Origin of the sequence: Flavobacterium flavigenum, from assembly GCF_027111255.2 — a bacterium.
Taxonomy (GTDB): Bacteria; Bacteroidota; Bacteroidia; order Flavobacteriales; family Flavobacteriaceae; genus Flavobacterium; species Flavobacterium flavigenum.
Map to the genome: position 1 here is coordinate 288357 of NZ_CP114285.2, position 57671 is coordinate 346027.

Annotated in this window: 39 protein-coding genes (2 of these 39 cut by a window edge); 25 read left to right on the forward strand and 14 right to left on the reverse strand. The window is 35.0% G+C overall.

The features are described from left to right. The 13 genes from OZP09_RS00955 to OZP09_RS01020 all read right to left on the reverse strand — a co-directional run. Window positions 1-425 carry the beginning of an energy transducer TonB gene (locus tag OZP09_RS00955; protein WP_281310120.1) on the reverse strand. It extends 1111 nt beyond the left edge of the window, so the window shows 425 of its 1536 coding nt (coding positions 1-425); it begins with the start codon at window positions 423-425; the stop codon falls past the left edge of the window. A gap of 346 nt (window positions 426-771) precedes the next feature. After that, window positions 772-1431, reverse strand: coding sequence for an IS1 family transposase (locus tag OZP09_RS00960; protein ID WP_269236057.1), 660 nt, complete (start codon window positions 1429-1431; stop codon window positions 772-774). A gap of 224 nt (window positions 1432-1655) precedes the next feature. Beyond that, window positions 1656-2552 (reverse strand): helix-turn-helix domain-containing protein, encoded by an 897-nt coding sequence (locus OZP09_RS00965; RefSeq protein ID WP_269236058.1) that lies wholly within the window; start codon window positions 2550-2552, stop codon window positions 1656-1658. Window positions 2553-2614: 62 nt separating this feature from the next. Beyond that, a complete protein-coding gene (locus tag OZP09_RS00970; protein ID WP_281310121.1) occupies window positions 2615-3433 on the reverse strand; it encodes an SDR family NAD(P)-dependent oxidoreductase in 819 nt (272 codons plus the stop codon). 135 nt (window positions 3434-3568) lie between these two features. Continuing rightward, window positions 3569-4348 carry an SDR family NAD(P)-dependent oxidoreductase gene (locus OZP09_RS00975; protein ID WP_281310122.1) on the reverse strand — a complete coding sequence of 260 codons (780 nt, stop codon included), beginning with the start codon at window positions 4346-4348 and terminating at the stop codon, window positions 3569-3571. 30 nt (window positions 4349-4378) lie between these two features. Further along, window positions 4379-7429: an efflux RND transporter permease subunit gene (locus OZP09_RS00980; protein ID WP_269236062.1), complete on the reverse strand. Its 3051-nt coding sequence runs from the start codon at window positions 7427-7429 to the stop codon at window positions 4379-4381. Between the two features lie 8 nt (window positions 7430-7437). Further along, window positions 7438-8556 carry an efflux RND transporter periplasmic adaptor subunit gene (locus tag OZP09_RS00985; protein WP_269236063.1) on the reverse strand — a complete coding sequence of 373 codons (1119 nt, stop codon included), beginning with the start codon at window positions 8554-8556 and terminating at the stop codon, window positions 7438-7440. Between the two features lie 11 nt (window positions 8557-8567). After that, the gene (locus OZP09_RS00990; protein ID WP_269236064.1) at window positions 8568-9905 is read right to left on the reverse strand and encodes a TolC family protein; all 1338 of its coding nucleotides are present in this window, start codon (window positions 9903-9905) and stop codon (window positions 8568-8570) included. 50 nt (window positions 9906-9955) lie between these two features. Further along, the gene (locus OZP09_RS00995; RefSeq protein WP_269236065.1) at window positions 9956-10573 is read right to left on the reverse strand and encodes a TetR/AcrR family transcriptional regulator; all 618 of its coding nucleotides are present in this window, start codon (window positions 10571-10573) and stop codon (window positions 9956-9958) included. Between the two features lie 587 nt (window positions 10574-11160). Then, window positions 11161-11448: a phage integrase SAM-like domain-containing protein gene (locus OZP09_RS01005; protein WP_269236067.1), complete on the reverse strand. Its 288-nt coding sequence runs from the start codon at window positions 11446-11448 to the stop codon at window positions 11161-11163. Between the two features lie 19 nt (window positions 11449-11467). Then, entirely contained in the window at window positions 11468-11770 is a 303-nt protein-coding gene (locus OZP09_RS01010; protein ID WP_269236068.1) for an Arm DNA-binding domain-containing protein, read from the reverse strand. A 406-nt stretch (window positions 11771-12176) separates the two neighbouring features. After that, window positions 12177-13073 carry a helix-turn-helix domain-containing protein gene (locus OZP09_RS01015; protein ID WP_269236069.1) on the reverse strand — a complete coding sequence of 299 codons (897 nt, stop codon included), beginning with the start codon at window positions 13071-13073 and terminating at the stop codon, window positions 12177-12179. A 151-nt stretch (window positions 13074-13224) separates the two neighbouring features. Then, window positions 13225-14358 (reverse strand): NADH-dependent flavin oxidoreductase, encoded by a 1134-nt coding sequence (locus tag OZP09_RS01020; RefSeq protein ID WP_269236070.1) that lies wholly within the window; start codon window positions 14356-14358, stop codon window positions 13225-13227. A 736-nt stretch (window positions 14359-15094) separates the two neighbouring features. Here OZP09_RS01020 and OZP09_RS01025 point away from each other — a divergent pair. Beyond that, on the forward strand, window positions 15095-19219 hold the full coding sequence (locus OZP09_RS01025; RefSeq protein ID WP_281310123.1) for a pectinesterase family protein: 4125 nt from the start codon (window positions 15095-15097) through the stop codon (window positions 19217-19219). A 382-nt stretch (window positions 19220-19601) separates the two neighbouring features. Here OZP09_RS01025 and OZP09_RS01030 read toward each other — a convergent pair whose 3' ends face one another. Then, window positions 19602-22190 carry a glycoside hydrolase family 3 C-terminal domain-containing protein gene (locus OZP09_RS01030; protein ID WP_281310124.1) on the reverse strand — a complete coding sequence of 863 codons (2589 nt, stop codon included), beginning with the start codon at window positions 22188-22190 and terminating at the stop codon, window positions 19602-19604. A gap of 335 nt (window positions 22191-22525) precedes the next feature. On the opposite strand from OZP09_RS01030, the gene OZP09_RS01035 reads away from it, so the two are divergent. From OZP09_RS01035 to OZP09_RS01150, 24 genes are all read left to right on the forward strand, one after another. Then, window positions 22526-26863, forward strand: coding sequence for a hybrid sensor histidine kinase/response regulator transcription factor (locus tag OZP09_RS01035; RefSeq protein WP_281310125.1), 4338 nt, complete (start codon window positions 22526-22528; stop codon window positions 26861-26863). A 636-nt stretch (window positions 26864-27499) separates the two neighbouring features. After that, window positions 27500-28312, forward strand: coding sequence for a hypothetical protein (locus OZP09_RS01040; RefSeq protein ID WP_269236076.1), 813 nt, complete (start codon window positions 27500-27502; stop codon window positions 28310-28312). A 79-nt stretch (window positions 28313-28391) separates the two neighbouring features. Further along, window positions 28392-31601, forward strand: coding sequence for a SusC/RagA family TonB-linked outer membrane protein (locus tag OZP09_RS01045; RefSeq protein WP_281310126.1), 3210 nt, complete (start codon window positions 28392-28394; stop codon window positions 31599-31601). Between the two features lie 20 nt (window positions 31602-31621). Further along, window positions 31622-33520 carry a RagB/SusD family nutrient uptake outer membrane protein gene (locus OZP09_RS01050; RefSeq protein ID WP_269236078.1) on the forward strand — a complete coding sequence of 633 codons (1899 nt, stop codon included), beginning with the start codon at window positions 31622-31624 and terminating at the stop codon, window positions 33518-33520. Between the two features lie 11 nt (window positions 33521-33531). Beyond that, window positions 33532-35181, forward strand: coding sequence for a DUF5123 domain-containing protein (locus tag OZP09_RS01055; protein WP_269236079.1), 1650 nt, complete (start codon window positions 33532-33534; stop codon window positions 35179-35181). Window positions 35182-35355: 174 nt separating this feature from the next. Beyond that, window positions 35356-37002 (forward strand): glycoside hydrolase family 43 protein, encoded by a 1647-nt coding sequence (locus OZP09_RS01060; protein WP_281310127.1) that lies wholly within the window; start codon window positions 35356-35358, stop codon window positions 37000-37002. 4 nt (window positions 37003-37006) lie between these two features. Next, on the forward strand, window positions 37007-38227 hold the full coding sequence (locus OZP09_RS01065; RefSeq protein ID WP_281310128.1) for a glycoside hydrolase family 88/105 protein: 1221 nt from the start codon (window positions 37007-37009) through the stop codon (window positions 38225-38227). Window positions 38228-38402: 175 nt separating this feature from the next. Further along, window positions 38403-40094 carry a glycoside hydrolase family 28 protein gene (locus OZP09_RS01070; RefSeq protein WP_269236082.1) on the forward strand — a complete coding sequence of 564 codons (1692 nt, stop codon included), beginning with the start codon at window positions 38403-38405 and terminating at the stop codon, window positions 40092-40094. Between the two features lie 281 nt (window positions 40095-40375). Further along, on the forward strand, window positions 40376-43594 hold the full coding sequence (locus OZP09_RS01075) for a pectinesterase family protein (protein WP_269236083.1): 3219 nt from the start codon (window positions 40376-40378) through the stop codon (window positions 43592-43594). A 36-nt stretch (window positions 43595-43630) separates the two neighbouring features. Continuing rightward, on the forward strand, window positions 43631-46213 hold the full coding sequence (locus OZP09_RS01080) for a carbohydrate-binding protein (RefSeq protein ID WP_281310129.1): 2583 nt from the start codon (window positions 43631-43633) through the stop codon (window positions 46211-46213). Between the two features lie 122 nt (window positions 46214-46335). After that, the gene (locus OZP09_RS01085) at window positions 46336-47325 is read left to right on the forward strand and encodes an alpha/beta hydrolase (protein ID WP_281310130.1); all 990 of its coding nucleotides are present in this window, start codon (window positions 46336-46338) and stop codon (window positions 47323-47325) included. Beyond that, a complete protein-coding gene (locus tag OZP09_RS01090) occupies window positions 47325-48140 on the forward strand; it encodes a rhamnogalacturonan acetylesterase (RefSeq protein WP_269236088.1) in 816 nt (271 codons plus the stop codon). The genes OZP09_RS01085 and OZP09_RS01090 overlap by 1 nt, the downstream gene beginning before the upstream one ends. Further along, window positions 48140-49162 (forward strand): pectinesterase family protein, encoded by a 1023-nt coding sequence (locus tag OZP09_RS01095; protein ID WP_269236089.1) that lies wholly within the window; start codon window positions 48140-48142, stop codon window positions 49160-49162. Before OZP09_RS01090 ends, OZP09_RS01095 begins: the two co-directional genes overlap by 1 nt. Window positions 49163-49258: 96 nt before the next feature. Beyond that, on the forward strand, window positions 49259-49477 hold the full coding sequence (locus tag OZP09_RS01100) for a hypothetical protein (RefSeq protein ID WP_269236090.1): 219 nt from the start codon (window positions 49259-49261) through the stop codon (window positions 49475-49477). A gap of 307 nt (window positions 49478-49784) precedes the next feature. Then, entirely contained in the window at window positions 49785-50378 is a 594-nt protein-coding gene (locus OZP09_RS01105; protein ID WP_269236091.1) for a hypothetical protein, read from the forward strand. Window positions 50379-50688: 310 nt separating this feature from the next. Beyond that, window positions 50689-51261 carry a peptidase associated/transthyretin-like domain-containing protein gene (locus OZP09_RS01110; protein ID WP_281310131.1) on the forward strand — a complete coding sequence of 191 codons (573 nt, stop codon included), beginning with the start codon at window positions 50689-50691 and terminating at the stop codon, window positions 51259-51261. 301 nt (window positions 51262-51562) lie between these two features. Continuing rightward, window positions 51563-52078, forward strand: a complete 516-nt coding sequence (locus tag OZP09_RS01115; protein WP_269236093.1) for a hypothetical protein — start codon at window positions 51563-51565, stop codon at window positions 52076-52078. Window positions 52079-52134: 56 nt separating this feature from the next. Next, window positions 52135-52527 (forward strand): helix-turn-helix domain-containing protein, encoded by a 393-nt coding sequence (locus tag OZP09_RS01120; protein ID WP_269236094.1) that lies wholly within the window; start codon window positions 52135-52137, stop codon window positions 52525-52527. A 68-nt stretch (window positions 52528-52595) separates the two neighbouring features. Beyond that, on the forward strand, window positions 52596-53042 hold the full coding sequence (locus OZP09_RS01125; protein ID WP_269236095.1) for a VOC family protein: 447 nt from the start codon (window positions 52596-52598) through the stop codon (window positions 53040-53042). A gap of 13 nt (window positions 53043-53055) precedes the next feature. Further along, window positions 53056-53661 carry a VOC family protein gene (locus tag OZP09_RS01130; protein ID WP_269236096.1) on the forward strand — a complete coding sequence of 202 codons (606 nt, stop codon included), beginning with the start codon at window positions 53056-53058 and terminating at the stop codon, window positions 53659-53661. Window positions 53662-53765: 104 nt separating this feature from the next. Then, window positions 53766-54380: a hypothetical protein gene (locus OZP09_RS01135; protein ID WP_269236097.1), complete on the forward strand. Its 615-nt coding sequence runs from the start codon at window positions 53766-53768 to the stop codon at window positions 54378-54380. Between the two features lie 164 nt (window positions 54381-54544). Then, window positions 54545-55030, forward strand: coding sequence for a hypothetical protein (locus tag OZP09_RS01140; protein ID WP_281310132.1), 486 nt, complete (start codon window positions 54545-54547; stop codon window positions 55028-55030). A 323-nt stretch (window positions 55031-55353) separates the two neighbouring features. Further along, window positions 55354-56262, forward strand: coding sequence for a recombinase family protein (locus tag OZP09_RS01145; RefSeq protein ID WP_432419444.1), 909 nt, complete (start codon window positions 55354-55356; stop codon window positions 56260-56262). A 625-nt stretch (window positions 56263-56887) separates the two neighbouring features. Beyond that, window positions 56888-57671, forward strand: partial view of a hypothetical protein gene (locus tag OZP09_RS01150; RefSeq protein ID WP_281310133.1) — the 5' portion only. Its footprint extends 80 nt past the window's final position; 784 of the gene's 864 nt are visible here — the first part of the coding sequence; its start codon is at window positions 56888-56890; the stop codon falls past the right edge of the window.

A 57671-nucleotide genomic window follows, 5' to 3' on the forward strand; every position in this document is an offset into this window, starting at 1 on the left:
ATCTTTCCTTTTAAATCGTTAATTCGTAAATCACGAGTTTTTTCAATTTGTTTGTTTTTATTATAAAAATATACAAGGTATGATGATTTTTTGTTTTCAGTTGTTTGCTGGCTTAAAATATTATTGTCTCTATTGTAAGTCTTTACAGTTATATATGTTGGCTTATTATTTGAATATGCAATGTTTTTTGACTCTTTGCCATTTTCATTATAAAAGTTAATTCTTATTGTGTCTTTAGAAAAATTACTATGCTTGTTTTTTATGATAGTAACCATAGATTCAACGTTTTTATAATCATTTTTATCTTGAAAGTAAAATTCTTTTAATGGATTTGGTTCAATAAGAATGTCTGGATTTTCAGGTGTTGAATCTTGTGAAATAGCAAGTAATGGATTTAAGAATAGAAGGAGTAGTAGTTTTTTCATCGTGAATATTTTATGATGCAATGTAAGTTAATTGTAGTAAAAATAAGTAGAAAAAAAACCCTTTTTATTCCTGTAGATTTATACAAGTTTGTTTTCACGATTGCTATGATATGTAAACAACTATAGCGCAGATTTGTAGTCTGTGCCCGCAAAGAGAATCTGAAAAAGGGTAAAAACAAAAAAGCTCCAGATTTCTCTGAAGCTTTTATCGTTGTAGCCATGCCCGAACAAATGTCGAACTTTTTTGTGGAAGATTTACAGAAACTGAAAGTGTTTTAAATTGTTAACACTATTGCTTAGTAGTTTTTTATGTAGAACATATAGTATTGTCAAGCTAAGTAATAATTCAAATCCAAAAATAAATCTTCAAAACAGCTGTAAATACAACGAGGCTCTTACTGAAGCAGATTGTTCTACGGTTTAGTCTTTTCAGATGGGTTCTAAGTGTCAAGTTTTTCCTTTCTATATGATTTGTACCGAAACGTTTTACCGAATGCATTTTTTCATCAAGCAAATATCGATAATTTTTCAATCTGTCCGTAAATATCTTCTTTGCGTCAGATAATTTTAAAGTATCCAAGACACGGTTAAGTGTTTTATTAGTTCGTTTCCCAACATTAAAACTGACAACTGTTTTAGAATTCTTTTCCAATGCATAAACTAGCCAAATATAATTTTTCTTGTGCCTGATATAAGTGCGCAGTTCATCAACTTCATCGATTTTGCCTTTACTGATAATAGGCTTTGTAATGTTTCTGGCAATTGAGATGATTCTTTTCAATAGTGTAGTGGCTGATATTTTCAATATTCTTGCTGTGCTTCTTATTCCTAAACCTTCTTTTGTGAACAACACAATCTCCTGATTGATATCCCTTTTGTAAGCATTATACCTATAGTGAATTTGTTGTCTTTTTTGACAAAGGCAACATTTATAACGCTGATTGCCGTTAGATTGAAATCCATTTTTTATGCATTTACCATTACAAAAATTACATTTTATTTTCATGACCTAATTTGAAACACTAAGGTAAGGCAAAAGCATTTTAAGGCTTATTAAAAGACAAAAAAAGAAAGAGACAACCAATTGGTCATCTCTTTTTCTATTCAATAATTAAAATTTAATCTTCTTTTTCAGTTAGTTAAGTGGTTGAATTATAAAAATACCTAATATGTAAAACTACCGATTGATAAACAGTTTAATTTACAGCATACTATCAAATACTTTATTTACTAATTTAAACTTTGTTCTCTAAAAGCATTTGGCGAAATTCCTACCTCTTTTTTAAACAAACGTGAAAAATAGGTTGCGTTTTCAAATCCCAGCGAAATCGAAATTTCGGCAATGTTCATTTTGCCTTCCTTCAATAAATTTTTTGCTTCCGAAATTAGATAGAGATGAATCAATTCTAATGCGGTTTTTCCAGTTTCTTGTTTCAATATATCACTCAAATAACGAGACGATATATTTAGTTTTTCTGCCATATAACTCACAGTAGGAAGTCCAAAATCAGTATTCTTATTATCCTCAAAATAGGAGGAAAGTAAATCATTAAACTTTGTAAATGTTACTCCGGTTAATTGTTCTCGATTAATGAACTGTCTTTTGTAAAAGCGTTGCGCATATTTTAACATCGTATCCAATTGTGTCAACATAATATCTTTGCTGTAGGTATCGGTATTGTTGTAATATTCTTTTTCGATGCTGCCTACTAAATTCCAAACAATGACTTCTTCACTTGGGGAAAGATGCAAAGCTTCGTTGACATCATAATCAAAATAACTATAGTTTTGAATCTGTTTGTGAAGTATTGAACCCAACAAAAAATCTTGATGAATGAGGATGACAAATCCATTTTCATCTAACTGAAGATTGGAGAAACTTACTTTTTGCTGTGGTCTCATAAAAGACATAGAACCGCAATTATGATCGTATTTTGTTTTTCCATAACCCACACTTCCCGATTTTAATTTCCAAAATCCGATGATATAAAAATCCGACGTAAAATCAAGCTGTGTACTGCCGTCACACTTACTTGGAACTCCTTGAATAATACTAAACAAAGGATGCTCTGGTGGTTTGGTTCCTAATATATTATGGAAATCACTTATTTTATCAAAATGTATCATACTTAAGATTATAAAAAATTAGCAGAATCTATTTAGTTGGATTCTGCTAATTTAAACATTAATTATTTTCCGTGTGCTGCCACAGAAACTTCCTGCCAATCTTCCCAAGTTTTGATGCGCTCATCGTAAGTATATTTTACCCAAGGATAAACTACTTTACCCAACATTAAACGCAATGGAGGATTTTCAGCATCTACCAAAGTAAGTATTGCATTTGCTGTAGCACTTGGGTTGCCGGTTTCTTGTGCACCTGCTTGCTCGTAAAGTGCTTTTCTAACATCATTATAAGCATCAATAGTTTTACTTTGCGCTAAAGAAGGGCCGCTAAAATCAGTATCAAAACCATTAGGTTCTAAAATAGTGGCTTTGATACCAAAACCAGTAACTTCAGCCGCTAATGATTCTCCAATAGCTTCAACTGCAAATTTAGAAGCGCTATACAATCCCATTGTCGGTAGTGTTACTAATCCCAATGCACTCGAAAGCTGGATGATATGTCCTGATTTTTGCTCACGCATAATTGGTAATACTGCCTGCGTAAGCCAAATCAAACCAAATACATTAGTTTCAAACTGTGCACGAATTTCTTGTTCTTCTAATTCTTCAATAGCACCCATTAGCCCGTAACCCGCATTATTGATTAGCACATCAATTACTCCAAAATGGCTTTTTGCTTTTTCAACAGCATCTACAGCATCTTTTTTATTGGTAACATCTAATTTTAGAACCAATAGATTCTGAGGAAATTCAGTCGCTAATTCCTTTAATGAATATGTATTTCTTACTGCTGCTACAACATTGTGACCACGTTTTAAAAATGCTTCCGTCCAAATTTTTCCTAATCCGCGAGAAGCGCCTGTAATAAAAATTGTTTTTTTCATTGTTATAATTTTATTGTTTTAATATCAAGGCAAATCTCCGTCAATTTTGGAAAGCTGTTATGATACAAAAGTGGGCAATAATGAAACGTTTTAACGATTATTAAACTTCGTTTTGAATACATTTATGATTCACACTCAATTTTGTTGACTGGCTAATTTTTTTTTAATTTTCATCATTATAAAGTCCGGTGTAATTCGTGGCAAGTTCGATATAAACCAATTAGTAAAGCCTACTATTTTTTTTCCTTTTCCATTCAAGAGAAGTTTTATTCCTTGTATTGCAACTACTTTCGGATGAATTGGTTTGTTGGTTTTATAGGCATTTGTAGTCGCCATTTTATTTGTTGTAAAACCGGTGTCTATTGGACCTGGACAAAGTGCGGTTATAACCACACCAGAATCTTCCAGCTCTGCAGCCACTGTTTCTGTAAATGCCAAAACAAATGTTTTTGTTGCCGAGTAAACGGAATAATAAGGAAATGGTAAAAACGAAAGTAAAGAAGCTACATTCATAATTTTTCCTGATTTACGGGCTACCATATCTTTTGCAAATAATTTTGTAAGAACAACTAAACTCGAAATATTTAATTGAATCATTTGGAGTTCTTCCTCTAAAGAGGTTTCTATAAAATTACCATAATTGCCGACTCCAGCATTATTTATCAAAGTTGTTACGGTTAAATTTAGTTTATTTATTTCGTTGTATAATTCTGTAGCTGCTCCTGCAACAGACAAATCTTTTACAATGATTTCAACCAAAACAGCATACTTTTGTATGAGTTCTGCTTGTATTTTTTTTAGTTCATTTTCGTTTCGGGCAACCAAAATAAGGTTGAATTTTTTATTAGCTAATTCAACTGCCATTTCATAACCAATTCCAGATGAAGCTCCAGTAATCAATACATATTCTTTCATTTTTCTCTTTTATTTTAGATTATACTCTCATTATAATTTTTCAATACTTGGCGGAATCAGTTTATACATTACAGGTGTTACAATTCTTGCAAGAATTGTTGAGCTTATCAATCCACCAATCAATACAATTGCTAATGGTGATATTTGAGGATTGGGATTTACCGCCAGCGGAATCAAACCACAGATTGCGGTAACTGATGTTAAAACAACCGGAAGAAAACGGGTTTCACCAGCAATAGCAATAGCTTCATCAATTGACTTTCCTTCTTGTCGCAATTGATTGGTGAAATCGACCAAAAGGAGGGAATTTTTTACTTGAATGCCCGACAATCCAATAAAACCGATAATAGAAACCAACGACATTGGGTTTCCTGATGCTATTAAGAATAATACGCCTCCTAAAACACCTAACGGAATTATGGACATAACGATAATAATTCCTTTAAAGGTTTTGAATTGTAGTAACAAAACGGCTATGAATAAAAACGTACTCAAGATAATTACAGAAAGGAAATTACCGCCCAAGGCATCACCTTCGGATTCTTTTTCTCCGGATAGTTTGTAATAATAGCCTTTTGACATTTCGAGCTTATCCAATTTCGGGATAATATCTACCAGCAGGTCATTGGCTAAATAACCATCTTTTGTCATTGCACTTACTTTTGAAAAGTTTGATTTGTTAAAGTGATTTATTGCCGTTGGAGCTGTTTCAAAAGTGATGGTTGCAATCTGATTTAATGCAATGGGTGTTCCTTGAACATTATTCACATATAAATTTTTCAGAGCATCAAGATTAGAAAACTTATCTCTTGGTAATGTAATGGTTACGTTTCTGGCATCACCACGATCATCAATATAATCACCAACTGTTAAACCAGCAACAGCAAGACGTATTATCTTATCTATATCACTGGTCAATACACCCAATGTTCTTGCTTTTTCTTTATTAATTTTTACTTTAACATCGGTTTTATAAGTGTTCAGTTCATTGTTTATATAAACCGTTCCTTCCTGATTTCGCAAAATGGTTTCTACTTGAGAAGATAGTTTGCGTAAAACTTCCTGGTCTTCGCCAAATAAACGCACTACGATATTGGCTTCCAATGGTGTACCTTGTTCAAAATCTTTTACTTCTACTTTAGCAAAAGGCATCGTTTTAAATTTTTCGCGCAATTCTTGTATAAGAATCGTTTTTTCTGAAGGTTTTGCTTCGTCTTCTAGTTGTACAAAAATTTGAGCAAAATCAGATTTTCTATCCTGTGGATGCACATTGTAATAAATCTGCGGATTTCCTTTTCCCACATTTGAAGTGTAATACACAATTTCTTTGTGGTTTTTCAATTCTTTTTCCACGATTTTTGTCACCCTGTCACTTTCTGAAATATTAGCTTGCAGTGGCATTTTTATATTGATAAGAAACATTGGTTTTTCCGAAGTTGGAAATAGTTTAAATCCAGCAACTGAAAACAAACCGAAAGCCAAACCACTTAACAATAAAGAAATGCCTATGGTAACTTTAGGATACTTTAATGCTTTTGGCATTATGTTTTTATAAGAATTCGTAAGGAACTTTTGCAAATATTGAAGAAATATATTTCCGCCTTCGTGTTCGTGTGTTTTAAGGAATCGACTTCCTAAAAATGGTACCAATGTCAATGCTACAATCATAGAAGCCAATACGCTTGTGATAACCGCCATAGGTAAGCTGCGGATAAATTCTCCTGCCATATCCGGAAGAAAAGCCAGTGGTATGAAGGCAATCACCAAAGTAGCGGTAGTGCCTACAACAGCAACACCTATTTGTCTTGTACCTTTTAAAACGGCATCCATTTTAGAATGTCCTTCACGGAGCCAGCGTTCGATATTTTCTACAACAACGATACTATCATCAACTAATAACCCTAAAGCAACGACCAACCCAACAATACTCAATTGGTTTAAAGAATACCCTAAAGCATTCATTGCAATTAATCCTAAAGCCAATGATAAAGGGATAGAAATCATAACTATACCAGATGCTCTTAATCCTAATGGAACTAATGTAATGACAACCAAAAGAATCGCCAATCCAAAATCAAAACCTAAATGTCCCAAACGTTTTGCTACCATATCAGCTTGGTCAAAGTTTTTAACCAATTTGATATTTGGAGGCAAATCTTTAGAGAATGCCTCCACTATTGGTAAATATTCTTTTTGAACATCGCTAATGTTTACGTTGTCTTTCATTCCGGCAGTAACCAAAACGCATCGGTGTCCGTTAATTCTTGTAATATGATAGGGCACTTCCGATTTGTAGCTTACATCAGCTACATCTTTCATATAGATGATTTTTCCATTAGCATTGTAAATAACTGTATTGGCTACATCATCAGCATTTTTGAATTTACCGCTTGTTTTTACGTTGAATACTTTGGTATCCATATCAATGCTTCCGCCAGGAATATCAGCAGCTTCACTTTGTAAACTTCCCATTACTACATTTAATGGAATTCTTAATTGTGCCAATTTCTCCAAATTCAAATCTACCCGGATTTCCTGTTCTGGAATTCCGCTGTATTTTACCTCTTTAAGATTGGTTATTTTTTCAATTTTTTTCTTTAGTTTATCCGCTTCATCGCGTAATTTTTTGTCAGACGCATTTTCGGAAACCAATGCCACCTGAAGAATTTTTACATCCGAAGACGAAATTTTCTCCGTTTTAATCTGATAAATATCTTTTGGTAATTCACTGTTTTTAAGCGCATTCATCTCAGTAGAGATTTCCTGATATTTATTATCAACATCTACTCCGTATTTGAATTTTACTTGAAAAGCGGCTACACCATCTTCTACGGTTGTTAGTATTTTTTCGATATTTTCCAATCCGTAAATCTTGTTTTCGATAGGTTTTACGACTTGTTCTTCCATATCTTTCGGACTAGTACCTGGATAAATAACCGTAATCAAATATTGAGGTGGGTGAGTGGAAGGGTCTTCAGCTCTTGGCATCGTGAATAAGGTTAGCACACCAACCACAGCGACTAGCAGTGCTAGAATCAGTGTAAACTGATAATTCTTAACGGAAAAGTTTGTGATTTTCATACGATTCTTTATTTAATGATTTTTATCGTTGATTGTTCGTTGAGATAAGCACTGTTGGATATAACAATTTGATCCGTTTTTTGAAGACCATCTTTGATAAATACTTTCTTGTTTTCAAATTTGGCAATTGTAATAGGCTGGCGTTTTACTTTGTTGTTCTCAACGATAAATACAAATGCCTTATCTCCATCGGCTTCAATAAGTGAGCTATACGGAATGATGATAAAGTCTTCTGTTCTCTCTGCTTTAATTGCTGCTTTTCCAAACATTCCTACAGCCGGCTTGCTATTTTTCATATTTAGTTTTAATTCCACCTGAAAAGAACCCAATGCTGCATCCGCAGCTTGTGATTTTCTAAAAACAGAAGCCTCAAAGTGTTCATTTGGATAACCATCGAGAGTGACAGTCGCTTTCTGACCTATTTTTACAGCTGCCCATTCTTGGTCTGTCAAACCAATTTTAAGCAGGTAATTATTGTTTTGAGTGGTTTCATTTATCGCCAAAATGGGAGAACCTGGACCAACTACTTCACCTTCATTAGCTATTTTTGCTGTCACAAAACCATCGGCAGCAGCATAAATTTTTGCATAACGAGCATTAAAAGCAACGGCCTCTTTTTGTTTTCTGGCAATATCCAAACCCGTTTTGGTATTTTGAAGATGCTCTAAAGTATATACGCTGTCTTTGAAAAGATTTACAGCACGAGTATAATCACGCTCGTATTTCTTAACATTCAAATCCGATTGATTCAAACCCGAACTGATTTCGGTTTGATCTAAAGTTGCCAAAAGTTGTCCTTTTTTGAAAAACTGACCTTCTTCTACATAAATTTGACTTACCACACCACCAATTTTAAAACCATAATTAGCTTGGTTTTCTGTGGTTACTAAACCCGATGCGTTGATGTTACTTGCAAGTGCCAAGGATTGAACTGTGGCTGTTTTTATCGAAATAATATCGGCGTTTTCAAAGGCTTTCTGTTCTTTTGACTCTTCTTTACAAGCATAAAAAAGAGGAAGTGCGAATAGGATAATTATTAATTTATTACTCATAAATTTAAAAATGTTTTTTTGGTATTCGTGACCCGAGCCTGAAAGGCGAACTGACGTAGTTATTGGTGATTTCATTGTTTTAATTTTTAATTGTTAAAAGTAAAAGTGGCATTGGCTCTTTCTAATTCGGCGAAAGCTATCCAGGAATTATAAAGGGCAATATTGGTATTGAGCTGGGCATTTACCCATTGGTTTTGTGCATCCAGAAGCTCAATGTAAATAGCTTGTCCTTCTTTATACAATTTGGTTATATCGTCATTGTATTTTTTGGCTGATTGCTTTTGATTTTTGTTGGCATTGAATTGTTCTAAAGCTGATGTCAAATTATTCTGTGAAACCTGAAACTGAAGTAGTAATTGCTGTTTTACGTTATCAATTTGAGAACTGATTTTTTTATCATCTTCTTGAACTTGTTTGAGTTTGAATTCGTTTTTATTTCCCGAAAAAATATTTATCTCTAAACTCACACCTGCAAAATAATAACGAGAGTCTTTGTTTACGTCAAAATCGAAATCTTGAAATCCAACATCGGCAAAACCGCCTACTTTTGGAAACCAATAGGATTCTGTGAGCTTCCCAACGGTCTTATTTAATTCTTTTACCTGCGTTAATTTTAGTAATTCTTCTCTGTTTTGAGTGTTTTCTGAAATAGCTTCCATTGGCAAAGCTTCGTTTTTATCTACTTCAATTGGAGCATCTAGTTTTTCATTGAGTAAAAAATTAAAATACGATTGTGCATTTTTACTAACTTGTTTTGCTGTTTCTAAGTTGGCTTGAATGCGAATCACTTCATTATCGCTTCGCAAAACGGCGGTGCGGTTTATTTTATCGTTTCGGAATAAAGCTTGATTTACTCTTTGATTTTCGGTTACCAATGCCAAAGTTTCCTGATAAATTTTAATTCCTTCAACCGATTGGAGGTATTTGTAGTAGGCTATTTTTATCTCCTTAACTAATTCCCTTTGATAGATTTCCATCTCTATTTTTTGCAAAGACATCTGCTGACTTTTAATTCTCTTATTATAGATTATTTCAAAATTCAGCAAGGGCATTGTGGTATGAATTTTGGCATCATAGAAATTGTCTGGATTAATTAAAACGGACTGATTTTCTAAAGTTGGAAAAGCATTGGAATTGGTTATTTGATTCAAAGTATTATAAACCGGATTCAACATATCTCCAATCGGAATATCAATTGTTCGTCCTCCATCAGCTATCGTATAAGTTCCATTTAAGGAAACGGTCGGGTAGAACATAGATTTAGCTTCTTTTAAAGCATACATACTTTTGTTAATATCGAAGTTGTGCTGTTTTATTACTTCGTTGTTTTTTAGTCCAGCTTCAATGTAGCCGTCCAGCTTAGTCTGTGAATATCCTTGACATCCCAGTACCATTGTTGTTAGAATTAGGGCTTTTTTTATCATATTACATTGTTTTTAAATTGAACATTGTTCATTTTTTTGAACAAAAAATTTTATAGTTTTTCTATTATTTTTAAATACTCATTATAACCATCAAGCAAGATGGTATCTGGGTTTGTGAACTTAACACCTGTGATTCTCTGCCGAATTTGGAGACAGCACATACCGTGAACCAAACTCCAAACCATAAACGAAAGCGGTTCTATTTTATGCCCAATAAAATGCCCTTTATAAATGCATTCTTCAATGGTTTTTTTAACACGTCCAAAAGTTGCCGCACCTTCATCCCAATCATCATTTTTAGTACTTTCCAAAAACTCCATTGGTGCTTTCAAGTTAAACATCAAATCATACATTTCAGAATTTTCCAAAGCAAATTTTATATAAACAAGTCCCATTTTTCGGAGTCGTTCCATTGGATCTTCTATATTGAATAATTCCTCAAAATAGCCACCCAATTCCTGAAATCCTATGGAGTGTAGGTCGTGTAAAATGGCATTTTTATCTTTAAAATATACATAGACAGTTCCTACACTATAATCAATTTCATCTGCAATATTTCTAATAGTAGTTTGCTCAATACCTTTTTCAATAAAAAGTCTTTTTGCTCCTTTTAAAATTAATGCTTTTAATGCTTCTTTTTCCCGTGCTTTTCTATCTCCTATACTCATACTCTAAAATTATTTGACAAATGTATGTTATATTTTTTGAACAACGTTCATTTTTTTAAATATTTTACTTTTTTTCTAATGTAAATGAATTTGTAATATTTAAATTAATGAATTTACCCTTCAAAATCTTCATATCATCACTCATTTTTCTATCTAAAACTTTGGCATAATGTTGTGTAGTTCTCAAATTTTTATGTCCTAACATTTTACTCACACTTTCAATAGGAACCCCATTTGTAAGGATAGGATAGGTAGTAGTTTATCTTCATTATTATTTTGTGGATGATCGGAATATTTATCAATAATAATTTGTGTAACTGGAAGTATTGGAATATTGGAAGCTGATTCGGTTTTTTGTCTGTGGGTGAATATCCATTTCTCGCCGTCAATCCCGCAGCTTATATGAGACTTTGTTAAGTTTTTGACATCTATGTAAGCCAAACAAAAAGGAAGATGTCACGAACTAATGAAAGTCTCTTTGTCTTGAAATCTTTCTCGATAATATTTTGAATTTCTTTTTCAGATAAATAAACTCTCTTAACTTCTTTAACTTTCGATTTATAGTTTACAAATGGATTTTTATCCAGTCAGTCATTGGCCAAGCAAAGCTTCATAATTTCACTAAAGTTCTTGATATACTTAACTGCGGTGTTATTGGCACAGTTCCGAACGCTTCTTAACCAAAATTCATATTCAGTTATAAAAGCGCGATCTATTTTGTTTATCTCGATATCGGAAACTTTGTATTTCCATTGCAAGAATTCTATTGTATGACTCAACGATGTTTTATAAAGTTCTAATGTTCCTGGTGCATATTCTTTACCAACCAATTCTTTTATTTTGTTGTTGTGGTATTGGAATATTGAGATTAGCATTCTGGAGCGTTCATCTGATTTATAGTAATTTATTTTTTAGTGTTTCAGATGTTACTGGAATACTTTTGTGATTTAATTCCAATTGTGCATCAATAATTTGTGTTCTTGTAATATCAAGATGACTATTTATTAAACTTGCTTCAGCTGATCTTCCTTTCATTCTGCCTGTTTCTTTACACCATTTGGAGATTTCAACAAATCTGTTTGAACTTAACTCAATTCGTTTACCATTAATAGGAATTCGTGCGTAGATAGGAACTAAACTGCTTGCGCTGGCTTTTGCACTCTTTGCGTGAAAGAGTATTAATAGTTTTGTTTTCATCGTGGTAACCTTTTAATGATTAATAAATTTAATTCTAAAAAGACTACTTCACAAGATGTTCATTTATTAAACCTGTTGTTGAACTGGTTCGCAACCCTTGTAAATGTTAGCTCGAGATAAAAATCGGTTACCCTAAATGATACGGTTTCAAGGTAACCGAATTTATCCCTTTCGGTATACTCATGAATGAATAATTTGACTGATGCTAAAAAGAAAAAACCCTATAAATCATAAGATTTAAAGGGTTTTAGTTCAATTTGTATTTGTACTAGCGCAGAAAATTGATATCATTTTATTTTTAGTTTTGCCACAAAATGTACTCTGATATTTTTTAATTTATTTAATGTAAAAGATACAGCCTTAATTTTTTGTAGAAAAAAGGTTTTCATTCTACCAGATTTTAACCTTAATTAAAAAATTGTTCTCTATATTCGGTAGGTGTTAAACCAACTTCTTTTTTAAAAAGCCTTGAAAAATAGGGTGGATTTTCAAAACCTAATTGATAAGCAGTTTCTGCTACGGTTTTATCGGTATTCATTAAAATATTCTTGGCTTCGATAACCAATGCGATATGAATATGTTCCAGTGCTGTTTTGCCTGTTTCTTGTTTTAATAAATCACTTAAATATTTTGGTGACAGGGATAACTTTCCAGCCATATATTTTACAGATGGCAGGCCTTTTCTTTGAAGATCTCCATCTTCAAAATATTGTTTCAGTATGTCAGTAAATTTAGTGATTATGGTACCTGATAAAGAAGATCTATTTAAGAATTGTCGCTTATAAAAACGCTGGGCGTATTTTAGAATAGAATCTATATGGGTAAGTATTATATCTTTACTGTACTCATCCTGATTATTGTAATATTCCAGCTTTATCTTGTTGAATAACTCCCATATAATGTGTTCTTCTTTTGGAGAGAGGTGTAAAGCTTCGTTTACCTCGTAATCAAAATATCCATATTTATTTATTTCTGAATGAAGGTTATGATTCACTAAAAAATCTTCGTGGATATATAATAGAAATCCTTTTTCACTTGTTTCCACATTATTCATTAATATTTTCTGATGCGGTTTTAAAAAAGCTAAGGATCCATTTTCGTGGTCGTATTTTGTTTTACCGTATTGAAATATCCCTGATTTTAATTTTGTTAAGGCAATTGTATAAAATGCCATAGTAAATTCCCTCTCGATGAAAGTACATTTTTCTGACTCCTCAAAAGTTAGGATGCCCATCAGTGGATTTTCAGGCGGTGGAAATCCGTTTAATTTATAAAGCTCATTTATCGTTTTGTAATGTTTCATAAGCGCTGTTCTTACTTAATATTATAATCTTTTTTAAAACAACTAAAAGTTTTCAGCCTTCATTACATTATACTTTTGTAACAATTACGGTTAATTTTTCTGATTTTTTCTATTTTACCTTAAAAAAATTGCAACCTATAAAATTTAAAGGTTAATCCTTCACCTGAAAAAATCCCTTGGCTATTTGAATGAACTCCTGCAGTTTTTTGGGTATCGCCAGTTCATCTGCTTTAGACATACTTAAAACTTCTTCTGCTTTTTCTTCATCAGAAGCAAGCTCTACCCAATTTGGATTGATAATAAGACCGTGTCCAACAGCCACCAACGACAACCCCATCTTTATTGCCTCGATAGCATCTTTGAACTGTTTGATGCCTCCCGCAGCAATCACTGGAACTCTGTGATGAACGTGATCAAGTACCAATTTTAAAATAGTCTCATCCCTGTTTTCATTATCTATAGGCTTTTGCGTCAGCAGATCTGTAAGTGAAACGTGCAGATAATCAATCCCGCATTCAATGAGTTTATCAATCAACGGCAGGATATCTTTCACTCTATAACTTTCAGGCTCTTCTGGTGATATTCTGAAACCTATTATAAATGGTTGGTCTGCATACTTTTTAATTACACTCTGAATTTCTTTGATCAATTCTACTGCAAAGTTCATTCGTTTTTCGGCAGATCCACCCCAGTGATCTGTTCTTTGATTATAATAGGGTGAAAAGAAATTTTGCAATAGGAATCCATGAGCGCCATGCAGTTCTACTCCGTCAAAACCTGCCCTTATTGCTCTGTGAGCAGTTTCGCCAAAAGCTTTTATCATTTCCAGAATTTCTTCATTTGAAAGTTCACGAGATATAACACCTCCTTCATAAAACATAGACGGTGCTAATGCTATAGGACTTGCACTTACCGGAATACTATCAGGAATAAGATTCAAAACTGCTTTATTTCCAGCGTGATAAATTTGAAGTATTGCAGGTGAGCCGCCTTTTTTTGCTGCAGCGGCCATTTTTTTAAGCCCTGGCAGAAAAGAGTCGTCGTAAGAGGCATATTCATTGTTAAAACCAATTCCGTTGGCCATAACTCTCGTACAGCCTGTTATTACCAGGCCAACGTTTCCGCTTCGGGCTTCATAATGCTTTATTTCATCATCTGATACTGTATAATCATCATTGCTGGCCCAGGTTGTCATTGGTGCCATGGCAATCCTGTTTTTAGTTTCGATCCCGTTTTTAAATGTAAAACTTTGGAATAATTGTTTTGTATCTGTTGTCTGGCTCATTATTTAATTTTTATGTTGTTAAATGATGATGCAAAATTGGGACATTAAAAATCCTGTAAGTTATACAAAAGGCGGTAGATGTGACACAAATTGCGGAATGGAGCTTTTGTAAACTGTTTTCATGATCCAAATTATTGACTATATATTTAATATTAGATATATGATTCTGCCACAAAAACTAGAGTGCTAAATTATTAAAAAAATCGCCTTAGATTTTGTAACGGAAAAGGTATCAGGTCTAATCAACAAATTACGATAAATCAAAGAGAAAAAAATCCTATATCCTTAGCGGGATTTCGAACCGTCGTTCAGTTTCGATTAAATCTCTAATAAAGCCACTTTAAGACTGTCGAATTTTAAACACACTAAGAATTCCTCGTGGAAATCGAATCACAAATGCTACTCCGTAAAGACTTGAAAAATCTATATATTCATGTATAAAAAAGAGATAACCATTTAAGAAAAACAATCAGTAAATTAGGTGTCTTTCTTGCGTTAATTGTGTTTTACAAAACATGCATACTCATGGTATAAACCGCGCCCGTGTTGAAGCTAAGATTTTAAAACTCTTAAAACATTTATAAATCACTTATTTTTAAGTAATTAACATGGTATTTTAACCCCTGTTTAATAGCGATATGTCTCCTGTATTAGAATTTGATTTCTATAGTTTTGGTTTAACAAGAAAAGTAGTTTACTTGTTGAAATTATTTACTAACCTCAACCAAACCAAAAAATGAAAAAAAAATTTTTATTATGGACTTTTTTAGCTTTCTTTTCGATGCAAATGAAAGCACAAACCTACGACATCGTAGTTGCTAAGGACGGTACAGGTAATTATACCTCATTACAAGCAGCAATAAATGCAGTGCCTTCAAACAGCACTAAGGAAACTAAAATTTATGTTAAGCGGGGTTTGTACAACCAGGAAAAATTAATTGTTCCTGCCAACAAAACCAAAATTACATTAATAGGTGAAAGTAGGGAACAAACTATTATTTCGTATGATATACATAACTGTGCAGATGGAGGTGATGGAATGTGTCCTGATGCAAAAGTGGCACTTTGGGCTTCCAATGCTGATCTGGTCAGAACTGCGGCCACTCTTACCATTAAAGCCAACGATTTTAAAGCTGAAAATATAACGTTTCAAAATACAGCAGGAAACGTTGGGCAGGCACAAGCATTGACTATACAGTCTGATCGTACTATTTTTAAAAATTGCAATATTACAGGTTATCAGGATACTATTTATTTTTGGATGCCTGCAACATGTCGTGCCTATTTTGAATCTTGTATGATCTTGGGTCGTACTGATTATATTTATGGGGGAGGAATTGCATTTTTTAATAAATGCGAAATTAGAAGTTATGGTGGAGCCTGGATTACAGCTCCATCTACAGGAATTGATCAAAAATATGGCTTTGTTTTTTACAAATGCAATCTAACCTATCAAGCCAACAGTCCAAGAGCTGGAGACGATGGAGCCAAAATTAAATTCGGAAGACCTTGGCATAATTATCCAAAAGTGTCCTGGCTGTATTGTACGATGCCAGCACAAATTGATCCTTTAGGCTGGGGAGATAAATGGAATATGACCTATGCAGATACAAGTACTGATCTTCATTTGTATGAATGGATGAATACTGGTGCCGGAGCAAATATGAGCGGAAGGGCAAAATGGGCTGGTCTTAGAGCAATGTCAAATCAAACCGAAGCAAATCTTTACGAAGCTAAAATTGTATTGAAAGGTTCTGATAATTGGGATCCTGCTGCAATGACTGGTACAAACGGAGGAACTGCTTTCCAAACCATTCAGGCCGAAAATTTCAATAGCCAATCGGGTATTCAGACTGAAGCTAGTTCCGAGGGCAGTGATAATGTAGGATATATCAATAGCGGTGATTGGATTATGTTTAAGGACATAAACTTTGGTTCTGGAGCAGGTAGTTTTCTGGCAAGAGCTGCAACCACTGGAACTGGAGGAACTATTTCTATAAGATTAGGGGGCACATCCGGTACGGTAATTGGGACCTGTACTGTAACAGGAACCGGAGCATGGCAGACCTATAAAGACTTTTCATGTCCTGTGAGTCAGGTTTCAGGAATACATGATGTCTATCTTGTTTTTGAGGGTGAAAGCGGCTATTTATACAACCTTAATTATATAAATTTTTCGATGCCACAGTTAGCAGCTTCATTGACAAAGCATGGAGCTGGAGGATCCAGCCAAACGGTAGGCATTAATACAGCTATTGCAGGTTTTTATTATAGCTGGCAAAATGCTACAACAGTAAATGTAACAGGATTGCCATCAGGAGTCAATGCAGCCATAAACAATACAGCCAAAACGATAACCTTCAGCGGAACACCAACTGTGAGTGGTACTTTTACATATACCATTACAACAGTTGGTGGTTCACCAAATACAACAAAATCAGGGACTTTCACAGTAACTTCAGCTACACAAAAGCCTGCTGCTACTCAAAAAGCTGCATCTTCTCTGGCGGTTACTTCTCCAGCGTTTCCTGGTGCCGAAGGTTTTGGACGATATACAACTGGTGGTCGTGGCGGACAGGTAATCTATGTTACCAATTTGAATGATTCAGGTGCAGGAAGTTTAAGGGCAGCTGTTATGGCAACAGGAACCAGAACAGTTATGTTTAAAGTTTCGGGAATCATTGCGCTTAATTCAGATTTGAGAATCAACAATGCAAATATCACCATAGCAGGTCAGACTGCCCCGGGTGACGGAATCTGTTTGAAAAATTATTCCGTAAATATAGATGCTGATAATGTTATCATTAGATATATTCGTTTCCGAATGGGTGACCAGGCACAACATCAAGGCGATGCTTTAGGTGGACGAAACCATAAGAATATTATCATTGACCACTGCTCAATGAGCTGGAGTACAGACGAAACGGCTTCATTTTACGACAATGAGAACTTCACTCTGCAATGGTGTATGATGTCTGAAAGTTTACGCGTATCTGTTCATGATAAGGGAACTCATGGTTATGGTGGAATCTGGGGAGGAAAAAAAGCCTCATTTCATCATAATATGTTAGCGCATCATGATAGCCGAAATGCCCGTTTTTGTGGCAGCAGATACTCGGGACTGCCTAATCTTGAGCATGTTGATTTTAGAAATAATGTTATTTATAACTGGGGCGGCAACAGTGCTTATGCTGCTGAAGGAGGCTCCTACAATCTTACCAATAATTATTACAAGGCAGGTCCGGCAACAGGCTCAGGTGTAAATGACAGAATAATTTCTCCAGGTCAGGATGATGGATCTAACAACCAGGCTGCAGGTATTTGGGGCAAGTTTTACGTTAATGGAAATCATACTACCGTAAACCCTGCCACTACGGACAATAATTGGAATGGAGTTGATCCTAATCCATCTTCAAAGAGCAAAACGGAACTTCGTGTAAATACTGAATATGACTTTGGTCAAATGACTACTCATTCAGCAGCAAATGCATATAATCGTGTATTGGCGTATGTAGGTGCTAGTCTTAAACGTGACGCAGTTGACAACAGAATAGTATCAGAGGCAACAAATGGGAATTTTACCTATACTGGATCAAACGGAAGTACAAAAGGTCTGATAGACACACAATCTGATGTTGGAGGATGGCCTGCCTACAATTCCAGCACAGCACCAACGGATACCGATAATGACGGAATGCCTAATAGCTGGGAAACTGCAAATGGTTTGAATAGTAATAATGCTTCTGATGGAATATTATATACACTCAGCCCAATATATACTAATCTAGAAGTTTATATTAATGGACTGGTAGCTACAATCACTGCCAATCAAAACCTAAATGGAACTGCCAATTATACAGAATCGACTGGCACAGCTACTCTTGTGAAACATGGTGCAGGTTCAGCAAATCAAACTGTAAGTCTAAATACACCGATAGTCGGTTTTAATTATTCATGGACGAATGCTGCCTCTGCCACTGCTTCAGGATTACCTTCTGGTGTCACTGCAGTAGTTAGTGCTTCTGCACAAACTATTACCATAAGCGGAACTCCTACACAATCGGGTACATTCAATTTCACTGTAGCAACTACAGGTAGTTCCCCAAACGCATCAGCATCAGGTACGATTACTGTAACTGGTAGTTCTGCTATTGCTGAAATTTCTATTGATGAAAATCAAACTGGATTCTGTTCAGTTGAAGGCACTATAGATAGCAATAATGCCGGATTCCAGGGCGTTGGTTTTGCCAATGCCAATAATGCCGTAGGGGCAGGAATTGAATGGTCTGTGAATACTTCTTCCGGAAATTACATGCTTCGTTGGAAATATTCTAATGGAGGGACAACTGCCAGACCAGGTAAAGTAATAGTGGATGGCGTTACATTGGGTACTGCAGATTTTAATCCTACAACTAATTGGACTACCTGGGCTGAGAATTCAAGCTCTTTAGCTACAGTAACTCTTTCTGCAGGGAATCATATCATTAGATTAGAAGCTACAACAGCATTCGGTTTGGCTAACATCGATAAAATAGAGGTTGAAGGAATTAATCCTGTCGCAATTAGTTGTGGCAGTACATCTAAAACAGCTTCTTTTAACAATGCAATGGATCCGACTTTTGCTAGGACTGAAGGAAAAATATATCCTGTACCGTTTGAAAATGAATTTTACATCGATCTTGCCACTATTGGAAAAGTCAAACAGATTTCGGTGTTTAATATGCTTGGACAACAGATTTACACAATAAATGAGATTACCGATCCAACAGTTAAAGTAAATATTAATGGCAGTGCTGGTATATATGCAGTTAAAATAATTACTGAAAATGGTATTCTAAATAAAACTATTATTAAAGAATAGGTTTATAATCTAAGTGTTAATATTAAAACCTATCAGAAACTAAAAATTTCTGATAGGTTTTTCATTTCTAATTAAAGCAATTAGTAATAACTACAAAACAAGAATAATAAACATTGATAAAAGCGGTTCTGATACTGCACGATCAAAGTCTATAACAAACATTCATTCTCAAACATTAAAATCCGGCAATGTAAATATCTCAACAATATCGAACAGGTCCATCTTTTTATTAAGTGGCGTATCCAAAACGCATTAGGCTTTATAAGTTTTGAATTGGAAAGACGAAAATTGAGCGGAATTGAAGTTGTGCATATGCTGAGGGAGAATCACTTATTTATCTCCATCAACTGGAGTCCTGATCGCAGAAGAAAAATAAATAATCCTATTTCTCGAAAATTATTGTTTTACCCTTGTAACTAAATCTTGCCTTTAATAGATCATTCGAATTATCAGGCTGTTTTCCACCTACTGAGATTGTAAACCATCCCGGTTCAACCACTCGCATCCCTTTTTTATTTATTAAGGATAGCTGTCGTGGAGTAATTGTAAAATAAACTGTTTTTGTTTCACCTTTTTTTAGATAAATGCGTTCAAAACCTTCTAATTGCACTATTGGACGTGGAGTAGAAGCTTTCTCATCTTTTATATATAATTCAACTACTTCATCACCGTCACGATCACCGGTATTGGTTACATCAACCGATACTTCGAAGTTTTTTTCAGCATTAATATTCGCAGGAAGTTTTAAGTTACTGTATTTAAATTTTGTATAGCTTAAACCAAATCCAAATGGATAAAGAGGTTTCTTTTCAAAATAACGATAGGTGCGTCCTTTCATATCATAGTTTTCGAAAGGAGGAAGCTGGTCTACTGATTTATAATACGTAACCGGTAGGCGGCCAGCCGGATTGTAATCTCCAAAAAGCACATCGGCAATTGCATTACCACCTTGTTGACCCGGATATCCCGCTGTCAGGATTGCCGGAACATTATCATTAGCCCAGTTTATGGAGAGCGCGCTTCCGTTTATTAAAACTAAGATTACTGGTTTTCCGGTTACTGTAATTGCTTTCATTAGCTCCTCCTGATTCGCCGGCAAGTTAAGACTGGTACGGTCACCACCTTCAAAACCATCTGCTTCGACTTTCATTTCTTCACCTTCAAGGCGTTCATTCAATCCTAATACTAAAACTACAGCATCCGCCTGATTCGCGACGTTAACAGCTTCTTTTAAAACATCTTCCTGTGGTTCAGACCATAAAAGCTGGGCTATTGCATCACCATATGTATTTTGGTATTTAACTTCTATTTTATATTTTTTTCCGGCTTCCAATTCCAGTTTTTGAGGACGAATTCTCGGATGATGGCTGTTTTTTCCACCTGATGTTTTTCCTGTTTCGATATCGATAGTCATAAAAGGCTTGGACCATTCAGAAATATTGTAAAGTCCGGTTTTTGGTGGTACAATATAACCAGTCCATTTTACGCTATAATTACCCATTTTCATACGGGGATCAGGTGTATCAATATCCCAGTGAAAATCGATGTTATCATCTATGCGGGTAAAAAGAGGTTTTCCCTGATATTCTTTATTGTCAAAATATTCTGCTGTCAGACCTTGCACTCCATTTTCATTTTGAAGATAAACAGAAGGGATAACTTTCATTTCAGGAACTCCTTTTGCAAGATCTGTACCCTTTGCGTATAGTACTTTAGCATGAGGTTCTAATTTATTTTGAATGCCTTTTAGCACCGTTACCGGATTGCTGGGAATACCGCTGTAATTTCCCCATAAAGACTGTGCATCGTTAGCATTTGGGCCAATAACGGCAACCGTTTTGATTTCTTTAAAAAGTGGAAGTGTATTGTTCTGATTTTTTAAAAGAACAATACTTTTTTGAGAAGCTACGCGGGCCAGCCAGTCATGAGCGGAATTGTTGTTAACCGAATAAGGGATTTGTGCATAAGGCACAATCTCCTCAGAATCAAACATACCTAATTTAAAGCGTGCCGTAAACAAACGTTTTATCGTAATGTCAATATCAGCTTCTGTAAGCAATTTTCGGTCAAGTGCTTCTTTTAATGATTTATAACTGCTTCCACACTCCAAATCTAATCCTGTTTTTACTGCCAAAGCTGAAGCTTCTGCTGCATCATTGGTAATTTTGTGGTATTTCCAAATATCTGTAACAGCACCACAGTCAGAAACAATGTAACCCTTAAATCCCCAATCATTTCGAAGAATATTGAACAGGAATGGGCTTGCACTGGCAGATTCGCCTCTAAAACGATTATATGCTCCCATTACAGAGTAAACATGACCTTCTTTTACCAAAGTACGAAAAGCAGGAAGATACGTTTCATAAAGATCGATATCGCTGGTTTCAGCATTAAAAAGATGACGTGAAGGTTCAGGGCCGGAGTGAACTGCATAATGTTTTGCAGTAGCAATTACTTTAAAATATTTTTCATCAGTTCCCTGAAGACCGGTAACATATTTAAGTCCCAATTGACCGGTAAGAAAAGGGTCCTCACCATACGTTTCATGTCCGCGGCCCCAACGTGGATCACGAAAAATATTGACATTTGGTGACCAGAATGTCAATCCCTGATACATTCCGTGTTGTCCTCTTCTCAAATATTCGTGATGTTTGGCACGTGCTTCATCAGAAATAGCATTGGCAACATCAAAAATTAATTGGCGATCCCAGGATGATGCAATTGAAATAGATTGTGGAAAAACGGTTGCATATCCCGCACGGGCAACTCCATGTAACGATTCATTCCACCAATTATATTCCGGTACACCTAAACGTTCAATGGCAGGTGAGGAATCCATCAATTGACTGATTTTTTCATCTATAGTCATTCTGGATACCAGATCATCGACACGTTGTTCTGTTGTTAAATTTGGATTGTTAAACGGAAATTTTTCCTGTGCGAAAGTGTTTAGCGCTAGAAAGTTCAGCATAAACACGAGACAATATACTTTTCTCATTGAGTTTCCTTGAAAATATTTAGGTTATAGTTTTTTTGGCAATGATTTTTTTAATCTAAAAGATTATGGATAGTTCATTACTTTCATGATTGCAAAATTAGATGTTTAAATCTTTCAGCTTGGGATAAATTGCTATTTAAGGGATGTTGTAAAGCTTGTATTTAATTTTTTTTCAGTTTTTCACATTATATAGAATGGGTACAAAACACTATATAAAGGGGGGTATTTGGCTACTGACAGGGTGCATTTTAAGTTCATAAAAGAATTTTGATATTTTTGTCTTTGCTTTGAAGCTCATAAAATTATAAATGTTGAAACGAAATATACTTCTGATCTTTTATTATTTGATTTGTACCCTTTGTACAGCTCAGCCATCTGGTATTTTGACTCATTTTTCCAATGATTTAAAGTTAAGCCAGTCCCGTATTCTGGGTATTCAACAAGATGAGAAGGGATTTATTTGGCTGGGAACATTCAACGGTTTGATTCGTTATGACGGAAATACTTTTCAAAACTTCAGGGTAGAAAAAAACTCATCATTAGACTTAATGTCAAATCGTGTATCTAAATTTAAGTTTGATAAAAATGGGCAAATCTGGATTCAGTCTGAAAAAAATGATATCTATTATTTTGATACACATCAATTAAGGTTTCATTCTCCAATTGAGAAAAAAGCTGGTAAATCTTCTAATACTGCTTTTACAAAGTTCAAAGTGATGCCATCTGGAAAAGTATGGATATTTCCGGAAGATAAAAATCACCTGATTCTTTTCCAAAATAATAAACAGACCCGACAAATTGCTTTTGATCCTTCAAAATATTGTGGTGTAATTGGAGATGTTTTTGAAGATACCTCAGGAACAACCTGGTTTTTGACGGATGCAGGAATTTGTCGTTTAAATAAAGCGGGAACTGCTCCGGAATATTTTTTTTCAAATATGTCTGGACATTCCGGAAAATCATATTCATTTAATTCAGTTCTGGAAACAAAAGAGGATGTATGGTTTGGAGGAGGAAAGGGTAAATTTACACGTTATACTAAAAAAACAAATACTTTCTTTGATTTTGAAGTGGATATAAATGAAGATATTGCCTTAATAAAACTTGTGGATAACAGCAAAGTGCTAATATTAACAAATGGGCAAAGTTTTTACTATTATGACATAAAGACCGGAAAACTGGATGTTTACAACAGCAAAACATTATCAGGTTTTCCTGATGAGAAAATCAATTACTTGGGAGTAACAAATTCACGCCAGTTTTGGTTCGAAACCCCAAATTCAGGTGTGTATCAATTTGATTTGGCTACCAGGAAGCTAAAATATATGCAGGTTGATTCAAGCGGTCCTCCTGTAGTTGGCGCAGAACAGAAAAGTTTTCTGCTTACTTCGCCAGACGGGACAGTTTGGATTCAGTCGCACAAAGGACCATTTGCTTATTGGGATGAAAAACAAAACAAATTGTCTTCTATATTGCGATGTATTAAAGAGTCGAAAGAGACAGTCTCTGATGTGATGCATACAGCTACTTTTGATAAACTGGGGAATTTGTGGTTCTGTTCATTCAAGCAGGGATTAGATCTGATAACGTTTAACAATCGTAATTTTTCAATATTAAATTTAGAATCGGGCAATCGTCAAAAGCATAACGTTCGAAGCCTGATGAGCGACAAAAATGGCAATCTTTGGGTAGCCAGCCGTGCTGAAAATATTGCCATATTCAATCCTCAAAAAAAGAAGATTGGAATGTTAGGGCCTGATGGCGTATTATCCAATGGAAGCACCGGATGGGGAGCAGATATTTACAGCATGATGGAGGATACCAATGGCAGGATATGGATTGGAACCCGAGGCAACGGATTGTTTTGCCTGATACCCACAGGGCAGTCTTTTAAATATCAGGTAAGCCATTATAAGTATAATGAGAAAGATATTTATAGCATTAATTCAAATGATATTTATAAAATATTTCAGGCATCAAATGGTCAAATATATGTAACTACATGGGGCGGAGGGATTAATCTGATCCGTCAATCAAATAATGGATTCCGTTTTATTAACTACAAGAACGAACTAAAAAATTATCCCATAAAAAATGCCGATAAAGTTCGCTCAATAGTTGAAAATAAGGAGCACGAATTATTTTTTATCTCTTCTTATAAATTGTTCTCTTTTTCTGCAGAAAACAAATCACCTGATAAAATATATTTTAAGGAGTTTTCACAGGTTTCGGGAAATGATATTTTGGATGTTCTGATAACCTCAGATAACCGATTAGCATTAGCTACGAATGGAAAAGGCTTAATTCTGGCCGATTTAGATAAAAAGGGGCAATTAAAAGTTAAGCCTATTTGGAACAAAAATATGGCGTTTCCTCTTGAAGGGGTTGTGGCATTGCAGGAAGACAAATTAGGCAAAATTTGGCTTATGAGCGACAATCAGGTAGTTCGGTTTGATCCTAAAAAAAATAGTGCTGAAACATTTCCTGAACTGAAATCGATTATTGGTACTGAAATATTTTCAGAAGCTACAAGGTGCCGACTTGCAAGTGGAGAAATTGTGGTTGGATATTCAGATGGAGCACTTTATTTCAGACCAGAGGCTATTAAACCATTTCAATTTAAGCCTTATTTGGCGATATCGGGATTTTCTGTCAATGATAAACAGTTACACGAAATAAATCCCGAAAGTCCCGAAAATCCGGATTTACTGAAAGAGGTTACGCTCCAGCATGACCAGAATTTTTTCAGGGTTCAAATTTCAGCCCTGGATTATATTAAAAATGAGAATATTGTATATCGCTACAAGCTGGAAGGAGTTGATAAACAATGGAATTACCTTAAGGGAGGGCAGTCGATTAACTACACCAATTTGGATCGTGGAAAATTCACCCTGATTGTGTCTTCTACAAATGGTCACAATTTATGGGCAGATAATGAGAGACGAATTGAAATTACTATCCGCCCTTCAATTTGGGGAACTCACTTCGCATATTTCTGTTATTTGTTATTGGCTGTAGGTTTATTTTTAGTGGTCAATCGCGCGGTCCTGACCATATTAAAACTGCGAAATGATGTGGAATTACAGAAACAAATGGGGGAATTAAAATTGAAATTCTTTACCGATATTTCACATGAAATCAGGACTCCTCTTACCATGATTACTGCGCCTTTAGAGATTATGCTTTCGGATGATGAAATAAAAAAATCAGCAAAAGACCAGCTTCGCATTATTGAAAAAAACAGTAATAAATTGTTGAATTTGGTTAATCAAATTTTAGATTTAAGAAGAATTCAGGACAGAAAGCTAGTTGTTAGTGAGGTAAACTTAGCTGATTTTACAACGAAAGTATGCGAAAATTTTAGTGAAATGAGCCTACAGCGCAATATAGAATTGAAAATAAATAGCAGTGCTGCAAAGTCAAATGTATGGGCTGACCCGGATAGTTTGGATAAAATTTTGGTCAACCTGCTTTCAAATGCATTTAAATATTGCCACAAAGGAAATACAATTCAGGTAGAAATAGAAGACACGGAGAAGCAGGTGGTTCTAAAGGTTAATGATAACGGGCCGGGTATCAGTCCGATCCTTCAGAAACGATTGTTTATACGTTTTTCAAACTACAACGAAAATCCATATAATCCAAGTACAGGAATTGGCCTTTCTATCGTAAAAGATTTGGCAGATAAGCACGGTGCAACTATTTTGGTTGAAAGTACACCCGGTAAAGGAAGCAGTTTTCAAATTTGTTTCTTAAAAGGCTACAAGCATTTTACTGAAGATGTGGATATTTTATTTGAAGAAGATGAAGCGGAATTAGTGAATGATGTAAGATTTGAAGCTGAGCCTGACTTAATGGTGTATGAAGAAGTAGAAAAAGAATTGCCGGTAGGATTGGTTGTAGAAGATGATCCTGAATTGAGAGGATTTATTGTTTCTGTTTTGGAAAAGGATTATACAATTTATGTAGCAGAAAATGGTATAGAAGGAAATTCAAAGGCTGCAGAATTATCCCCTGATTTCATCATAAGTGATATCATGATGCCACATATGGATGGTATAGAAATGCTTAAATTAATCAGGAATAACTTTGCAACCAGCCATATTCCCGTGATTTTGCTTAGTGCAAAAACCGCAATTGAAAGTAAATTGGAAGGAATGGAATATGGTGCTGATGATTATATAACCAAGCCATTTAATGTGAGTTTTTTACAAGCACGGGTTAAGAATGTTTTGAAGCAGCGTGTACGCCTTCAGAATTTGTATTCGACAGGTAACATGACTGAAATTTCAGAAGAAGAACCTTTGCAAATTTCTAATAAGGATCATAAGTTCATGTTTCAGGTGATTAAACTGGTAAAGGAAAATATGTCTAAATCAGATTTTTCAGTTGATGAATTAGGAAGATTAATGTGTATGTCACGAGCCAGTTTCTTTAATAAACTTAAAAGCATTACAGGCGTTTCGCCAGTCGTATTTATTCGCGACATGCGATTGAATGAAGCGGCCGGGCTTATTAAAAACGAAGATCTGCTAATAAAGGAAATTTGTTTTGAAGTTGGTTTTAATGACCTGAAATATTTTGGAAAATGTTTTAGAGCAAAATTTAACCATACACCTGCAGAATATAGAAGACAGTTTCGCTAATAAAAATTTTAGAATGAAACCAAAGTGTCATACTGTGGAGCAGTAGGCTTGCTTAATTCTTAAGTTTTTTTAATTCTGATGGCTCATTGGAACGTGGGCTTCAACTTCGCTCAACCTGACATGATCATAGATTTGTATTACAACGATTATCCTGAGCGGAGTTGAAGGCTTATTTACTTTAAAGCTTTTGGTTATACTAACGTATTGTAATGGCTTCAACTTCGCTGAATCTGAGGATATTTATGCAGATACTAAAAGATAAATTTTCTCTTTTTCACAATCCTTTCGAGATCTTCTAAACTTAGTTTTGAGTTAAATAAACAGAAGTTGATTTTTATTTATTGATTTTTTCCCACTTAATATAAAAATATCCTAATTAATTTCCTATTCCTCAATTATTACTACTCAAATTAGTGATTTCACCCTCCTCGAAAAGCAATATTTACACCAAATTACAATTCGCTATCTATAGTTTTGTTCCATAACTAACGTTTTTAACTAATTCTTAACTAACTAATAAACCAAGCTTATGAAACAGACCGGCACTTTCATTCTATTATTAACTGGCATATCTGTAGCCTTTTACAGGCACATCTTTACCAGAAAATAACAATTTTCAATTTTAAATAATATGATATGAAAAACATAAAAAAACTAATACTCGGAGTATGTTTAATTCTTTCTATGACTTCCTGCTCTAGTGATGAAATGAAATATGAACCCTCAGTGGTAAGAGATTATGCGCTTCAGCTGAATGGCAATCCCTGGAATATAAATGTTGGTATTACAACAAGATCAATTTTCGTTTATAAAGATAATGGTCAATATTTTGGAAATTACAGTTCGCTTTATCGTTTTGCACTTGAGAAAGGAAGTTACAAGTTCATTGCTTCTGATATTCCTGCTGAAATGGTTCCTCTACCAGTTAACCTGAATGATTTTATTGTTCCGCAATCGATCAATGCTGATCAAAAAGTGAATCTATCAGCGGCAGTTCCTTATGCAACACCATTCGAGGAAAAACTTAATATGAACATCCTTACGAGAACAGGAACTTTACGATTGAAGTCAAAAGACATAGTAGCAGATCCAAGCTATTCTGTTATAAAAACAACTGTTTCTGTAAAACGTAACGGATACAAAGTCTCTGACGAAACCTTTGTGAAAGGAAATATGACGGTTTCCAGATCTAAGAAAACGACAACAGGAGGAATTAACTACTTAGATGATTTTATTGTATTTCAGACTGATGAAGCAGCGAATAATGTTACTGTTCATATAGAGTTTATGACTGCGGATTTAGTTGTGGTAAAAACAAAAGAATTTGAAGGCTCTTTTCCAATTTTAGGAAATGGGGTTACTAATGTCGATTTTAACCTCAATGATGCAGATACACCTATTATTAAGGATTACGTAGTAACTATTAATGGAGTTGTACAGGTTAAATAAATAAAATTGAATGATGAACAGATTTAAAAACAAATCTAAATCTAAATAAAATATAGTAGTTATGATAAAAAAACATATCATGAGCACATTAATCGTCTTGTTCCTGACGATTAGCGGTTATGCTCAGGAAATAACTGTGACGGGAGTTGTGAGAGATAAAATGGGCTCGATTCCAGGCGCAACAATTATTGTAAAAAATGAAAAAGCAAATACTACCAGTGATTTTGATGGAAAATTTTCTATTAAAGTAACCAACCCTAAAACAGCTGTTTTGGTGGTTAAGTTTATTGGTCTTGAAGACATTACCGTACCATTAAATGGTCGTACATCAGGAATTAATATCGAGATGAAAGAATCGACAAGCGAATTGAATGAAGTAGTAGTAATTGGTTACGGGACACAAAAACGTGGAAACCTGACGGGTGCGGTTTCGAGTATAAAAGGAACAGCATTAGAAAAAGTTCCAACCAGTTCTGTAGCGGAAGCTTTGGTTGGTAAATTACCTGGTGTTCAGATTACTTCGGCTGATGGTTCTCCTGGTTCTGAAATCATGATACGAATTCGTGGTGGAGGTTCTATTACCCAGGACAATTCGCCTTTAATTTTGGTTGATGGATTTGAAGTGGCTACCCTAAATGATATTCCGCCAACGGATATCGAATCTGTGGAAGTATTAAAAGATGCCGCATCTACGGCTATATATGGTGCGCGTGGTGCTAATGGAGTTATTTTAGTAACTACAAAAACACCTAAAGTAGGAAAGGTTTCTGTCAATATAAATAGTTATATGCAAATAAAAACATTGGCGAACCGTCTGGATGTAATGGACCCGTACGAATATGTTATAATGCAGTATGAGTATGAAAAAGGAAAAACCTCAAATCCAACTGCTTTTTACAACCGTTACGGACAGGCCAATGAAATGTATATTTATAAAGGCGATAAAGGAACAGACTGGCAGGACGAGATTTTTGGAAGCAATCCAATTACTAAATACCTGGACTTTAGTATGAATGGGGGTAATGAAAAAACAAAATTTAAGTTTGCAATAACGAATCAGGATCAGCCAGGAGTTTTAATAGGAACCGGTTTAAAACAAACCAACATGAATCTAACACTTAATACGAAACTGTCTGATAAGTTTACTTTTGAATTCCAGTCCCGTTTCATAAACCAAACAATTGAAGGATCAGGTACCGAAGGAGTTAGTTTGCTTAGCGCAATACGTCAGGCACCTACACTTGGTTTACAGGATTACATGACATTACCTGAAGATGATACTTATTTTGATCCGGAAGATTATGAGCCTGTTAAACGTTTCAATCCAATACAGGAAGCTGAAAGGAATTATCGTAATCGTACTAAACGTACATTTAATACAGTTGGAGCCTTAAGCTGGAATATTATGAAAGGCTTGAGTCTTCGCAGCTCATTCGGTTTTGAATACCAGTATGAAGAAGATGGCCGTTTTTGGGGTCTGGAAACTGGGACTGCAAATGCTAATGGCGGTCTCCCGGTAGTTGGCTGGCAAATGACACAAAGTCCTCGAACACAATTAAACAATGTTTTGAGTTATAATTTTAAAATTAATACGCTTCATGATTTTCAGGTTATGGTGGGTCAGGAAATGAAAGATCAGAGGAGTTTTAGTAAAACGTATACTACGCGTTATTTTCCTGAAAGTATAAGTGCAGAAAAAGCATTAGATAATCTTGCTTTGGGAACACCTTTCCAAAACAGTTCAAAAGAAGGTTCACCTAATAAAATCTCATCATTCTTCGGTCGTGTAAATTATGGTTTTGATGACAGGTATCTGGCAACATTTACGATTCGTGCAGATGGTTCCACAAAGTTTGGTCCTGATAACCGATGGGGAATATTTCCGGCTGCAGCATTTGCCTGGAGAATGTCAAATGAGAAATTCTTAAAAGAAAGTACAACCATTTCTAATTTAAAATTACGTTTAAGTTATGGAGTTTCGGGTAATGACCGAATTGATGGCGATTTGTATGCGAAATATTATGGCGTTTCACAAGACAAATCAGTAGGTTGGGGTGAAGAAAGTCATTATTACTATAATTTTTATAATCCTAATGGTAAAGTGACTTATTTAAATAATCCTAATGTAAAATGGGAAACAACTTACACTGCAAACTTTGGTGTTGATTTTGGATTTTTTAAAGAAAGAATTACAGGTAATATTGACATCTACCAAAATACGGTTAAAGATTTATTAGTGCCTTCTGATATTCCCGGATCATCAGGTTTTAGTAAAATCATGACCAACGTAGGGCAGACATCTAATAAAGGAATTGAATTTGCCATTAATGCTAATGTAGTGCAGCAAAAAGATTTTCATCTGGATGTAAATTTCAATATTGGATATAATAAGAATAAAATTGATGCGCTTTCAACAGGAGAGAATGAATGGATTCTTAGTTCAGGATGGGCAGGAACACAATTGTTAAATGATGATGATTATCGTGCCTATGTTGGAGGCACTAAAGGTTTGATTTATGGTTTTGTTAATGATGGTTTTTATACTATGGATGATTTCGATTCATTTGATCCATTAACAAAAACATGGAAACTGAAAGAAGGTGTCGCAAACTCCAAAAACCTGTCAGGTGATCCGCGCCCCGGAAATGCTAAATTTAAAAAATTAACGCCTGTTGATCCATCAGATTCCAATACGTATGTAATTGGTGCAAACGACAGGAAAGTTATTGGTGATACTAACCCAAAATATTCAGGAGGTTTTGGACTGAATGCAGTATGGAAAAATTTTGATTTGTCTACTTTTTTCAATTTTGTATATGGGTTTGATGTTTTCAACGCAAACAAAGTCATGATGACTTCCTGGTATCAGAATGTCCAGAATAATTTAGGGATGGAAGTTTCGTTGGAGAATCGTTGGAGAAATTTTGATGATATGGGGAACGATTTACGTTATTCACCAGCATTATTAGCCGACTTTAATAAAGATGCTACGATGTGGAATCCAACTTCAATTGGCCGTCCTATTGCTTCGTCTTATGCAGTTGAAAAAGGTTCTTTCCTGCGACTGAACACCCTTTCTTTAGGATATACAATTCCTTTAAATGTAACTCAGAAATTAACATTTAATAAAGTTCGTCTGTATGTAACGGGTACTAATTTATTTGTTTGGACGAATTACTCAGGCTATGATCCTGAAGTTAATCTGTCAACGGGATTAACACCTAACGTTGATTACAATGCATATCCAAGAACAAGGAACTACACCTTAGGAGCTCAGTTATCATTTTAATTAAATTAAATCTTAAAATTATGAATAAAAAGATATTATTAAGTATGCTATTTATTTTCGGACTCTGTTTTACAGGTTGCGATGATTATTTAGACGTACATCCGGCAACCGGTTTTACCGAGGCTGAAGTTTTTAGTTCTGAAAGTGAAATACAATCGGCTGTTGCAGGGATATATACACTTATGCTGACTGACGATGCGTATTCTAATCGTCTTGCTTTTGTTTTTAATCCAAATACAGATGTAGAGATGTCGGCCATTAATACGAACACAGTTAATGTTAATGGTTCTGATATTGCCTGCTTTGAACCTAAACCGTATTGGACAACTTTGAATTCTACCTGGAATGCGATGTATAAGATTATTAATTTGTCTAATGATGTTATACAGGGAATTGAAAATTCTGAGCTCTATAAAGCAGCCAGTAAGACGGAACCTTCAAAAATTACGCAGATGTATGGAGAAGCTAAAACACTTCGTGCGATGGTATATTTAGATATGATCCGCATTTGGGGAGATGTTGTCTTTCGTACTACATCATCTACCGGTGATGAGGATTTTAGGGTAGGAGTTACGGATAGAAATACAATTCTTGAATTTCTAATAGATGATTTAAAATCAGTTGAGCCGCTAATGCAATATGCAAGTGCACTGGATTACGGCCCTGAACGTGCATCAAGAAGTTTTAATCAGGGCTTAATTGGTTTACTTGCACTTACCCGCGGAGGGTGGACATTACGTCCTGATAGTGATGCTGCCAGTATTGGACACATGGTTCGTGGAGAAAATCATGAATTGTATTATGATATTGCAATTCAATATTTAGGTAAAGTAATTAATGAAGGACAGCATGACCTGAAATTGAGTTACCGTGATTTTTGGGTTAAGCAAAACAACTGGGTAACACCGGTTAATGATGACGTTATATTTTCATTACCATTGTTAAAAAATACCTCGGGTGAATATGGTTATGCTATTGGTATTCCGATAATAGAAGGAAATCATCCTTACGGAAGCGCTTCAGGAAGCCTTAATTTAGCAGGAACCTATTTGTACTCATTTGACAACAAAGATTTGAGGCGAGATGTAACCTGCGCACCTTATTCGTATGATGCAACTCTAAAACAGGTAATTCGTTTGGATCTGGCTAAGCTGGCTGTTGCAAAATGGTCAAAGCTTTATGAGACTACTCCGCTTGGAAGTACGAGTACTAAATCAACAGGTGTCAACTACTCATGGATGCGATTTGCAGATGTACTGTTGATGTATGCAGAAGCGGTAAACGAACGATTTGGTCCTCGTCAGGATGCTCAGGAAGCTTTAAAAAGAGTGCGCCGCAGAGCATTCAGTCAGGCAGACTGGGCAGCAAAAGTAGATGGTTACGTAGCTTCCAAATCAAATCCTGATTTATTTTTCCAGGCTATTATGGACGAACGTGCCTGGGAGCTTGGCGGTGAAAGCAAGCGTAAGTTTGACTTAGCACGCTGGAATAAATATAGTGAAGTAATTTATAACCAATACAACAAATTTGTGAACTGGGGCAAAGTAGCCAATGGTGCTTATGTGCCTGGTGTAGATAATGTTCCGGGAAGTGTTTACTGGAAAGAGATTCCAAATCCGGACGCTAATAACCCAAGTAAAATAATTTTAGATATCAAAGGAATTGATCCGGTTTTACAAGCTAAACCAGCAGGATATACAGAGACAGTTTTTGCAACAAAATGGTATGCCTTAAATAATGATACTCAGGCTTATGAGCCAAATAACGAAATTAAATGGAGTTTTAGAGGTTTTATAAACTTCAACAATGCTGCAAGTAAATCTCCTAATGACCCATTACGTTATTTATGTCCTTATCCTTCTAAAGTGATTTCGGATCATCGTGGAGCTATTCAGAATTATTATGGTTTTAACTATTAATTGAATTAAATATGAAAAATTCAAAAAGAGCAATTTATATTTTATCATTCTTCAGTATGATCTTGCTCGGAGGAATGTTAAACTCTTGCCAGCAAGACGAATTTGCTTATGCAAAGGTTGGAGATTTGTTTCAGCCCAAGTTTGTGCTTACCGCACCTGTGGTTAAAAGTAATTCTATTGCCGTAGTATGGTACAAGGTAAACGATGCTGTTTCCTATACGGTAGAATTACACTTAGACAATTACTATTCCAGTTTGTTCAAATCGTATACGATTACAGATACACAAATTTTGATGGACGATATTCCGTATAAAACGCAATTTTATATTAGGGTTCGTGCGAATAGCGAAAATGCTAAATTCAATTCTCAATGGGCTTACACAAATGCATTGACAGAAGATCGTCCGGCGTATGCCCAAATATTAAAACCTGTTGAGAAGGTAAATATTACTGAAACCGAAGTAACCGCAACCTGGATAATCGATGCGGCTAATCCGGTAGATAGTATTTCTGTCGCACCGGCACAGTCTAAGGAAATTCCGGCGATCGGACGCAAGCTGACAGATGCAGAAAAAGCAAGTGGACAAGCTAAAATTGAAGGCCTGGAAAAAAGTACAGCCTACAATGTAAATGTATATGACAATAATAAGCCGCGTATTTATGACAGACCATACAATCAGGTAAGTTTTCGTTCTGCAGGACCATCACCAGGGCAAATTTTGGTTATGAAAGGGGATGATTTAGATGCATTGTTAAGAAATAACAATACTGATGCTACAATTCCGGAAGGAACAGAATATTTCCTCGAAGCAGGTTCATTATTTAAGATTACACCATTTACTATTTCAAAAGGTTTTAAACTGACTGGTGGTACACAGGGGGCACAGCCTCAAATTGAAATGAACGGAAACTGGAATATTACTGAGGGATCCTTTTTGACCTCATTAGCCTTTGAAAACATTCGTTTTTATCAGACCATTGATGCAAGCTATTTCTTTAACAGCGGAACTTCATGGACAATTGGAGAAGTTACTTTCTACAATTGTGAGTTTAATAATTTTAAACGTGGTTTCTGGAGACATCAGGGAAGTGGAAAGTATAAAGAAGTAGGGAACTTTGAGATGACCTATTGTACTTTGGATGAAGTTGGTGGTCATTCGGGAACCTATGGAACCTTTGTTCTTGGTTCAGCAGGAGCAGACAATTTCAAAAGAGCAGTTTTTAATAATTGTACTTTTATGAGAGATTATTATGGGACAACCAATAATACCTACAACTTTAAAAACTTGTTTGATTATGGTACATCTACTTATCCAATTTATCTAGAATACAGTAATGTAACGATTTATGATTATGCTTATAACCGTTCCTTGATTAATATCCCGGCAGCCGTAGGGTCTACATTAGTTTTCAAGAATGTATTATTAGCTTCTGCTAGTGGTAAACTAATTCAGGCAATTGCTGCAGGCAGTACAACTTCTTTCAGTAATAACTATACCACTACAAATTATCTGCTGGGACCTGCAGCTATTCAGGGCACCGCATTAGGAATAAGTGCACAAGACTTGTTCGTAAATCCAAAAGCAGGAGATTTAACAATTAAAGATGTAAACTCTCCAATTGTTATAAATAAAGTAGGCGATCTTAGATGGCTTCCTTAATTCCTGCTGGTTAATTGTTTAGTTAAAAAAAGAAGTATCCTAACCCCGGATACTTCTTTTCCTACCATGTTTTTTCTAATGCTGATCCCTCAGATAATTTAGTCTGAACATAATCAGTGCCTCATATTTGTAAATGTTTTTTAGTAAAAACATGTTGATTAAATACTATTTAAAATGAAATTAAAACAATTAGTACTGTCCATTGGTTTGACAGTTTATGGATTAGGAGCAAATGCTCAGGGATGGAATGGTGACTTAGGAAACGGAAAGTACAAGAACCCTATTTTACATGTGGATTATTCAGATCCTGATGTATGTGCAGGGAAAGAAGGTTATTATATGACTGCTTCCAGTTTCAATAGTTCTCCGGGACTTCCTATTCTTCATTCAAATGATCTGGTAAACTGGGAGTTAATTGGATATGCATTACAAAATCAATTTCCTGTAGAACATTATCGTACTGTTCGTCACGGAGATGGTGTATGGGCGCCAGCTATTCGTTATCATAACGGTGAATATTATATTTATTGGGGTGATCCTGATTTTGGAATCTATATGGTTAAAACTAAAGACCCTGCTGGTACTTGGGAAGAGCCGGTATTGGTAAAAGAAGCAAAAGGAATCATCGATACCTGTCCGTTTTGGGATGAAGATGGAAAAGCGTATCTGTCTTATGCATTTGCAGGAAGCCGTGCTGCTGTAAAGACTGTTTTAATGTTGTCAGAACTTGCGCCAGATGGCACCAAATTAATTGGTAATCCGGCGATGGTCTTTGATGGACATAATGGTCATACAACTGTTGAAGGTTCTAAAATGTACAAGAAAGATGGCTATTACTGGATTATGGCTCCTGCCGGAGGTGTGAAACCGGGATGGCAGCTGGCTATGCGTTCTAAAAATGTCTGGGGTCCTTATGAGTCAAAAATCGTTTTGCATCAGGGTGATACAAAGATGAACGGACCACATCAGGGAGGATATGTAGAAACGCCAAACGGAGACGGATGGTTTATACACTTTCAGGATCGTTGGGCATACGGGCGAGTTGTGAATCTTCAGCCTGTTAGCTGGAAAGAAGGGTGGCCAGTTATGGGGAAAGACAGCAACAATGATGGTATTGGAGAACCGGTTATAGAATACACAAAACCAAATGTGGGCAAAAATTATTCTGCTACTCCCTTGGTTACTTCTGATGAGTTCAATGGACATCAATTTGGATTGCAATGGCAATGGCAGGCTAATCAAAACCCTGGTCAGCAATGGGGATGGTCATCTGCTAATTTAGGATTCATGCGCCTAAACTGTATTCCACGCAATGAGATTATAAAATCGATGTGGATGATGCCGAATTTATTATTACAAAAATTTCCCGGCGCCAATTTTACTGCGACAGCAAAACTTAGTTTCGAAAATAATCCCGATGCTAAAGAATCAGGCACAGGTTTAATCGTATTTGGTGAAGATTATTCCTATATCGCGATAGAACAGGATAAAGATGGAAAATTAAAACTGGTGCAGCGCCAGATGAAAAATGCCAGGACTTCTAAAGATATCGAGTCAGAAATAACGGCTATTCCTATTGATCAGAAAAATGTGTTTTTCCGTGCCAAAGTTGAAATGATACAAAACATTGAACCGTATGACGCGAAAGTCACTTTTTATTACAGTACTGACGGCAAAAAATTCAAAGAGTTTGGAAAGCCTTTCAAACCAAGCGCAGGACGCTGGGTAGGAGCAAAAATTGGATTGTTTGCAACAGGAACTAAGGCTATTAACGACAGCAGTTATGCAGATTATGACTGGTTTAGAGTAGAAGAGAATTAAAAATATGATACGTAAAATCAAATATTGTGTTCTCTTTTTGATTGTTTTTCATTTGGCTTCATTTGGACAATCTAAACCAAAGGATATTCAAATTTCACCGATTGAATGGGCTAAAAAAATGGCCGATTCTGATCAAAAACGTACTCCAAATCCTGTATTTCTTGATGGAGTGAAATTCCCAAAATGGAATTATACCAACGGATTGGTTACGCTTGCGAATCAGGAACTGTATGATTATACAAAAGAGCAAAAGTACTGGGATTACGGAATCATGTATGCGGATCAGCTGATTGATAAGGATGGAAAAATATTAGGAGGTTATGAACTGGAAAAGTACAGTCTTGATTTAATAAACTCCGGAAAGATTCTTTTTGAAATGTATAAAAAAACGGGTGAGGAGCGCTACAAAATAGCAATGGACACGCTTCACAAACAAATGGAAAGCCACCCAAGAAACTCAGACGGCGGTTATTGGCATAAAAAAAGTTATCCGTGGCAAATGTGGCTCGACGGTGTTTATATGGCAGACCCGTTTTCTGCAGAATATGGAGCCGTTTTTAATGTTCCGAAGTCAATTGATGATGCTATTTTACAGGCAGAACTGATTCAAAAACACACTTTTGATTCAAAAACCGGACTGAATTTTCATGGCTACGATGAGAAGAAGGAACAATTCTGGGCAAACAAGGAAACAGGACGTTCTTCACACATTTGGGGACGCGCTCAGGGCTGGTATTGTATGGCTTTGGTGGATATTTTAGATTATGTTCCAGAGAATCATCCAAAGAGAAAAGAGTTGATTAAAATAGTGCAAAAAGTATTCTCGGCAGTCCTTAAAGCACAGGAAAAAGATTCAGGAGTGTGGTGGCAGGTGATGGATCAGCCGGCGCGCAAAGGCAATTATCTGGAATCAACCTGTTCGACGATGTTTGTATATTCTTTTGCCAAAGCATATAGAAAAGGATATGTAGGTTCAAAGTTTCTGAAATCGGCTAGAATTGGTTTTAACGGAATTCAAAAACAGTTTATAAAAGAGAATACGGATGGCACTATTTCAATTACAAAATGCTGTGCCGTTGCCGGATTAGGAGGAAAAAATCCAAAAGATCGTGATGGTTCATTCGAATATTACATTTCAGAACCTATCAGGTACGATGATGCAAAAGCAGTCGGTCCATTTATTATGGCGGGTATAGAATTACAAAAGATCTTGGATAATAAATAATTTGTTTGTCCTCGAAAAAAGCGAAATATCTCTATTTAGCCCCGATAGAAGAGGAAATCCTTGTGAGCCGGGGTTCGGCTTACAAGATTGTAATGTATAGCGGGACTTTACCGGCTGAAAATGCCCGGTTTTTCTGCTTCAAAAAATATAGCAGGTATTAAACATAAAATTAATTATGATAAAAATTAAAGTCGTTTCCTTTATTGGATTAGTAATGTTCTCCCTTATTTCTTGTGACAACATCGTTGCTCAAAATAAAGCTAAGCAAAAAAACAAGGATTCAACACAAAGCAAACTTCCTTTTGATATGCCGGAAGTACAGCTTCCAAAATTTAAAAAAGACACTTTGAATATTGTTAATTTTGGTGCTGTTCCAAATTCAGAGCAACTGTGTACAAAAGCGATTAATGATGCTATCAGTAAATGCTCAAAATCGGGTGGAGGCGTAGTTGTTATTCCTTCAGGCATGTGGACTACCGGTCCTATAAAGATGCAAAGCAATGTAAATCTTCATACCAAAAATGGTGCTTTTATTTCGTTTACAAGCGATGTTAAACAATATAAACTAGTAGAATCCTATTTTGAAGGCAATAAGGTTATCCGTTGTGAATCTCCAATTATGGGAATTGACTTAGAAAATATTGCTATAACAGGAGAAGGAATTTTTGATGGAAACGGTTCGGCATGGCGTCCGGTGAAAATGGGTAAAATGACTGACGGGCAATGGAAAGAGCTTATCAAATCCGGAGGAGTATTATCTAAAGACCGCAAAATCTGGTATCCTTCAGAGGGAGCCTACATTGGCAACGAAGAAAAAGATAAACTACCTAAAACGGCTACTATCGAAAATATGGAGCCTTACAAAGAGGCGCTTCGCCCGGTAATGGTAAGTCTTGTGAATTGTAAAAAATTATTGTTGGATGGCGTTACATTTCAGAATTCTCCCGCATGGAATGTGAATCCGTTAATGTGTGAGCATGTTACATTGAGCAACCTAACGATTCGCAATCCGTGGTATTCACAAAATGGAGACGGTCTTGACTTAGAATCCTGCAGAATCGGTACCGTAACCAACTGTCGTTTTGATGTGGGTGATGATGCGATCTGTATCAAATCAGGTAAGGATAAAGAAGGCAGGGATCGTGGAAAACCAACAGAGTTATTTGTAATTACAGATTGTGTGGTCTATCATGGGCATGGCGGTTTTGTAATTGGAAGCGAAATGTCTGGAGGAGTTAAAAATATATTTGTCAAAAACCTAACGTTTAACGGTACCGATTGCGGTCTGCGCTTTAAATCGGTCAGAGGCCGTGGCGGTGAAGTTGAAAACATTTGGATGGAAGATATAAAAATGAACAATATACCAACAGATGCCATCAACTTTAATCTGTACTATTTTGGAAAAGCAATTGATGAAGATCCGGAAACAGGCGAAATGACCGTTGAAAAAATGGCAGTTTCAGAAGAGACTCCTTCGTTTAAAAATATGCATTTCAAAAATATTTACGTAAACGGAGCCAAACAAGCTTTGAAAATTATGGGAATCCCGGAAATGCCTGTTGAGAACCTGCAATTTAAAAACATGATTATTAGAGCTGAGGCAGGTATTCAAATCAATTATGGAAGTAAAATTAATTTTGAAAATATTGATCTAAGACTTGATAAACCGGGTATAGCAATCAGTCTTTCAAACAGCCAGAATATAAATGTCGGAAGTTTTAAATCTACAGGAGAAAACCAATTGTTTTGGGTTGGAGGAACTTCTACAAAAGAAATATCATTGAAAAAGAATGGTCAGAAAATGGCTTTTGATGAAGATGTAAAAGTGCTGGAGTCCATTAAAGACGAGGTGAAACTTGTTGAATAATTAATCCTTAGTAATTAGCTCTATAGCATAGGATTATAAAACATTAAAAAGATCAATTCGAGTGTTCTTCTGTAATCGAAATAGAAGAAAAAATGTACCGGGAAACGTTTTGATAGTTTACTGTTCTCGATACAATCCCGCTTTTGGGCGGGATTACTCGAACTGATTAAAATTAGCATCAAAAATAATTGAATATGAGAAATTAAACAGGCATGAACCTTTATCCAAAATTAAAATTGGATCAGGAAAAAATAATTTACTAACTAAAAACCAAACCACAAATGAAAAAACAATACTTTATGTTCTTGTTACTGATGCTCTTTTCAGTAATAGGATTTTCACAAACAACTGTGAAAATTGAAGCTGAAAGTTATAATTTAAATTCTGGTGCGAAATCAGAAAATAATGCTGCACTTTCCGGAGGGAAGAATGTTGGGTATATTAAAAATAATACCTGGATTAGTTTCACCGGACATGTATTTAATCAATATGACACCAGTTTCAATTTTTTAGCAGCAGGAGCAACGGGAGGAACTATTGAGGTACGATTGGATTCGGCTGCCGGAACTCTAATCGGAACGGCAACAGTAAGCGGATCCACCGGATATACCGATTACAAAAAGTTTTCGACTGCTATCACACCTACAACCGGTACGCATGATCTGTATCTGGTTTTTAAGCATCCAACCAATACTGGTTACCTGTTCAATATCGATTATTTAGAAAAAGTTACTACTATTCCGGGTGCAATTACTTATGCCTTGATAACCAATGCTAGTCCTGCATCTTCAGGTACCGTTTCATTGAACCCTGCGGGAACCAATTTTGCTGAGGGAACTGCTATTACAGTAACCGCAAATAAAAACTTTGGATATAATTTTGTTCGATGGACAGATGGTAACGGGAATCCTGTTTCAACGGCAAATCCATATACTTTTACGATTAATTCAAATACTACTCTTGTTGCAGAATATGCATTAGTTACTACCTATACCTTAAACGTAAATGTTGCAGGAGCATTTGGTTTAGGCGAATATACAGTTTCTCCGGCTGGTAAAGATGGTGCATTCTCTGTTTACGAAACAGGAACAAATGTTACGATTACAGCGGTTGAAAATGATATTATTAAATTCAATAACTGGTCAGACGGATCAACAGCGTTAAGTACTTCGGTAACAATGACTGAAAACAAAACTATCACGGGTACTTATGACAATGCAGCATTTATTGCGGGCTGGACATTTAAAAATGATCAGTATGCAAATCCAAGAATTGCCGAATTATATTCGAAAGTTGAAAACAAACCGGAGTTATCTGCTTATAATGTAACAGATAATGTGTTTGCACCTAACGTTAGACTTCAAAACAGAGGTGGAAAAAACGGTTTTTGTGTCTGGAATACAATCAGAGGCGATTTTTTCTATTTAATGACCTCTTTTTCAACTGTTGGATATAAAAATATTACTATTTCATCAGGGCTTATTGGGTATTATTATGGCTGTGACGAATGGACATTTCAATATTCGCTTGATGGTGTGAACTTTCAAAACATTTCTGCTTTAACTACTATAAATACAGGTTCGGTTACGCCAATTGGAGGAATATTACCGGTTGATGCAGAAGGAAAAGAAAAAATATATCTTAGATGGTTTCCTAATGTTAACGGACCAAAACACGGAAGTGCAGCTGATGTAACAGCAACGGTTTTATCAAATGTTATGATTAAGGCGGAAGAAGTTTTAGTTTCAGATGCAGTTGCTCCAGTACTCTTGTCTTCGCTTCCTGCAAATGCTTCGACTACTGCTGGTGCAAGCGGAAACATTATCCTTAATTATGATGAAAAAGTTAAATTAGGCACTGGATTAGCAATATTGAACGGAAAAAATTTAACGGCGGAATTTGTCAATAAAACGTTAAAATTCAGCTATTTCGGTTTAGATTATAACACACAATATACTTTCAGCCTACCAGCCGGATTAGTTACCGATCTTTCAGGCAATAATGCTCAGGCAGTGAATCTGACATTTAAAACAATAGAAAAGCCAATTCCTGCAAAACGTGTATTTAATTTAATTGTTGATGCAAACGCAACAGCAGATCAAATAGCTTCAGGAAAATATGTAAAAACCATTGCAGAGGCATTTAATGCAGCACCTTCCAATTCATCAGCCAGATTTTTGGTACTGATCACTAACGGAACTTATAATTTGGGTGGCGATGGTACAAATCCACAAGGAATTGTACTTCAGCTTCCGTCAGGAAAAAATAATGTGTCCTTAATTGCGCAATCAAAAGATAAAGTGATTTTTCAGGGAAATCCAGGATGGGGAATAAAGAATGCGGTCCTTTCAATTGAAGCCAATGATTTATACATGGAAAATATTACCATTGAACACAAAGACGGAATCACAACATCGGGTCAGAGACCTGCATTAAATCCGGCCGGTGACCGAAATGTTTATAATGGAATCAGACTCAGAAGCAGACAAGATACTCAGGTTACAGGCGGAGACAGAAGTTTTTACTACAAGTCAACAATAGAAGGCGATGTAGATTTTATTTGCGGAGGCGGAACACATTGGTTTGAAGAGTGTAAATTAGTTTCAGTTGCAAGTGGTTATTTAGTTGCTCCAAATCACACTGCTGATGTTCAGTACGGATATATTTTTAATAACAATACGATTACTGCGACAACCAGTTATTATTTAGGACGTCCCTGGCAAAATGCACCAAGAGCTGTTTATTTGAATACCATAATGGTAAATGAACCAAATACGCTAGGCTGGGCAAGTATGGGAACTTTACCGGCACTTTTTGCAGAATACAATAGCATAAATGGAAACGGGATAGCCGTTAATACATCAAATAGAACCAACACATTTACAGTTAGTGGTGTTGCTCAGACAGGAAATTATAATCCAGTTTTGACTAAAGCACAAGCAGATCAATACACTATAGAGAATGTTTTAAGCGGTACAGACAAATGGGATCCGCGTTTGGTGGTGGAACAAATTAGTGCTCCAGCTAACCTTTTGAATCTTGGAAACAACACGCTAAAATGGGACGATAATAAATACGCTATTTGTTATGTTGTAAGCAGAGATGGTAAAGTACTAGCTATTACAACAGATGCCACTTATGTTGATACTACCGCAGCAGGAGGAAATTATATATATATGGTACAGGCTGTTAGTGAATACGGTGGTTTAAGCGCTATTAGTACTTTCGGTACTTTGGGTTTAGGTACAAATAATAAACCAAAAGAAATAAGTGCATATCCAATACCTACAAATAATATTGTCAATCTAACATTGCCTGAAGGAATTGGAAGCGTCAATTACGAAGTGTATTCGATTCTGGGACAAAAGGTAAAACAAGGTGTTTTCACAGCTAACACAAGCCGATCAATAGATTTGAGCATGTTGACATCTGGTGTCTACCTTATTAATATAAAAAATACAGAAGGAACTGCTTACAAAGTGAAAGTGATTAAAAATTAGTGAATCAGACAGACTATTTAACCATATTTAACCAAAATGAAAAAACAATATTTTATTTCCGTAATACTGATTTTCTTTTCAGTAATAGGATTTTCGCAAACAGTTCAGCGAATTGAAGCTGAAACTTATGATGCTTTTAATGGAGTATCGATAGAAACAAATGCTGCTCTATCCGGTGGTAAGAATATCGGAAATTGTAAAAATGGATATTGGATTAAATTCACAGGACATGTTTTTAGTGAATATGATACCCGTTTTGACATCGCAGCAGCCAGCAGAACGCAAACAGGGTCGCCAGCAATTGGGACTTTGGCCGGTACTGTTGAAATAAGAATAGATGCAGTTGCCGGTACTTTAATTGGTACAGCCAACATCAATACTACTTCTACTGGAAACTGGACAACGTATCAAATTTTTCCTGTTGGTATAGCCCAAACTATAGGTACACATGATTTGTATTTCGTATTTAAACCTGTCACTGGAAATAACTATGTAGGCAATTTTGATTATTTTGAAAAAGTGACCAATAACACCAATGGAGCGATGTATAATTTGGCAACTAATGTGAGTCCGGCTTCATCGGGAACTATAACTGCGAGTCATCCTGGAAGCCAGTTTGTTGAAGGGACTCAAATTACCCTGACAGCAACTCCTAACTTTGGTTATAGTTTTGTACGTTGGGTGGATGGTAATGGAACACCTACTTCAACAGCTAATCCGGTTACTTTTGCTATTGCTGCAAATAGTACTTATGTAGCAGAATTTAAAGCGGTTAATACCTATACTATTTCATATGTAAACGCAATCGACGGTTCGCCATTAACAGGTTTAACTCCAACAGCATTTACCGAAGTGACATCAGTAAATTTACCTGTCCCAACTCTGCTCGGCTATGCGTTCTACGGTTGGTCCACATCACCGACAGTACCGAACACCATTAAAAAAATTGAAACAACCTCCACTGGTAATCAGGTATTTTATGCTTTTTGGGGTGTCACAGGAGGAAATGAAAAAGGCACACCTGCTTTCCCGGGAGCAGAAGGTTATGGTAAATATGTTACCGGAGGCCGTGGCGGAAAGGTTATTTATGTAACCAATTTAAATGACTCAGGAACAGGTTCCCTTCGTGCTGCAATAGCGCAGAATGGCCCTAGGATTGTTGTTTTTAAAGTATCAGGTACGATTAAACTGGAAAGTGAACTGAGTATTACTGACAATATTACAATCGCCGGACAAACAGCGCCGGGCGGAGGAATTACCCTTAGAGATTATAATGTGAAGGTAAGAGGTAATAATATCATTGTTCGCTATTTACGTTTTAGAATGGGAGATGTCAAAAATGTAGAGAATGATGCATTGGGTGGGCGTTTCCAAAAAAATATTATTGTAGATCATTGTTCGATGAGCTGGTCAACAGATGAATGTGTTTCTTTTTATCAAAATGAAAATTTTACGCTTCAATGGTGTATTATTTCCGAAAGTCTTCGAAATTCTGTTCACGATAAAGGTGCTCACGGATATGGTGGTGTATGGGGAGGAAGAAACGCTTCGTTTCACCATAACTTATTGGCTCACCATGATAGCCGTAACCCAAGACTCGGAGAATATGCAAATGATCCTTTTGCTCTGACTGATTTACTGGATATACGCAATAATGTAATTTACAACTGGGGTGGTAACAGTTGTTACGGGGGGGATGCTATGAATGTAAATTTGGTAAATAATTACTGGAAGCCAGGCCCTGGAACTTCTAATTCTACTAAAGAACGTATTTTGTCAACAGGAAGAAGTCTTGATGCAACATCGCCATTATATGGAATCTGGGGTAAATATTATGTAGATGGAAATTATGTGAACGGTTCTGCAAGAGCTACTCAGGATAACTGGACATATGGCGTATTTAATCAGTTTCACAGCAGTCAGTTACCGGTAACGGAAGCTAACAAACAGGATTTAAAAATTGAAACGCCGCATCCTTTTGCAGAGATTACCACACACAATGCCACAAAAGCTTACGAATTGGTATTAGACTTTGCCGGAGCAAATTTATTCAGGGATGCTGTCGATTTAAGAGCTGTTGGTGACACAAGATCCGGAACCGCATCTATCATGAATGGCGGTAACGGAAGTACAAATGGATATATTGACACTCAGACTGCTGCCGGTGGATGGCCGGAATTGCCTACTGCAGCTGCACCTGATGATACGGATGGAGATGGTATGCCGGATGCATGGGAAACCGAAAAAGGTTTAAATCCTGCCAATATTGCCGATGGAAATTTCAAAACACTGGACACAGAATATACCAACATTGAAGTTTACATCAACAGCATTGTAAAACAAATAACAGATACTCAAAACGGAACTCTTGGTGTACCTGAATATGTGAATAAAAGCAATTTGTTCTATGCTTATCCAACAGTTGGTAAAAATAAAATAACGCTGAAATCATTTGTTGATAATGATAGTGTGTCATTCATTAATCTTGCCGGGCTTGTTGTAAAACAAATTGATACAACGAATCTGGAAACCACTATTTCTATAAGTGATTTGTCTGATGGAATTTACATTATCAAAAGCTTAAAAACTGGATTGACGATCAGAATAATCGTTAAATAAGTTTTCAAATTCAGGGATTGTTATTGGCATTAGGATGACAATAATAGTCCCTTTTTTTAATAATGCCTTAAGTAAAAACTCAATTTATAGCTGTTTCTTTGCTTAAGAGATGAATAAAAAAGATGAGATTATTTGATAAAACTGTTTTAGGAATGTCTTTTTTTCTGTGCTTCCAGATTTGGTCTCAGGATAGTGTGCTTGTTATTCCAAAGGATACTTCCTATAATGCGGCCAATGAATTCAGGAAAAACAAAAAACGTTTTCCTGAAATAAAAATTGCCAAAGACATATTACCTGCCGGAGTTGCAGAACACAGACAGTTAGTTTATGCAACATTAAAAAAAACGCCATTTGGAGACAGGGATTTACATGCCGATGTTTTTTCTCCAAAAAAGCCAGGCAAATACCCCGCTTTGATTATGATTCATGGTGGTGGATGGAAATCGGGAGATAAAGCATTACAAATTCCGATGGCACAAAAATTAGCAGCCAAAGGCATTGTAACGATATGTGTAGAATACCAGCTTTCGATGGAAGCAAAATATCCTGCAGCAGTTTATAATATCAAATCAGCGGTAAGATGGGCTAGGGCAAATGCAGAAAAGTATGGGATTGATCCAAATAAAATTGCCATTTCTGGATGTTCAGCCGGGGGACAGCTGGCTATGCTCGTTGGACTTACAAACGGTGTAGTGTCTAAAGAAGGCGAGCATGGTAATTTAGGCTTTTCAAGTGAGATAAACGCTATCGTTGATATCGACGGAGTTGTCGATTTTATGGCACCTTCTTCTCTTAATTTAAACAGAAAACCAAATTCACCTGATGTAGAGTGGCTGGGAGGTACTTTCGTAGAAAAACCTGAAGTATGGAAAGACGCTTCCAGTATTTTTTGGGCAAATGAAAAGTCTTGTCCCATATTATTTATCAATAGCGGTTATTCCAGATTTCATGCAGGCCAGGATGAGCTAATCGGAATGATGAACGAATGGGAAATATACACCGAGGTCTATAAATTTGATGTAAAAATTCATCCTTTCTGGCTGTTTGAACCCTGGGTAGATCCTACTGTAAATCACATCTATAACTTTTTAATTAAAAATTTAAATAAATAATGAAATCAAAATTTGCAATCTCTATTTTTTGTGTTGCTGCAAGCCTTATGATTATGGCTTTCACTACAAAGAAATCCAATGTAACAACGATTTATTTAATTGGTGATTCTACTATGGCTGATTATGCCAATAATTATGAACCGGGAAAAGATTATATGAAAACGAGATATCCGGTTACGGGCTGGGGACAGGTTTTTCAACCATTTTTTGTCAAGGATAGCTTGAAAAATATAAAGAATCTGATAAAATCAGATAGCGTTTTTGTTGATGACCGTGCAAGAGGAGGAAGAAGCACAAGAACTTTTTTTCAGGAAGGGCGCTGGAGATCGGTATATGAAAATCTTAAAAAAGGAGATCTTGTTATCATGCAGTTTGGTCATAATGACGGGGCAGCAGATAAAACAGAAAGATATGTAGATGTTGAAGGCTACAAAGAATTTTTAAGACTTTTTGTATCTCAGACGCGAGAAAAAGGAGCTACTCCAATTATCCTGACACCTGTAGCCAGAAATTTTCCGTGGAAAGAAAATGTTTTAAATGATGTTCACGGAGAATACGACAAAGCGCCAAAAGATGTTGCTGCTGAAATGAAAGTGCCTTTAATAGATTTGAACAAAGCCTCAAGAGAATTTTTTACCAAAAAAGGAAAAGATTTTGTATCTGAAAATTATTTTATGAATTTACCTGCAGGAAAATACGAAGCGTATCCCGAAGGTCAAAAAGACAATACCCATTTCCAAACCAAAGGAGGAATAGAAGTAGCGAGACTTGTCTTTGAAGGGATGAAGCAATTGAATTCTAATATTAAAAAATAATGAATAAGATTACTGTTTTAAAATACATTCTGCTATGCCTGATTGTTTCTCAATCTCTTTTTGCACAAACCTCAAAACCTAAAAAAAGCAAATACAATATTGTCGTGGCACAAGATGGAAGCGGTAATTATAAAACGGTTCAGGAAGCATTTGACGCTGTTCCAAAATTAAAGTCAGAACGCACTGTAATTTTTGTAAAAAACGGAACCTATAAAGAAGTTGTAACTTTAGAAACCGATAAAAACAACATCACTTTGATTGGAGAAGATGTAGAGAAAGTGATTATCACTTACGATAATTATTCCAGCAAAATAAATCCGGTAACCAATAAAGGATATGGTACTAGCAACTCTTCGACCTGTTTTATAATCGGTACAGGATTTTATGCCAAAAACATAACTTTTGAAAATGCTTCAGGTCCGGTAGGTCAGGCATTAGCGATTAATATTCAAGGAGATAAAGCTATATTTCAGAACTGTAAATTTTTAGGTTTTCAGGATACTATGTATGGAGCAGATGGGCGCCAATATTTCAGGGATTGTTATATAGAAGGCTCGACAGATTTTATCTTTGGAAGTTCTACCACATTTTTTGATAATTGTACTTTACATACCAAAGGCGGCAGTGCAATTACGGCAGCTTCTACCAAAGAATATGTCAATTTTGGCTATGTATTCAGCAATTGTAAAATTACCGGAACCGGAAGCCACATCACTACGTTGGGAAGACCATGGAGACCTTATGCTGCTGTAGTTTTTATAAATACAGAAATGTCTGATGCCATAAAACCAGCAGGCTGGAATAACTGGGGTAAAGTAGAAAATGAAGCTACAGCCAGATATAGCGAATACAATTCTTCGGGAATTGGTGCTTATCCAAATGAAAGGGTAAGCTGGATTAAAAAATTAACAGCAAATCAGGCAAAGTTATATAAAGTAAAAAATGTTTTAAAAACAACGTATTCAAATCCTCCGTTTGTTGATAATTGGAATCCGAATAAAGTAATTGATTTATACAAATAGAATTATGAAAATATCCCAAAAAAAATAAGATCTGCCTTTGCAATTTTGCTTATTATTTTATCAGTGCCGACTTCATTTGCCCAAAAGCAAAGAATAGTGCAGGATCTATCCAATAATGACTGGAAGCTTTGGCTGGATCCAATGGCGCAATGGCAAAATGATGTATTGTTTACTCCTTCGGTTGATATTAAAAAATTACCTGTCAATCTTCCAACTGGTGGCTGGCAGGCACTTCAAAAGCTCATTTGCGACGAATGTTACTTCCAAATGAAAAAATTAAACGGTGGCTCTAGTAATTATAATAATCGTGTTTAAGTCCAGCTCTCGGAAGTGTTCTTATAAAAATGTTGTTCGAACGTCTCTGACTCGCACCTTTTTTATGGTCAAGTTTCGGGGATATAGTTTCGGGGAGTTAAAAAAATCTACAGAATCTAAATGTTGAAGGGTAGGAGGTAACTAAATATCGTTTTAATGTTTTGTAATCTTTTTTGGTTATTTTTGAAATGTATAAAACGAATAAAACATTCGTATATACACCCAATTTTGGGTAGATCGGCGCTACTTTGTAGCGTATATAAATAAGTTATGTGCCATTTTGCTTTAACCCACAACCTTTAGAATAATGAAAAAACTTTTTCTTATTACTTTACTTATTACAAATTTGGCGATTAGTCAAAATAAACAAGAAATCACTTTTGAAGAAAATTACAATAAATTAATTGAAAATCTTTCCAACGAAAATTGGGACGATGCAAATAAACTTACCTATGAGTTATTGACATCAACTGAAAAAGTTGATACCATGCGGACTGAAAAAAAGGTACTTCGATATATTTATATTTATACCACAGCTGGATTATTAAATAGTCAGAAATTAACAAAAGATCAAGCTATTGATAAAGTGAAATTCTTAAAGTCGAAAGAAATGAGAATGCCAGCGCATCCATTTAATAGCAAATGCTATGTCAACTGTACACATTTAAAAGAAGATGAAAAGGACACTTTTTTTACTGGTGTCAATAATACTGCAGGAACCCAAATATTCTCTTTTGAATATGTAAAAATTAAAGAAGGCATCAAGGAATCATCAACTGAACTCGAAGGAAAATATATTGCATTAGAGGGTGTACTAAATGAAATCTCGGTGGAAGGAAATATGCTTCCCAGATTTAAATTAAAATTTATCAATGGAAAATACAATCTGGAAAATCCATGAAAAAAAACGGCACATAACACTTGCTACAATAGATTTGGGCAATTGGCTTAATTTGAAAAATGGTCTTGTATTTGGGATGATTTGGCAAATCCGAAAATAAGGCTTAATTTAATCCCAAACCTCTTGTAGCAAGGGGACGTTGTGTGCTATTTTCGAACGATTTAAACCATAAATGAAAATGAAAAAACTATCTACTTTAACGTGTATTCTGGTTGTATTTTCAAATTGTTTAGCACAAAATGAAAGTCTTTCTTTAATTGGAAATTGGAAAGAAATTGAATATCATTGAAATAATGGTGCGAAAGATTATGTGCGAAAAATTGAAAACGGACAAATACTTACGTTTGAAGAATACAGTTTGATTAATGATGGATTAGGTAACATTGGAACGTTTAAAAAGAAAGGTGATAGTCTTCATATCATGTTAGACAATCAAAACAAATTCTATCGTATTCATTTATATAATAAAAAGTTAACATTAACTCCAGTAACATCAAAATATGAAATAATTTGTGATGAAGGTTGTACATACATATACACAAAAACAGATAATACTCAGGTTAATATTCAAGAAGAAAATATAATTTCAGGAAAAATAACTTTTAAGGAAGATGATAACGAAATGGCTGGTGTATTTATAAAAAATAAGACAAAAAATGTTTTAACGGTAACAGATTATTATGGACAATTTGTAATGAAGGCTTCTAAAAATGATGATATAATTATAAATTATCCTAATATGCAAATGGTAGAATTTAAAATAACAGACAAAAAAAACTATGATATAATTTTAGAAGAATATGTTCACCAAAAATCGCCTAAAGAAATAAGACAAGAAAAGAGAGAATTGAGAAGAAAAGGTTTTATAAAATATGAACAATAAAAATAAAAAAACAGCACACAACAGCCGTTTGGCGAGATTGGGGTTTTAGGCTGAATTTAAAGATGGTTTTGTATTTGGGAAATTTATGTTTAATCGAAAAATCTCGTATCTTTATTCGCCAACCTCGCCAAGCGACAAGACGTCAGGCTGTGAAAAAACCTCTTCAAATTTATAAAGTATTCGGGGGGCTACCAAAGAAAAAACTCAAATATGAGATTCTCAAGAGGCTGATTTTAGTTTTTTCACAGACTGACGTTAGCAAACATTTTTCTCGGTGCGCCCAACAACTAAAATCTTAAACATGAAAAACTTCTTATTCTTACTCTTTGTTGTCTTGACTTTATTTTCAAGTTGTAAAAAAGAATTACCAAAGGAAATAGAAAATCCGAAGTTTTTTAGAACTTGGTATGATACTGTTCAAGGAATGCCTTTCAGAGCGAAATTATGTATAAAACCTGATAAAACTTTTGAGTACTCAAGTCATGCTTGCCAATCTGGTTCCAAAAGTAATGGAATATGGAAAATAGTCAATGATACGATATCGTTAAAAAGTATAAAACCAAAAGGCTGTCTTTTCCAAAATCGTTTTGGCGTATATTGCATTAAGATTGGTGATAAAAGTTATTTTGAAAACAATAAAACAATAAAAGGTTGTGAACCAACTGGAAGAGAATCTGACTATGAAATTTTTGAAAACGAAAAGTTTATAATTAGAAATGACACTCTAATTCATATAAATCAACAAGAAAATGATTGTGGAGAATTAAGAGTGGCTTTTTCAACAAAAGAGAAAGTGAGAAAAATTTACAGTAAATAAAAAAACGTTTGCTAACAATTGCTACAATATATTTGGACAATCTTAAAATCACGTAAATGATCGAAAATCAAATATCTAGACAAGAAGAAATAACAACTGAATTTTTAAAAATATTAGACACTCATTTGAATGATATTGTAGAATATCGTACTGACAAAATGAAAGAAATAAATGAAATTGCAAAACTTTTAAATATTCACCCAACACATTTGAGTGATACCATCAAGAATTTTACTGGGAAGCCTGCTTGTTATTTTTATGAAAATAAAATTATAGATATAGCAAAAAAAATGTTGGAAGAAACTCCAAAAAGTATAAAGGAAATTGCGGAAAATTTAACCTATGACCCATCCAATTTTACTAAATTTTTTAAGGCATACGCTAATAAAACCCCAAAACAATACAGATTAGATTTTTTGAAAAATAATTTTGAAAATAAGATCCTGTAATATTCACCACAACTATCTTAATTGCAATTGATAATTTTGTTCTCGAAACTTAATACACAAATTAAAAAATGGAAGAACAAATTACATCACTAACTTTTTCAAGAAAAAATTCAGAAAGTCCGTTTAATGATTTTAAAGCTGGACACTATTCTATTCGAACAACAGAATACCAATCTTTAATAAATTGGTATAAAGAAAAGTTAGATTTCAGATTAATAAAGGAATGGACATCAGGAGAAATGCAACTTGCATTTATGGCATTACCAAATGACGACAGTTTTCTACTTGAAATACTTGGAGTTAAAAATATTGAACAAGAGACATACACAGAAAACAAAGCTGGATATGACCATATATGCTTTAATGTTATGGATTTAAACTTAACAATCGAAGAATTAAATAAACGTAAAATAAATATTCTTCGAAGTTTTAAAGCACCTGCCATAGGAAAGAGAGTTGCATTCATATTAGATCCATTTGGAAATAAAATAGAATTTTGTGAAGATATTAAATAAGTGATAGAAAAACATGAAAAAACGTGGACTAAATATTTTGGTTGCAATAACAGTAGTTAGTTTTATAGGTTGTGGAAACTCACAACAGAATACAAACAATAACGGTAAGATTGATACAAAAGCAAATCAATCTACAACAGACAAATCGCATATGATTAAACAAAAAATAACCCCCAACATTTGGGTTGAAACCACTGATGCAAAAGCAGTAGCGGATTATTATTTATCAATATTTAAGGACGGTAAATTAAAAGAGCATCACAAATATACAAATCCAGCAGAAGCAGGTGGCGGAAACTTTGAAACTGCCACTATTGAAGTTGCAGGTATGGAATTGAGTATTTTGGCGGCAGGACCGTTTTTCAAGTTCAATGAATCTGTTTCGTTAGTCATTAATTGTAAAGACCAGGCAGAGGTAGATTATTATTGGAATGCTTTGACTGCAAACGGTGGGCAAGAAAGTTCTTGTGGCTGGTGTAAGGACAAATACGGCTTATCATGGCAGGTAGTTCCTGTTGAATATTTTGACCTAATTAACAGCAAGGATCCTAGGGTTAGAGAAAAGGCAATGAAAAACACACTTACCCAGAAAAAAATTATTTTATCTCAACTTCAATGATAGTCATGAAAATAAACTTGAATTGATATCGTGGTCTTTATCACATGCCTTATTATACATTGAATTCAAAATTTTCGAATTAGCAGAGTCAAAGCTCAAAAAATATGAAGAAAGAGTTACAAAATATATTTATAGGTATTGTTTTATGTTTAGTGGGGTATTATTTATACTCTGTCAAATATGTTTTTTTAAATTATACAGGAATTGTATTTATTTTATATCGCGTTTTTGTTGTAATCGTTAAAACCTCAAAAATTTTGCTTTTGCTTAATGGAGAATTTAAAAATATACGAGATTTTGAAAACAAACAGAATCTTACAATTCCCGACTTTATCAGCGGAGTTCTTAAATTTAGAATTAAAAGCAATAAGGAAATAGGATTTGAAATCCCATTTTTTGGAACCTTTTATGTCATGGATTACAATAACAGAACAGAGGATAAAATTGACAACCCAAACTACATTACTAAAGAAATAGCACATACAGTAAAGCAGAGGCTATATCCCTTGTACAATTTTTCAAAAGTTATTCCATTTGCAGTCGATAATAGTTACAAAGTATTATTTTTTGAAAGTGGCAAAGATGAAATAAATATTATGAATCTGGATGATTCAGCCTTAAAGTCTTTTAAGCTTGAAAATAAATTAAATTTTTATTTAGATATTAAAAATTTAGAATTTAAAAATGATGCCTATTACTATAATGGCTTAAAAAAATAGAGTCATTAATTCCAGAAAATCAATACTTCTATGATGTTCCGGATGCTATTTGTGAAGGTAGAGATTATTTAGATGTTTTCAGTAAATCTTTCCATCTTTTAGGTTCAGATATCAATTATTCTATTTTAAATATTGATGAAAAGGATGATAAGTACTTTATAGAAATGCAAATTGAAGATAAAATTTTTAACACTTACTTTAATAGACAAAGCCACTATATTGACAGTACAAGAATTACTATCGTATTAAATGAAATCCTGACACAAATAAAATACAATCCTTCAAAAAGGTTCTACCTGCTATCTACTTCATTCTGTGATTTTGATATTTTACTAGCTGACGAAAATACTTATCAAAAACTCAATGAAAATGGCTGCCTGGAATTTGATTATGAAAAGCATAAAATAAGTCCCGATGAAATTTCAATTATAAGGAAATACTCCGATTTAGATACAGAAATTGACAACATAGCATTTCATATAAAAGTTATAATTAAAAACGAGAAAGAGCTAAAAAAAGGCAATCAATATCATTTTGCTTATAAAACAAATTATACTTTTGATGAAGAAGGAATAACTGAGGTAAAGAAGAGACTTAAAGTCGAAATCGTGAAAATGGAATCCGGCTATGAAATTTTTTTCATTAAGTAAAATTTGATAGGCTTAATAATTATCTTCCAACTTTCCGGTTTTCCGCTCTCCGAAGTGTTCTTATAACATGCTGTGCGAAAGTCTCTGACCCCCTCTCCGAAGTGTTTCTCTTGAAAAGCTGCTCAAACGTCTCTGAATTTGCGTAATTTTTTTACAATTTTATAATTCAAAACCTCTCAAAGTCTCCCTACAATTCCTGAAAATAAAATGATGATGGCATTCTACCTTGCAGTACCTGAGGTGGAAAATGACAGAAGAGCGCTAAATACCTTTCATGGGATGAGAAGAGCAAAGAAGGAAGGAAGATAGAACAGGTTTACCATATGGCCTGCAGACGTGGATTTAAAAGAACAAAAACTAACATGTGGGGTTTAATACGTAATCCAATTTACTGCGGTAAAATTTTTATTCCCAAATATAAAGATGAAGAAAGCAGACTTGTAACAGGGCAGCATGAACCTCTAATTTCAGAAGGATTGTTTTATAATGTACAGGATATTTTAGACGGAAAATCAAGAATCTACAGACCAAAAATTCAAACTGTAGCAGAATTTCCCCTTAGAGGATTTATAGTTTGTCCTTTTTGTGATAAAAAGCTACAGGGAAGTAAATGTAAAGGAAGACATAAACACTATTATTACTATCATTGCGATGCACAGTGTAAGTTTCGAATCAATTCAGAAGTAGCTAATAAAATGTTTATTGATGAACTGAAAAAATATGAGCCAATACCTGAAGTTAAAAAATTATACAGCTCTATTTTGTATGAAACACATCGTGAACTAGCAGATAATGCCGGAGTACAAAAAAGAAGGCTTTTGGAACAGATTAAAGATTATGAACTTAGATTGAGCAAAGCCAGAGATTTACTTCTATCATCAAAGATCGAAGCCGATGATTATAAAATGATGAAGGAAGACTATAATTTACGAATTACAAACCTCGAAAGAGAATTATCATCGATCGTAAAAGACAAGCATAGTATTGAAAGTCTACTGGTAAAAGGGGTTGACAATCTTATAAAGCTAAATGAAACGTACATCAATAGAAATTTGTCTGATGCTAGAAGCCTAATTGGTTTGGTTTACCCTGAAAATTTCACAATTCGTGAAAATAAAATACAAACCGCTAGGGTTAATAAAATAATAGAGTCAATCTATCTGATTAATAGTGAGTTACGGCATAAAAAAACGGGACAAAAGATGATTTTTATCTTTTGTCCCGTAGAGTGACGGGGACAGGACAAATTACAACATCATTTTTGGATGATTTGAAGAAATTGGCGTACCATATGTAGTGTCTGTCTTTCATTGGCTTTATAAATTTGGTTTAGATGTCCTGTTGGGGATTGATGTAAAAATTATAAAAACTCAATTGATTCATTGCATGAAACTAGTATATAAATTTAAAAAATTTATGGAGGATTTTAAAAAATGTTTTAAGCTAAGGAAGGATTGTCTTTCTTTGGCTCCATGAATTACTTTATGCAATTTAGGTTTTGTGGTACAAAAGTAATCCCTTTTAGGTATTCGAATCTAAACTTCTTAGATCTTGATTTAGGTGTTTTTTATTCCACTGTATTTTTAGAATCATTATTTCAATAAAGAAGTAAAAACTATTTTTATTCAACTTTAGAAGAAAATCAATACTAATTCGACTTCTAGTTAGTGTTAGAACTTTATTTTTAATTTTCATGTTTTTTATTGAAAATCAAGTAGTTGTACTTGGTTTGATTCTGGATTTTATATTTACATTTACTTTGTGAACCAATAGATGTTTATATGCATTTATACATTTAGGCACTACTATTTTATTTTGTGATTTGTTCATATTTACTAATCTATAATATTTTATGTTATGCGTACACTACTATCAATGTTGCTTACCTCGGTTATTATTTTTTCAGCTTCAAGCCAGAATGTCAAAAAGAGTTGGCTTAAAGTTTTGGAAAATTGCGGCAAATCAGAAATAATGGGAAAAAATACTGTTTTTTTTGGGCCATCAAATAGCATAGGTCTTGGGAGTATTTGGAGAAAGACTGAAGACAAAGGTTATAATCCTAGATTTGAATTGGCTGCCCTATTTCAAGATTCTTTAATTCGAAATAGAATGATTAAACTAGGAACTAAGGCAGAAAAGTGCACAAATTCAAAAAATGTCAAATGGAATGCGAAAGTTAACTTAGCAATGCTAGGACCAATATTTGGACTTAACGGTCTAGACATAAGTTTAAGAAATGTAAGAAAAACAGTGGTTTCGGTCGATAACTTGGCTTTGGATTTACTTCTTGAAGTACCATTCGAACAGGCTATTAAAAATCTAGCGACTACGCAGCCTGAAAATCCATTTCTTCAAGATATTTTGTCTCATGATGGCAGATTGTTGGTTACAAAGGCTTATCGATTAAGCGCATTAACTGTTAAACTGACATATGATGCAAAGGACTTAGAAGCTTTGAAGGATAAGTATCCGACTGGGGCAACCATTAATCTGGGAGGCGAAAGCGGCCTAGGATTTGATGTGGGTTATAGTTCTGACAAAGAGATGATTTTGACTCTTTCTACAGATGTTTATATTGCGGGTGAACTCTCCAGGCTTTCAACCAACGGAACGATAAATCTCAATAATCAGAATGATTTAA

Bases quoted from the DNA above. Each gene is read 5' to 3' on its own strand.
- OZP09_RS00980 (WP_269236062.1), bottom strand. From the start codon at position 7,429: ATGAAAATCACAAACTTTTCCGTTAAGAATTATCAGTTTACACTGATT.
- OZP09_RS00970 (WP_281310121.1), bottom strand. From the start codon at position 3,433: ATGAAAAAAACAATTTTTATTACAGGCGCTTCTCGCGGATTAGGAAAA.
- OZP09_RS01055 (WP_269236079.1), top strand. From the start codon at position 33,532: ATGAAAAATTCAAAAAGAGCAATTTATATTTTATCATTCTTCAGTATG.
- OZP09_RS01065 (WP_281310128.1), top strand. From the start codon at position 37,007: ATGATACGTAAAATCAAATATTGTGTTCTCTTTTTGATTGTTTTTCAT.
- OZP09_RS01085 (WP_281310130.1), top strand. From the start codon at position 46,336: ATGAGATTATTTGATAAAACTGTTTTAGGAATGTCTTTTTTTCTGTGC.
- OZP09_RS00960 (WP_269236057.1), bottom strand. From the start codon at position 1,431: ATGAAAATAAAATGTAATTTTTGTAATGGTAAATGCATAAAAAATGGA.
- OZP09_RS01135 (WP_269236097.1), top strand. From the start codon at position 53,766: ATGAAGAAAGAGTTACAAAATATATTTATAGGTATTGTTTTATGTTTA.
- OZP09_RS00995 (WP_269236065.1), bottom strand. From the start codon at position 10,573: ATGAGTATAGGAGATAGAAAAGCACGGGAAAAAGAAGCATTAAAAGCA.
- OZP09_RS00990 (WP_269236064.1), bottom strand. From the start codon at position 9,905: ATGATAAAAAAAGCCCTAATTCTAACAACAATGGTACTGGGATGTCAA.
- OZP09_RS01125 (WP_269236095.1), top strand. From the start codon at position 52,596: ATGGAAGAACAAATTACATCACTAACTTTTTCAAGAAAAAATTCAGAA.
- OZP09_RS01140 (WP_281310132.1), top strand. From the start codon at position 54,545: ATGCAAATTGAAGATAAAATTTTTAACACTTACTTTAATAGACAAAGC.
- OZP09_RS01020 (WP_269236070.1), bottom strand. From the start codon at position 14,358: ATGAGCCAGACAACAGATACAAAACAATTATTCCAAAGTTTTACATTT.
- OZP09_RS01145 (WP_432419444.1), top strand. From the start codon at position 55,354: ATGGCCTGCAGACGTGGATTTAAAAGAACAAAAACTAACATGTGGGGT.
- OZP09_RS01090 (WP_269236088.1), top strand. From the start codon at position 47,325: ATGAAATCAAAATTTGCAATCTCTATTTTTTGTGTTGCTGCAAGCCTT.
- OZP09_RS00985 (WP_269236063.1), bottom strand. From the start codon at position 8,556: ATGAAATCACCAATAACTACGTCAGTTCGCCTTTCAGGCTCGGGTCAC.
- OZP09_RS01075 (WP_269236083.1), top strand. From the start codon at position 40,376: ATGAAAAAACAATACTTTATGTTCTTGTTACTGATGCTCTTTTCAGTA.
- OZP09_RS01040 (WP_269236076.1), top strand. From the start codon at position 27,500: ATGAAAAACATAAAAAAACTAATACTCGGAGTATGTTTAATTCTTTCT.
- OZP09_RS01050 (WP_269236078.1), top strand. From the start codon at position 31,622: ATGAATAAAAAGATATTATTAAGTATGCTATTTATTTTCGGACTCTGT.
- OZP09_RS01045 (WP_281310126.1), top strand. From the start codon at position 28,392: ATGAGCACATTAATCGTCTTGTTCCTGACGATTAGCGGTTATGCTCAG.
- OZP09_RS01080 (WP_281310129.1), top strand. From the start codon at position 43,631: ATGAAAAAACAATATTTTATTTCCGTAATACTGATTTTCTTTTCAGTA.
- OZP09_RS01105 (WP_269236091.1), top strand. From the start codon at position 49,785: ATGAAAAAACTTTTTCTTATTACTTTACTTATTACAAATTTGGCGATT.
- OZP09_RS01035 (WP_281310125.1), top strand. From the start codon at position 22,526: ATGTTGAAACGAAATATACTTCTGATCTTTTATTATTTGATTTGTACC.
- OZP09_RS00975 (WP_281310122.1), bottom strand. From the start codon at position 4,348: ATGAAAGAATATGTATTGATTACTGGAGCTTCATCTGGAATTGGTTAT.
- OZP09_RS01010 (WP_269236068.1), bottom strand. From the start codon at position 11,770: ATGAAAACAAAACTATTAATACTCTTTCACGCAAAGAGTGCAAAAGCC.
- OZP09_RS01115 (WP_269236093.1), top strand. From the start codon at position 51,563: ATGAAAAACTTCTTATTCTTACTCTTTGTTGTCTTGACTTTATTTTCA.
- OZP09_RS01005 (WP_269236067.1), bottom strand. From the start codon at position 11,448: ATGCTAATCTCAATATTCCAATACCACAACAACAAAATAAAAGAATTG.
- OZP09_RS01130 (WP_269236096.1), top strand. From the start codon at position 53,056: ATGAAAAAACGTGGACTAAATATTTTGGTTGCAATAACAGTAGTTAGT.
- OZP09_RS01095 (WP_269236089.1), top strand. From the start codon at position 48,140: ATGAATAAGATTACTGTTTTAAAATACATTCTGCTATGCCTGATTGTT.
- OZP09_RS01060 (WP_281310127.1), top strand. From the start codon at position 35,356: ATGAAATTAAAACAATTAGTACTGTCCATTGGTTTGACAGTTTATGGA.
- OZP09_RS01015 (WP_269236069.1), bottom strand. From the start codon at position 13,073: ATGAAACATTACAAAACGATAAATGAGCTTTATAAATTAAACGGATTT.
- OZP09_RS01025 (WP_281310123.1), top strand. From the start codon at position 15,095: ATGAAAAAAAAATTTTTATTATGGACTTTTTTAGCTTTCTTTTCGATG.
- OZP09_RS00965 (WP_269236058.1), bottom strand. From the start codon at position 2,552: ATGATACATTTTGATAAAATAAGTGATTTCCATAATATATTAGGAACC.
- OZP09_RS01120 (WP_269236094.1), top strand. From the start codon at position 52,135: ATGATCGAAAATCAAATATCTAGACAAGAAGAAATAACAACTGAATTT.
- OZP09_RS01070 (WP_269236082.1), top strand. From the start codon at position 38,403: ATGATAAAAATTAAAGTCGTTTCCTTTATTGGATTAGTAATGTTCTCC.
- OZP09_RS01030 (WP_281310124.1), bottom strand. From the start codon at position 22,190: ATGCTGAACTTTCTAGCGCTAAACACTTTCGCACAGGAAAAATTTCCG.